Below are 43,355 nucleotides of genomic sequence, written 5' to 3'. Positions count from 1 at the left end.
GATCAAACTTCCAATAACGTACTGGAGAAGATTATTCCTGATCAAATCAAAATTTAAATCCTGGCTGAGAATATCGCTGTCGCCACTTACAAATGGTGCGCCCAGAAACAGAGACGCTGCAATAATAAAAGGAATAAATGGTGGAAGGCTCACATTGGAGGCTACAAAGGCCAACACCTTATTCAGTTTAAAAAGAACAGAAAGACTGATCACAAGCAACGTCTGAAATCCCCAGAATGGAGAAAGCCCTATAAATACTCCCAAAGCAATCGAAAATGCTTTAGTGCGGTTACTTCCGTCACTTTCTAAGACATCTTCCTGTATGAATTTTTTAAAGCTTTTTTTTTTGAAATTATTCACAAAATTTCTCGGAATAATATAAAAAAGAGTAATCGTTACCAGAATAGTATTCAGAATGCTGATCCTTGTAAAGTCCCTGAATGGCCGGAAATGAGACACTCTTTCAGCCGGATCATACAATACTTTTATCGGAACATTCTTTACCGGGACATGCCTCCAGGCAGTTCTTACAATAATCTCAATCTCAAATTCAAACTTCGGAGTAAAATATTTCTTTGGTATTTTATGTAAAGGATAAAGTCTGTAACCCGATTGTGTATCTTCCAGTTTAATTCCGGTTTCAAACCAGAACCAGAAATTAGAAAACCTGTTTCCGAAGCTGCTTTTCTTTGGGATGCCGTCCTGAGACATATTTCTGTTTCCAATCAGCAGTACATCTTCTTTTTCTTGGAGAAGGGCATTAACAAAAACCGGAATGTCATCCGGATAATGCTGCCCGTCTGAATCTATCGTAACGGCATAATCAAAACCGAGCTCTTTTGCCTTTCTGAAACCTGTTTTCAGAGCATTTCCCTTCCCTTTATTTTCAGGCAGGGTTACAACCGTAATCAGCGGATATTGTGTAAGAATATCCGGTGTGGAATCTGTAGAACCGTCGTTGATCACAATAATACTTTCGGTGTAATCAAGAACACCGTCGATCACTCTTTTCAGAGTTTTTTCATTATTGAAGGTAGGGATTAAAACACAGATCTTCTTTTCAAAAATTGCATTTTGTACTTGGGCGAGGGACATGGTTTTATTTTAAAGCGGCTCTTTCAGCCTCGGTAATGGTTTTGGACTGCATGGCAAACCTCTTGATATAGTTTTTTAAGGCTGTATTCTGTTTGCTGTAATTGTTTAATAAGAAGGCTTTGTCATCCTTCAGGCTTCCTCTGTATCCTACAATTTTCGGTATATTTTCCTGAACACTTAGTCGGATCAGACGCAGCTCAGCATTGTTTGGATTGCTTTTAATGACTCCTTCAAGGCTTGTAGCGCCCGTTTTTACCAGTGCTTTTCTATTGCCCTTAGAAACTTTTGCTTCCATGATTTTAGCCGCGGCTTTATATCCAACCGAGACAGGATCAGAGCCGGATTGCTTGTCTGCTATTTCAATAAATTTTTCTGTATTGGCAGTAGATTCATTGGCTTTTGCATAGCTGTTCCTCAATGCTTCAAGATCAGATTGAAAGAAAAAAATAAAAGCCGCTACGAAAGACAGGATCAGTTTCATGATGGTATTTTTTTATAGCTTACGGACAATTTTAATGCAATAGTCTCGCCAAAAGAAGTCGAGTTTTTTACTTTAACATCTTCTTCATTTTCGTTAATATCCAGTTGAAGAACCAGATCAGGGGTCTCAAAAGGATTGATAATGGCCATGAACTTCACATTGGAGGCCGTTTTTAAAAATAATTGAGAACCTGTAAACTCTTCGGTCAGTTCTTTAATGATCTGCATCATACAAACTCCCGGTGTAACCGGATTTCCCGGAAAGTGGCCCTTGAAAATATCATGGTCTTTATTTAAACTGATATGAGCAGTATACGCTCCGTTTTCTGCTTTTTCGTATGATTGTAAAGTATAAAAGTCTTTGAGAATCGTTTGCATACACTGTTTTTTCAGGTTAAAATTATTCGGTGTCAGTTATTTGAAATAGTTTGATATTGATCTTAAAATCCTTATGCTGCAGGCTTAAGCTATCTACGAAGATAGGCTTTTTCGCATCAAAAGTAAAATCGATCTTTTCCTTATTATTTTTCGTGTAAATGATTTGTTTCAGCAGGTTATTCTCTTTGTTAAAGAACAGATAATAGCTTTTTGGGTCTGCCTTTGAAAGGTAAATTCTTGAATGGTCATTTTCAAAACTTTCATTGACGGGATATTGTCTTTTCAAAAGCTGTTGGAAATCATTCTTCAGAAAATTAATGACCATCTTCTTGTCGAGATCGGGAAGAACATAATGAAGCTTAAAATCAGTATCCGAAACCTCAAAATCAATAAGTTTATTACCGAAATCAGAAGTTAAAGCTACTCTGTGAGTAGATTCATTCAGTTTTTTAATAATCAGGATACCGCTTATATGGTTGCTGTAAATATCCATTTGGCATTTGTAAACATAATCTTCTCCGGACGAAAAATACAAGTTCTCAACCATTTTTTCTTTGGCCGGAACAGGCGTTGCCCCTGTAAGCTGATAGCCCTTACAAGAGACTGCCAGAACTAAAATCAGACTATAAACTAAACTCTGACGCAGGAATGGAAGCATTGACCTTGGTATTTTTGAAAACGATATTTGTAGTATCTCCGGAAGCTTCCGTCATATTCACCTGGGAAACCGTTGACTGGTTCTTGGGAAAGTGAAGCTCAATCTGTTTGATATATTTCAACAGCTGAGAGGTCTTGGGAACAAATCTGGCAATAGTATAATTCCCGTTTTTGAAATACGTTACCGTAAACTCAGGATCATTAAACATAGTTCCGTTTGAGCTTCCGACAATAAGCTTGTTGATCTTCTCAAAGGTTTTACTTTTGGCATCTACAGAAGATTTTTTCCCCTGGTCATTGATGTATATTTTGTTACTTTTAAAAACAATGCTGTATTGGTAAGGTTTTGTGTATTTCCAGCTCAGCATATTCGGGGTCTGCAGAGACATCTTTCCATAGGTAATGATGCTTTTATCCAGAAAATCCATTTTCTTGGTCTGGGTAAAATCACTTTGCAACGTCCTGATCTCTTTGGTTTCCGAAGAAACTTTTGAAACAAATGCTTTGGCTTCAGCTCCCGACATTGCCGTATTTTGGGCAGAATAAAGACCCGAAATCAGTAAAAATGCTCCAAAAGCAATATTTTTAATCATTTTTCTTTGAATTTATAATTGAATCAACAGTGAATGTTGAGTAGTTTTTATTTTTCAAAAATACTAATAAATCTGCCAGTACACGATAGGTCTTGTCTGATGTATCGTGAAGAAGGATAATGCTGCCCTTTCGTAGATTCTGGGTTATTCTTCGAAAGATTTTCTTTTCGTCACCGGTAATGGTATCCAGGGAACGGACATTCCATCCAATACTTTTTTTATGTGTTCTTATAATGGCTTTTGCAATATTGGGGTTGGTAACACCAAATGGGGGTCTGTATAAATCCGTTTTTATATTTCCTGCCTTCTGTATGACGGTGTCACAGTTCTCAATTTCAGCAATCATTTTTTTTGTTGATAAAAAGCCTGTTGAATTGGAATGTGATAAGGTATGGTTTCCGATCGTATGTCCCTCAGCAATAATTCTTTGAAAAGTTTCAGGATATTTTTCAATCTGTTTTCCGATACAGAAAAATGTGGCTTTTACCTGGTGCTGCTTTAAAAGATCTAAAAACTTTGGGGTAAATTCTGTAGGACCGTCATCAAAAGTCAAGGCAACTTCTTTTACTTTTGTTCGTTTATGAGTGATACTGTTGACGAAATATCCAAGTTCAATATCAAAAGATCCCCAGACTACAACTGCAGAAAACCCCAGAAAACATGCCAGATATACCCATAAACTACTATGGAACGCATAAATAAAAACGTTGCAGAAAAGATAAAACAGGATGAATGGATAATGTTTCATTGCTGGTTGCTGTATGTATGTTGAACTCGTCTTTTATTGTCCCTCCGGATGACCAATAGACCCCTATTATTTTCAATTCCAACAATTATGCCTTTTCTAATAACATCAAACTGTGATCATGACCTGCCAGGTGGTTGTAAAGAAGTATATTTTTCACTTCCTCCTTTTTCTGCGCATTGATCATCATGACGTCCGGAATCTGTTGTTCCTTGAGAATATGACAGGCTATGAAGGTAGAAAACCCGCTCGCTGTATTAAATTCACCGCTGAGATGTTTGTAATATAGCAAAGCCGAAGAGGGAAATGCTTCCATTGCTTTTGCATAATAAATATCGGATTGAGCATCTCCACTGAAACCAAGGATGACAGCATCAATATCCTGAGCTGAAAGATTATTTTTAGTCAAAAAATCATTAATAAAGGGATGAACTTCCTCCAGGTCCAGAGTATTGATGATCTGTATATTTTGAAGTTTTGCATAGGAATTTTCTGTTTTATCTTTCCCTACCACAAAAAAACTGGCCCCTTCACCCCAGATCACCCCATTTGTTGTAGAATCCAGGTAATCGGCGGGAAGATCGGTTTCTTTTTTTATCGTGTTATTTAAACAATAAAGTTCCATCGTTCTGTCCGTCTGCTCATCGGTAGAGCCTACCAGAATATTTTCAGCCTCTCCGTCATTGATCTGAAGCTGGGCATCCAGTAATGAAAACTCCAGTGCAGAAGAAGTATTGACGTAAGTGAAATTATAGGCATGACACTGCAGTCCCAGAGCAATCTGTCCCGCAACCGTATTATGGGTAGATTGAATGAAAAATGTGGGTGTCAAAAACTCTTCATGATTATCAATCACATTTTTCAGGAACTTTTCAGAATCCTGGGAGCATCCCATTCCTGTTCCTGCAATAATAGCATCCGGTTGTGATATTCCAGCCTCCTGTAACGCGTAGTGAGAGGCTACAGAACTCATTTTTACTGTTTTAGACATCCTTCGGATTACAGCCGGAGGAATGAATTCTTTATAATTGGGTTCTATCGCTTTGATGATCTGAGCTGAAACTTCAGGCTTCAGATGATGGAGAATATTTTCGTTTAAAGTGTCCTGAACAGAGATGCAGGATGCACTGTTGATGTATACTGCACTCATGCCTTTGAAAAAATTAAGGTAGAACAATTACCTCCAAACCCGAAAGAATTGGAAAGAACATGGTCGATATTCTTTTCTTTTAATTCTGTTACAGGGATCAGATCAAACTCCTGCATTTTTGTTTTGAAATTCAGATTTGGGAAAATAAGTCCATGCTTAATAGCCAGAATTGAAAAAACAGCTTCAATTCCTGCCGCTGCGGCTAAGGTATGCCCTGTAAATGCTTTTGTAGAGCTGAATTCCGGCACCTGGTTTTCTCCAAAAATCCTGATCATGGCAATTCCTTCTGACAGGTCATTATTCGGAGTTGCCGTTCCGTGAACATTGATGTAGCTAATCTCTTCTTTTGCCAGCCCAGAAGTTTTCAGAGCCTTCTCCATAGCCAGAAATGCACCCTGGCCGTTTTCAGAAGAGGCTGTCTGGTGATGGGCATCATTGGCATTTCCATATCCGGAAAGATAGGCTAAAACAGGTTTGTTTTCTTTTTTTACCACTTCTTCAGATTCCAGCACCAAGAAGGCTGCAGCTTCTCCAAGATTTAAACCCTTTCTGTCATTATCAAAAGGTGTATTGTAAGAATCTGTGAGAATCATCAGCGTATTAAACCCATTCAGGGTAAATTTTGAAAGTGAATCTGTACCTCCTACAATGACGCGGTCCAAAACTCCGTTTTTGATCAGTTTTGCCCCCATCATAATAGCATTGGCAGCAGAAGAGCAGGCAGTGCTGATGGTAGAAACCATCCCTTTTAATCCTAGATAGTCTGCAATAGCCAAGGAAGAATTGCCGGCATCATGAGCGTCAATATATTTTTGCTTTTCAGGAAAATCTTCATAAGAGTAGAAGTACTTTTCGGTGATATCCATTCCTCCTACGCTGGTAGAAGAAATCAATCCGGTCCTGTAGCCGTTGATATCTGAAATCTGAGCACTTTCTACAGCTTCTTTTGCGGCCACCATACCCAACAGAGATGTTCTTGTCACATGATTGTCTTCATTAAGGTGAAGCTTCTGAACAAGTTCTTCATTGGATAATTTTATTTCACCTGTTTTGATGGCTCCGGAATGTCGGGTTTCAAACATTTGAATATCTGAAATCCCATGTTTCCCGGATTGCAGGGAAATAAAATTTTCCTCCACGTTGTTTCCGATAGAGGAGATGATGCCCATTCCTGTAATGGCAATTTTTTGACCCATGGTATTATATCATGTACCTATCTAACAATTACCAGTTTACTAATAACTATTTTTTTAGTATGGGTATACTGCTAGATGGGCACACTGTTACATTAATTTTATTTTGTTCTGTTGTCTTCGATGAATTTAGCCATTACTTCAATGGATTGGAAAATTTCCTTTCCTTTTTTAGGATCAGCTAATTTTATTCCGTAATCTTTATCAAGAAGAACGATCAGCTCAAGAGCATCGATAGAATCAAGTCCCAATCCTCCTCCAAACAACGGATCCGTATCTTTGATTTCTTCTACAGCTACATCTTCAAGATTAAGAACTTCGATAATTTTGTGCTTTAATTCCGTTTTTAAGTTTTCCATAATATTATTTTAATGTAACAATATATCAATGTACCGGTTGACCAATTATTTTACTGCTCCAAGCATTGGTACATTATTCAATTGGTACATTGTTAGATTATAATGTGAGCAAATATACAAAAGCTTTATAATTTTCCTGAAATAATTCGACCCAGCCGCATAATACTTTATCTGCCTTTCCGGATTGGAGGATTTGCTGTGCGTAATTATTTAAAAAATTTTCATCAAATTCATCCAAAACAAAAAAAGCATTCTCTGTCTGCATTTTGTGTTTAATACTGATTTCCCCTACACAAATGTTGGGCAGGGTGTAAACAAAGACCGCCGGGCTGGGGAAGTAATTCTCCTGAGAATTGATACTTTCCTGGTATTTAAAGTCAGTATCCAAACTGGATGATTGGTTAGCAAAAACCAAGGCGGTTCTGCTATGATCTTCCTCTTTTAATAGCATTTCGGCAGCGAGAAAAGCTAATTTGCTCAAACTGTCCATTTTATGAAACTTCGGATAGCTCAGGCCTAAGCTTTTATAAGCTTCTTTGGCAAATTCCGGGAAGGTGTTGCTTTCGGTTTCAAAAATAAGGTTTCCGTCAACGATTATTTTTGAATGTTCTATGGTGCAGGTATTCGTTTTCTCCATCTTCCTTAGGTTAACATTTTTCCAATACAATAGCTGCATTACAGCCCCCAAACCCTGAAGCTGTTTTCAAAATATACCTGATGCTTGCAGGCAGGTTTGCTTGAATGATATTCAACGATTGTGATACTCCTGTCTCTTCAAAGTTTTTAGAAGGAAGCAGCATATTGTGCATGGCACTTTCCATGGAAATGATACTTTCCAATAGCCCGGAAGCACCGAGACAATGTCCGTAGAACCCCTTCATGCTGTTTAAAGGGACATTTTGCAGTTCCATTCTGTTAAAAGCAATAGCCTCCATTTCGTCATTATAAAGGGTAGCAGTACCATGGGCAGAAATAAAATCAAGGTGTTCAGCACGTACCTGTGCTTCTGTCATTGCATTTTTGATACTGGCGTATAAACCGTCACCTGTTCTTGAGGGCCCGGAAATATGATTGGCATCATTGATGGCGGAATCTCCTAAGACTTTAAATCTGAATTTTTCGTTTTCGGAAGGCTCTGAAGTAATATAAGCAGCTGCTGCAGCTTCCCCGATATTGATCCCGTTTCGGTTTTTATCATAAGGCTGACAAGGCCCGGTAGCAATAGCCTGGAACGAATTGAATCCTGAAATAACAAATTCAGAAAGTTCATCCCCGGCCACCACAAAGGCATCTTTATATTTTCCCGCCCGGATCATATTTTTGGCCACGGCAATAGCCATTACTCCCGAGACACAGGCATTGGAAACCACGATTGGTTTTGTTGTAAATCCGAAGAAATCAGCAATTTTCTTTGCCATAGATGACAGGTAAGCTCCTTCCGGTACATCGGGCTGGTTTTTAAGTAAGCTGATGTTTCCCTTCGTCGTGGAAAGGATAAAGGCTGTGTTTTCTGTAATATCATGTTTTTCAATCAATGGCTTCAGGCTCAAAAGCAGCATCTTCTCAAGTCTTGTGAAGTGCAACTGATGATTTTGATCCTGGCCAAAGGTTTTGAAAAACCTTTCCTCCAGCGTTGGAGAATCAATCATGGAGGTGTAAAAAGCTTCCTGATGTTCTGCAATGCGGTGAGAGGCTACTCCGGATTTTCCTTCAATAAGGGCATTCCAGTTAGAATCGATATCAAATCCTAACGGAGTAACGCAGTTATAATCGGTGATATATATATCCTTCTTCATGATAGTCCCATTTTATCTTTCCAGGTTTGAAAAAACTCCGGATTATACAGGCACAGATTACCTTCATTATCCAGAAATACCTGAATAGTTTCCCCCGTACAAACCAGATTTCCTTCCTGGTTGAACAGTTCATATTTATAGATGAGTTTTGCAGAAACGGTATTGATAAAAGTGGTCACAATAGTAAATGTTTCTCCGTATTTTAAAGGAAGAAAATGCTCGCATGTACTTTTCACAATAGGCGTTACGAATCCTGCCTTCTGTATGTCCAGGTACGTAAGACCGTGCTGGCGGCCGAATGCTTCTCTACCGTCTTCAAAATAGACAATATAATGCCCGTGCCAGACAATTCCGAGTGGATCTGTTTCGTTGAAGCGTACTCTTACTTCTTCGGTACAGCTTAATATATTTTCGTTAGACTGCATTTTGTTTCTTTTCGTAAAAAATGGAAACGGATACGGTGGCAAGGTAAAACAAAAACAGGAATACCAGTTCTTTGGCAATACCTCCGATTCCGCTGTTTCTTAAAATAATATCATAATAGGCATTCAGTCCCCAGTTCATGGGAGAAAATTTAGCGACGGTCTGCATAAATTCAGGCATTAAAAATACGGGAACCCAGATTCCTCCAACCGCGGCCAGTACTACTACAGAAGTGGCACCAAACGGAGCCGATTGTTCCTGGGTGTCGGCAATGGTACCGAGCAAAACACCGAATCCTATTGCTGCAAGCCCGGCAAATAAGGTTACCACTATAAGCTGAGCCATTTTTCCGGAAACATCAAACGCGGGAAGATCCATATAGGGGAAAAGATAGATTCCCACCGCTACCATCAGTAAAAACTGAATCATACAGATGATAAGATAGGTGCATGTTTTTCCTAAAATATGGATAAAATACGGCGTAGGGCTTATTCTTGCTCTTACGCTGGTACCCTGACTTTTTTCTTTAACAAGGTTAATGGATAAGGGCACTACGATGAAAAAGATCGCAAAAAGAGTCCAGGCCGGAACATTATGCTGAACGGAATTCGGTATGATATCCATCCCTTTTTGAGGGGTGATTTCTTTAAAGCTGATCAGGTTTTTATTTTCGTCAAGGTTCTCGGTAGTTCCGAGCTGGTCCTGAAATGCTTTATAGATCTTTTTGTTTTCAATTTCAAAGATCATTTTGTTAACAGAGTTCATGACAGAGTTTTTGAATCCTGCATTGGTAGCGGGATCAAAGTATAAATGAATCTCCTTGGCTTTGGAAGCTGCTTTTGTCACTTTTGCAGAATCATTTTCCAGTCCGAAAGAGCTTACAATCGTCTGAACTTTTGAATCTATATTGGAATTTAGATCTTTTGTTAAATTTTCAGGAATAACGATAGCCATCTGATAATCTCCTGAGAATACAGCTTCCTGAGCCGATTTTTCATTGAAGTTTGTCAGCAGCTGGAAGGTTTTGCTGTTTTCCAGTTCCCCTTTTATATTTTTTGAGACTTCAGATTGATCATTATCAATAAAAATAATAGGAATTTTTGATCCTTCCAGGTTTTTAAAGGTAGAATCCTGAATCAGGGTAATGGTTACAATCAGAAGCAACGGCATTACGAATATGATGACAATTCCTCCGATATCTCTTTTCAGCAGAAGAATTTCCTTGATAAAGCTTCTCCACAGTTTATACAACAACATCTCTTAATTCTTTTCCGGTTAGTGAAATAAAAACATCTTCCAGGTTTTCTGCATGGGCAATCTGGGAAACCAGTTCTTCGGGAGTTCCCACAGCATGAATTTTCCCATGATCGATAATGGCAATTTTTGTACAGAATTCTTCAGCTTCCGAAAGGTGGTGAGAGGTATAAATGATGCAGGTTCCCAGCTTATTCAAGTCCAGAAGGTAATCAATAATTGCTTTTTTTGACTGAACATCAACTCCTACAGTCGGTTCATCGAGGAATAATACTTTAGGATTATGAAGTGTACCCGCGATGAGGTTACAGCGGCGTTTCATCCCGCCGGAAAACTGACCAAACTGTTTATCTGCAAATTTTGAAAGTCCCATAATTTCCAGAGATTCATCAATTACTTTTTTAAGCTGCTTATGTTGCAATCCATATAAACTTCCGAAGAACATGAGGTTTTCTCTGGCTGTAAGCGTTGGATACAAGGCATATTCCTGAGGAACAATACCAATGATCTGCCGAATTTTGAACCCGTCTTTCTGAGGAGATAGGCCATTGATGGTAAACTGCCCTGAAGTTGGTTTTATCAGTCCCGAAAGCATAGAAATTAATGTGGTTTTTCCAGCTCCGTTGGGGCCAAGAATTCCGTAGATCTCATTTTTGTCGATATTCAAAGAGATATCATTGACAGAAAATTCGTCGGAATTTTTGTACTTTTTGTAAAGGTTTTTAATCTCGATCATATTCTCCGCCATATCAGATTGCTTTTCTCAGTTTTTTATAGAAAGCCTCTTCCAGGTCTGCAATATGCAGCATTGTTTTTGAAAGTTCGTGGTAAATATTACTTTTTGAGTTTCTGTTTTTATACACACGGGCAATATCCACCGCAAAATCCCTCCAAAGATCACCAATGGAGGTAATTTCTTTTGATAATTCTTTTAGTTCGTCATTTTTAAGAATGACTGAAGCTTCCTGCAAAAATGCTCCATAAATAAATCTGAATCCGCCACCGCCGGTTCCGATTTCTTCCTGCATCCTGATCAATTGCCCAAGATAGTGATTGGTAACTTTCGTTCCTTTCTTTTCAGCCCATTTCGGGATGCTTTTGGCAACCCATCTCATGGCTTTTACCCCGATAAGCGGTACCGGTGCCAGCATATTTTTACAGGTATCTTTGATTCCTTTTTTAATCGCTTCTTCCAGGTTGATATTTTCCGGGACGTAAACAGGATAGTACATATGGCCTTTTGGAGGAAGTGCTCCCTTGGCATACCTTACTTTTTCGAGTTCTGCTTCGGAGAGGGAAGTTACATAATCCATGACAGGGTCGCTGATCAGGAATTTTCCGTCTTCTTTACCATACACCACAAGGTTATGGGCATTGAAGTGAAACTTGTATTCTTCAGGGAAATACGTAAGGTTAAAAACACCTACCTGAAGTCCTGTGGGTATATTCTGTTCTAAATTTCTTTCTAAAGCTGCCTTGGCATCTTTAGGGTTTGAGAATTTCTCTCTTTTGATTTTAATTCCCAATCTTTTGGCTGCCTTACTGAAAATGGCTCCCGGCATCGGACGATAGCTGAAACCCGGAGCAAAATTTACCTTTAAAAAGGGAAGGTATACAAAGAACAGTCCTGAGCCGATCCCGAAAATCATCGGTTCACTCAGTTTAAGACCTTTGTTAAGCAATAGATTGGAAGCGACACCGTTCTCGCAATGTGCTGTCTGATGGTGTTCAAAGTTTAATTTCATGTGCAGCTTATATCTTTTTCATCGGTTTAATGAAATATGGCATAGCAGGATGCGGATTCATTTATTTTCCGTTGAAGTTTTTTAATTCATTGACTGAAATTCCGAATGCATCGGCATATTTTTTCAGTACGGTTTCGCTTAGTGTTTTAAAATTTTTCGGTTTAAAATGCCTTTTTACCCTCCATTGCCACATTCCTACATAAGAAGACAATACACCCGGATCCATTTTATTGAGTTCCATAAAATAAACGATCGGGCTTACGATATTATTGGCAACGTTTTGCTTGGCTTCTTCAATTCTCTCATAGATGAGTTCCATCGATTCATCCAAAGCGGCTTTCTTTGCATCCCAGCCTGTGCTGTTTGCAGTGGTGTAGTTATCATTTTCATCCGTTACGTACAAGACCTCAGTCATGTTCGCAGATTTCAGATTACTTTCGTCTTGGGGTAGGTTCTGTTTTTTCATCTAAATAATGTTAATTTTTTTAGATTCCAGGTGAAATACGGTTCACCTGTTCTGATTTTTAATCAGGTGGCTAAAATAGTGAAAATACATTATATGTAAATCATATTAATTAGGAGCCTGCTGTGACCGTGAAAGAGAAGAGACTCAGTGATTTTCATTGTGTTTTTATGGTAAGGTACTATTTCTTTTTTTCATGTAATGGGACAAAAAATATGAAAATATCCGTTGTCATAATATCATCAGGTGTATGGAGACAAAAAGAAATTATCGATTATCAAAAGTCTTTGTTTAATTCATGAGGATAATTCCGAATGATGCTACATGAGGTAATTTTGCAATGCTGATTACTCGATAAAGTAAATAAAAAATGCTCCAGTTTTTTTATAAATAAAAGAGTTGGCTTCCAGCACGGGTTCCACGGATTTCCAAAATGTTTCACGTGAAATATTCGTTTGTTTGCTATAAGTTCCCGATTCGGCCAGAGGTAATTTTAAAAAGAAAAAAGCCATACTTCAGTACGGCTTTTGTTATATTTTATTTTCATTTTTACGATTCTATCTCCTGAATAAACAGGTTGATTTCTGCCCGGATTAATAATTCGTCATTATTAAATGTTTCACAGAAGATGTGACAGACATTTTCAAACTGGGAAATGAGTGAAGCTTTGGAGATAATTGTATCATTGACTTTGGGAAGAGCAAAAACCTCAATTTTTTTGATATTGGTAATGAAACCGATTACTCTGGTATCAGCTTCGGGATTTTCAAAGAAGCTTTGTCCGAGAATAGAGGAGCAGGTCTGGGCCAGATTTTCAATTAAACCGGCTTCTACAAACTCGTTGTTGTGAACAAATATATTGTCTTCTTTTATTTTAAAGGAAGTCATCACTTTTTCTTGGGTCAGTTCCAGGATGTAATCTGCCATCAGCATCGGGTCACGATGCGGCAAGAAGTTATGTATATTGATGAGGTTTTCTTCCTTTATTTCCATTTCCAGTTATTTTACAGCGGTTTTCATTTGAGACCTTGCAATGACCTCTCCATTCAGTTTTGTTACAATATCCACCAGTGTCACACCCATTACTTCATTAAGTATGGTTACTTCGGAGGTGAGCTGATCTCCGGTTTCGGGTAGTTTTTCAGCCTCAAAAGACTTGATGGCGCCAATATATCCGGTCGGGGCATCTTTTCCCAGTAAATAGTATTTATATCCTGTATGTAAAGCGACGCTCTGGGCCTGGTGTTCAATGAGCCCCGAGGCCTGAAACTGTCCTTCCTGAACGAAAAGATTGTTTTCTTGTATTTCAAATCCTGAAATCAGGTGATTTTCTGAATACTCTGATAGCTCATGAACCATTACAAAAGGAGAACGTTGCGGAATAAGGCTTTCTACAAAATCTTTGTCGGATGATGGTAATCTGTTTTCCATTAGCAAACCGTTAATAGGGAGCAGGAATAAGCAAATCTTCCACTTTCAGGTACACAAAGAAGTATTTTCTCTCCCTTCTTCAACGTTCCGGAGTTCATCAGTTCTTCCAGGGCGATAAAAATAGATCCGGCACCGATATTTCCGACTTCAGAAAGGTTATAGAACCATTTTTCGGTAGGGAAATCCATTCCTTTTTTAGCGAATTCTTCTTTTAATCCTTCTTTGAAGTAACCGGAAGAAATATGGGCTAAAACATGATCAATTTTTTCTGGGTCAAGGTTATGTTTGTCAAAAGAAGCTCTCAGACTTTCGGCTCCTTTTACCAGAATATATTTGTCAAGTATTTTGGTGTCCTGCTTGATGGCAAAAATAGATTGTCTCAGCCATTCGTCGGAAGGATAATCTGCCCAGGACTTCAGAGTTCCGTCCTCTTGTTTTTCGCATCCCGCGTACATACAGGCTTCTATTTCGTGAGCGTACGAATAGAAATCAATAAATTCTATTTTTAAAGAGATTCCGTTTTCTCTTGGTTTATTTTCTAAGAGGAAAGAGCCGGCACCGTCAGAGAGCATCCATCTCAGAAACTCTCTTTTGAAGGCAATGATAGGTCTTTCTTCCAGTAATTTTAAATTTTCTGCCTCATGATTGAATTTATCTGCTGTCATCCATGAAGACATTCTTTCGGAACCTGCACAAACGGCATTCTCCTGTACACCTGCTTTTACAGAAAGGAATCCATAGTTGAGTGCATTCATCCCAGAGTTACAAAGGCCGGTTGCAGTATTAATTTCGATAGATTTTCCGATGTTCAGCTCACCATGTACCATAGAAGCATGTGAAGGCTGGATCTGATCCGGAGAAGTTGTTCCTACGGATAATAATTTCATATCCTCTTTTTTGAAATTTTCGTCAAAAAGTCCTTCAATTGCTTTGGCTGTAAGTTGCGCATTAGTGTGCGTAGGATTTCCTTCTTTATCTAAAGCATAATATCTTGTCGTGATTTTATTGTTTCTCAGGATAAGGGATCTTGCTTTAGAGGGCGCATCATTGATAAGCCCAAGATAAGTCTCCATTTCATCATTCGCTACCGGCTCATTGGGTAAGTATTTTGATGCTTTTGTTATAAATACGTCGTACATTCTATTTTAAATTAATTCCTTGTAAATATCTTTTTTGCTTTTGTCTTTTAAACCAAAATATAGGGGTGGTGAGAAGGTGTAACACCAAGACGACAGGTGAGATAATCCATATCGCTGCCATCAAATATACCTTAAAGAATTTTATCAGCAATGGACGTTTCTCTTTTTTCTTTATAATCAGATTAGACCAAACGGTGAAAATTTTATTACCCACCTTTTCTACACGTACCAAAAATGCCCTGATTTCAATGGCCCCATTTTTAACCAACTCCGGTTGAAGACTATTTAGCTCATTATTTTTTATATGTCTTTCAATAATCTCGCCATACTTTACAGAACCGGAAATCTCTTCATCAGAAATCCCGGCTGCGGGCAGCATTCCCGACTTTTCTTTTTGGCCCGTTGTCAGCCACCGAAGGATTGTCAGCACGCTGGTATAGTTATCATGCCTGTCTACCAGAGCTATATTGCCTACCAACTGAGCTTTTAAATCCCTCAAATAGACCTTGAGCTTCTCCTGAGATAGCATCCACATATTTCTGGTCCCTGAAATGGTAACTACAGGAGTATCTTTGAGAATATGCCCGGCATAGCCACTTTTTAAAAATGAAATAATAGGAATGGATGGTGTGAGATACCATACCTGATAGCCAAACAGGATGAGGTCATATTTTTTGTTTAAAATTTCCTCTGACGGAGGAAAAATTTCTTGGGGAATCTGCAGATAAGACTCCGGAAAAGTATTAAAAAAAACATCACCAGGCCATGGAAAAGGAAAATCTTTCCTGAGCTTGATATTATAATACGTAACGTCATATTCTTCCTTTTTGGCTTCAAAAGGCTTGGCTATATTTCTTACAATATCCTCCAATTGACCGGTCTGAGAATAGTATATGACAAGTATATTTTTTTTCATGGGATTTTTTTAGTGTTTACAAAAGTATGTTTTTCATATTTATTATTTGATTTTAAATACTTTTATGGTATCAGAACTGAATTTTAATACATAATTTTCATTTTCAAACGGACCATTTCCGGTATTGACAAAAATAATGGTTTCAGGATAAGCCTTAAGAACATCCGGATGAAAGCGATCATCTGAGACCAAAAGTACATCAATATGTTTATTGACTTCGGAAAGGTCTTTTATATAATGAAGTTTCCTTTTTTTTACCAGGTAGCTGTGGGCTGCTGTTTCTCTCTTGTCATCATCTTTTATCCATGAGAAAATTTTCCGGCTGGCCTGATATAAAGTTAATAAGGCATCCTTTTGTCCGAAATCATTTGCAATATGCAAAATGGTGGCATCAGCCGGGATGTGTTTGTTCAGTTCAAAATAAACAGACTTATTGGTGTTAAAATCTCTCTTTACCTCTTGTACCACATCGCTGTCCTTATATAAATAACTAAGGAGTAATTGTTTTTTAAAATAGTTCTCATCTTCGGTTTCCGTCCTTAATCTGGCAAATTCTTCCCTGAAACTGGCGTTGATCTTTTTGGTTCTTTCTGAATAATTTTTTCCAAAACTAAGATCATCCTTACTGATTCTATTGCCTACTTTTACAGTAATGCTTCCATCGTAAATGATAAAATCTCCTTTTGGCAGCACTTCGGAATTCCCGTGAATATAAATGGGAAGAATATCAAGCCCAAACTGTTCAGCCAGGTAAAAAGCTCCTTTGTGAAACCTTTTGATATCATTGGTGTAGGAACGTTCTGCCTCTGGGAAAACCACCAGTGAGTATCCCTGGTCAATTTTTTCCTTCAGCTGGTCCATTCCGTTTTCGATTCCTTGTGAAACAGGATAAAAGCCTAATGCCCGTACGAGTTTTCCAAAAACGGGCGATTGGTAGACCCAATCGTTGACCAGATAAATGATTTTGTGAGTGGTCATCGCTATGGCTAAGGTATCCAGGAAAGAAGTATGGTTGGCAATAATCACAGCCGGTTTGCTGAAATCTTCAGAAGGATTTTTTATTACTCTTTTCTTGACAAAAGGATTGGAATATAAGACAGATGTTAAAAACTTAGCCATCAACAGTTTGATCAGATCTAATGTTTTCCCTCTTGCATTTTTAACGAAGAAGCTTCCTGATACTGAAAATATAAACCCACCCAGACCATAATACAAAAATGAAATAATAGAATTTAAAAACAGCCTGAAGGTAATTGGTGAAAGTCCTTTTTTGGCCCGGTTGGTGATTAGTAACCTGAACCAGAAAGGGTATAAGGTAGAGGTAATAACAATAACGGAGAACATTCCGATCAGCGCGACAAGGGCCAAAGAATGTAAAGCCGGATGCTTGGCAAAGATCAGGGAGCCGATGGAAAGAATAGTAGTGAAAACAGCCAGAATGATGGAGGTTCTATACGTTGGTAATTCATTTTTCCCTTTGGTATGTTCTTTTTGCATAGCCTGTGTCAGGAAAATACTGAAATCATCACCTACCCCAAAAACCAGTGTACAAACAACGGTACTGAAAATATTTAATTCCAAACCTAAAAAATAGAGAAGGCCCGCCGTTACCACTCCGGTTAAAACGATCGGAAACATGGTAAGAACCGTGAGTTCAAAATTTCTGAAGAACATAATAATCGTTAAAATAATGGCCAGTAAGGAATAATTGATAAGGGTATTGAAGTCCCGTTTGAGCAAGCCCAGGAAATTCTCATTCATTTGCTGACGGTCGATTGCGAGGGCATCGTGCCTGTTTTCAATGTCTTTTATAAATGCGTCTCTTTTGCCTTCATTTACTTTTACCACATTAGAAACGGTATAGAAACCATTCTCATTATTCAGGAATTCTGAAATTTGCAAGGCTTTTACTTTCTGATAGTCTTTGAGTTGCAGGGTAGAATAGTTTTTATGCAGCATCTCATTGAAATGATCAAATGCAGAGCTGTTGAATCCGAACTTATTTCCGTTATGTACAAGCTCAGAAATGGTTTGATTTTTTTTATCACTGGTCCAGAAGGTTTCCCATTCCTTAATTTTATTTTTTTGATCTTTTTCGGAAAGAACAACGTTTCCTATAGAATTGTAACTCAGTATTTTTCCTTCTTTTTTCTCTTTTTCAAGAAAGCTGCTCAATTGTGAGTTTCTGGCCAATGCTTCCTCTTCGGAATTTCCGTAAGAAATCGCATAAATGGATTTTGAAGTAATGTCTGAAAGCTTTTGAAGTTTCGCTTCACTGATTTTTAATTCTTTCGGGATATAATTCAGATCTCCGATATCCTCATTAAAACCAACATGCCTGAAGCCAAACAGGCAGGCAATGATGATAACTGAACATCCAATAATTAAAGGTTTGTTTTTCTCGTACGGATAAGAACCTATCTTATCGATAAAGTTTTTATTAACCTTCTCACCCTGTAATTTTGGTCTGTAGAGCTGAGGTACAATAATAAGGGCTGAAATTGAAGATAAAATAACAGTAATTGCGGCAAATAGTCCCAGATCTTTTAATGCTTCAGAACGCACAAAAACCAGGCATAAAAATGAAACCGCAGTGGTTGCGCTGCTCAGGATAATAGGTTGTGTAATTTCTTTATAAAGCTCTTCAATATTGTTGTTGTGCTTGTAATGGGTGAGAATATGAAGGGCATAATCTATGGTAATTCCAATAAGAATAGCACCTACACTTAACGATATAGCCGAAATTTTATCCTTGATAAAGTATAACACCAATAAAGCAAGTAAAACAGAAAATACAGTTGGAAGAAAAACGATAACGGGAGTGAAGAAGTTCCTGAAATAATACATCAGCAGCACCAACAATACTGTCATAGAAATCATTACCGTATTCTGGATATCCTTTTTTATTTGTTTGGCATTGGCAACTGCAATGACCGGAGATCCGAAATAGCTGAGCTCTGTTTTACCTTTAAATTGTGTGTTGATCTGGTCTTTTATACTGTTCAGTTGATCGACAAATGCTTCGTTGGCCTTCGTATCGTTGCTTTTGTTTTTGGGATCAATGAAGAGCAGAAGGTTCTTGCCATCTTTGGTGACGATGTAGCTGTCTTCAAGCTTGAAGTCCTTACTGATGTTTAAGGCATTTAATTTTTTGATTCCTAAAAAAGTAAGCCCTAAAGGATCTTTTTTGATAAACTCTTTGGTGACAAGGCTGGTGGGAGATACCAGAGACCTGTAATTGTTCTCTACCTGCTGGGCAATACTGTCTTTCTGAAGCTTCCGGTCGATCTCCTGATAATCATTTTGATTAAGGAAAAGGGGTAGGTTCTGACTTACAAAATCAAATGTTTCCGAAATTTCATTATCATTTACTTTTCCCTGAACAGAACTGATGTATTTCTGTAAAGGGTCAATTTTTTGTAAAAATGTATCCGCAGTCTCAGAAAGCTGAAAACTGTCTTCCCTGGATTTATTTTCTATAATGACGATAATCTTATCCGAAAAATTAAGCTGTTTAAGCACTTTGGCGGTAAGGTCGGATTTTTCGTTTTTAGGAATGATCTGATTGATGTCTTCTTCAAAATTGATCTTTGAGGCAAAAAAAGCACATAAAGCAGCAATCCCTAGTGCTGTCATTATAGAGATGATCTTGTTTTTTGAGATCAGATAATATAAAAATATGAAGAATCGATGCATTACATGGTTAAATCAAGTCTGCAAATTTAAATTTTTAAGAATTAGTTCAAAATACTTCGGTAATAAGTTTTGGCTGAAAATCAATAAAATATTCTAGGTAGAACGAAAAAAAAATCTACTTTTGCAAAAGTTCCCTTTTAATAAAATGTATTTTAAACCACTATTATTATTAAAAAAATAAGAATCTGTTTTAGATATGTTGATAAAGAATGATGAAAAAATAAACGGATTTCTATTTGTCGTAGTACTTCCGCTTCTGTTGTTTGCCATGTCTTATTACGGGTTTGAATCTTCCTACACGAGACTGAAAACATCAGAAAAAACCCCTGACTTTCTGTTCTCATCAGTCTATGCCTATAGAGTGATTCCGAATTATCTCAGTGTGCAGATGACAGATCTGATGTATTATCTCATCAACGGTCCACTTTACTTTTTTAAAGATTTTCTGTCCAAAAACGGAACCCCTTTTTATCATGGGCTTTTTCTGATGAACAGTATTTTCTTTATCCTGTGCTCTGTACTTTTGAATTCAATTTTTAAACTCAGATCAGTGGAATGGCTTTTACAGATTAATTCCAGAAGAATTATCCATCTTTTAGCCATATTTTTCATTGTGATTACACAATATGCACCTACAAATTGCGATACCATTGCCCTTTGCTGCTATCTGGCAGGAGTTTTTTTAAGTCTAAAATATCTGCATACACAGCATAAAATATTCTTTTATCTCCTAACCGGCCTTATTGCTTTATCTACCTTTGTGAGGGAAACTGCTTGTCTTAACATCGCGTTCTTTGCTGCAATTCTCTTGAATGTAGATGATTTGAAAAAAGGTAATTATCAGGTTATCTGGAAGATAATGCCGCTTGTTGTGGCTTTTCTTGTTCCGTATCTGGGATTGCGGGCAATGCTTGAACAAAAAGAAACTACTTTTGTAGAGGGCTTTTACATCAACAGGAACTTTTCAAGTCCATTCAATCTTGCGGGATTGGTCTTTGCGATTATTGTCCTTTATTTTGTATATAAACTTTGTGTTCACCAGGAAAATAGAATTGTTTTTGGAAAATATCTTTTCTTTTCAATACCTTACCTTCTTATGATTACTTTAGTGGGTCTTTTTTGGGAAGTGAGGCTTTTTTTGCCGTTAATTCTCACAGGAATTATAATCGCATATCATCATTTTAAATTTAGTAGAGATTTAGCATGAGTTTATTACATCCATATTACATCATAGCGATGATCTATATGCTGTTCTTCAGTATCCAGGAGGTATACGGGAAGAAGGTAGATAAAAAATGGTTTTGGTTTCTTGGGATTTACCTGATTATTCTCGCCGGGCTTAGAAATGACGTAGGGCCCGATTATGGAAGTTATTACGGGATTTATATTTATTCTGATACGAAGAGCTATTACAGTATTTTCATGAAGATGCTTCACTTGGAAGGACCGGATGCCCTGGACGTAGAATGGCTATACACCCTGATAAATAAGATTCTCCTCAATATTTTTAATGCACCATTTTATATGGTAACATTGATCATTGCCATCTTTGCTATCATCTTTAAAATAGAATATACCGAGGATAATACTTTTTATCCCTTTACATTCACCTTATTTATGTTTATCCCCAATTTCTTTGTTGGGGAAAGCGGACAGATAAGACAGAATCTCGGAACTTTTATCGTCTATTTTGCCCTACGTTACATCAAAGAACGGAAACTCTGGCATTACCTGTTTTTTATATTTATAGGTTCAGGTATTCACAGTGTCTGCTATTTGTTTTTGCCTATGTATTGGCTGGCCAGAGTACCCTTGAATAAGACCGTAATGTTGATAATGATCATCGGGTCCATTTTTCTTTCTCCTTTTGAGGTGTATAAAGTCTTTGGGGATTATCTGGGGAATATGGCGTCGGAAAGTTCACTGGTAGAGGGTTTTAACGGATATGTCAACGAAACGTCGCAACGATTGAACGGTGGTTTTGGTATTCCCGAGGGGATGATGGCAATTCTTACTTTTTTCCTGTTTGCTTTCGATACCAAAATGAAGGAATTGTACCCGTATTATGAATATCACAGGAACTATGCCGTAATAGGGATCTGCTTTTATTTTATTTTTAGAAATAATCCCATATTCTCTTCCCGTCTGGCCGGGGCGTTTATCGGCTTTTCATATATCATTATCCCTAATGCCATGTATGCAGTTTCTAGCAGGATGAAAAATATGATCTATGCATTTATTATTGCACTGGTTGTGTTTAATTTTGTTGTTTTTGCGGCCTTTAATAACATTAAATCAGGTCGATTCTCAATTGATCTTTATAGAAACTATGTACTTCCGTAAATCGTTTGATCACACTATATGAGGGCAGCTTTTCTAGCTGCCCTTTTTTATTTCTAAATTAATATTTGTTTACAGTGATGTACTTCTTGCTGGAATTATCATATTTTTGCCTTATGTTTTTGTGGTATGTATAATGTGTTTATTTTGGGTTATTTATAAAATAATTTATATATGTTGATTTTATACATAAAATAAATCTCTTTTTTTTGATATAGGCTTAAAAGTTGTAGTGCTGTAATGACACACACACAAATCATAAGATATGAAAAGGTTAGTTGGAAAAGTAGTGGCAGTTTTTTGCCTTGTGTCGATTGGTATCTGTTCTAAAGGTAATTTTATTTCAAAAGAAATTTTCCCGTCGGTTGAACGTGTACATGGTCTGTTGTCGATCATGAAAAATATAGATTCATTAGCTAGGCCCATTCATGAATATAGTGCTAAAATCTTTCTTCCTGACTGGAAAAAAGCTCCTAACAGTTATATTTTTGATCCCGTTCAAAGCAGTGAAGGATTGCTTGTACCTGTAAGGAAAGCTTACGCCATGTGGGAAGGCGGTGGCTATATTAATGGTACCGGAATTCCTGCTGGAACGGTGACTGCCGATGTATTATGGGAAGATGTACACGGATTAATAAAATCAGGCGTTAATTATACCCTTGAAATCATCGGTTCCGGCCAGGATGCTAAAATAAAAGTCCCTGTTAATAAAGCAAAAAAAGGAAATGCAGTTGTTGCATTTCGGGTAAACGGAGAGATTTACTGGAGCTGGCATATATGGGTGACCGATGATCCCACCAACGGATCTTCATACAAAAGCTTTGCTAATGTCTCGAGAATGAGATCGGATGGAACGGTAGAAACTATTCCTGATTCCGAATGGAAATGGATGGATAGAAACCTTGGAGCCCTTACCGGCTCCATTACATCATCAGACTGGAATAAAAGTGGAGGACTGCTTTACCAATGGGGAAGAAAAGATCCCATTCCTCCATTGGTAACAAGAGGAAATGATTTTTACGAAGCTTCAGGAACCATCGGAAGAGTAAGGCATAGAGGGGCAAAAAATCTTAATAACGCCACAAGTATCGATGACCTTAGGAAGTTTGTCCTGCTATCGGGAGCTGAAGTTACCAATAACATTAGGCTTTCAGTGAAGAATCCCCTCAGTCTGATCTATGTCAATAAGGACGATAATTCCGGTCAGGCCTATTACAATAATAATGTCAATCTGCCTGTCAATTGGTTTGGTAGATCCACTGCCTTACCGGATAACAGACTATCAGAGCTCAATCTATGGTCTGACAATTCACAGGGAACTGTAGACGTTGTTTATAATAGTGATACCAGTGCAAAGCCCTATCGGGATAAATCGGCCTATGACCCTTGTCCAAATGGTTGGAGAATTCCCTCTATGCTGGTTGCTAATCTCGCTTCACCATCATACATCGACGATATCCGGATAGATTTTTCTCCATTTGGAGTAAGAACTAATATGGGTAAAAATACTTTTGACGCCAATAAATACAATATTATAAAACCAACAGATGCCGGAGTTCCCGGGTTTATGACAGGATTCAGGATTTATCCGAATCTTGGCTTTGATTTATCTAATGTTGGAGGTCATAATATGGGAATCTTTCCGGGGACAGGACAGCTGATCAGAGGAGCTCATTTAGGGCAGTACAGCGATCAGCATCATATTGCATTGTGGACATCCACTATGGCAAGGCAATTTGATGCGACACCCGCTGTAGGAATAAGAGGATTGTCTATGATTCCCGACAAAACACAACCGGATGTCCCAGATCCTAATTATCCGGATATTAAAGGACGATATTTTTATTTCCCGACGGCAGGGATGTATACTTCAGATGCCAATGGCTGCAGATGTATAAAAGATCCTTTGTATCTTGTAAATGATTATGATTTCCCTACAGAATATTTACCGGCAATTACCGAATATAAAGAAGGTCTCAATAACCCTAATACCTACCAGGTCGTTAAAAATACCTCTCCTTTTATTGTGAATATTCCGGTAAGTAAGGCGTTTTCTGTACAAAGCCAGTTGTTAAATAATCCCGGAATATTAAATGCAGCCAGCTTTAACAGTTTAAAAGCAAATGTATTGTGGACGACCAATACAAGTTTGATCAGCAGAATTTCAATAGTAAACCCATCTCCGTCTTCGCTACAAAACCTCGGAAGCTCAAGGATAAGTGTGGAAATCGCTCCCAATCAGAGTGGAAATGCGGTAATTACTTTACATAACGGAAGTGTCTCATCACCGGTGTATTGGAGCTGGCACATCTGGGTGACCGATTCTCCTGTTGCAGGATACAGCTATACCACCGAACCTCCTGTTTCCCAGGCGGTCAATTATATGAATTATGTCAATAAAGCGGATGCCGTATTACAAACCGTATTTATGGACAGAAATCTTGGTGCTACCGATGTTTTTCCTGATGTTGTTAATCCTCTTACTCCTACCGCAGCTGAATTGGCAAGAATTCGTGCATCTACAGGAATGCATTATCAATGGGGCAGAAAAGATCCTATCCCAACCTTTCAGAATGCAGACAATAGGGGTTCGTTTACTATTTTCTTGGGAACTGCCGCTGCCAACGGAACGGTTTCTTATGCGCCTCTGACATTAGCCGGTTATAATGATTTATCAGGTAATTATATCATTCCCTACAATACCTATGCTCAGGTGTCCAATGTGCTGACAACTGATAAGACAGCTGAAAAAATTAGTAAAATATTATCATATTCCGTGAAAAACCCTCTGGTTTATATGATCCCCAGTACATTTGCTCCTTTCAATAGTTCTACTCCTAATTATACCAACGGGACAGACTGGCTGTCTCCAGAGCCCAATCTTGCACCGGAAAGGTGGGGTAGAGGCGGTAAAAAATCACCTTTTGATCCTTGCCCCGAAGGATGGCGAATTCCGGACCTGACCAGTGTCGCTCTTGTCTCGGGAGCAGACTTCGGACAGACTCCTTGGTATAAAAAAGATAAAAATATTGCCACTCCTTACAGTGTTATTACAGATTATCTGGGAACCAGAGTTCGAAATCCTTCGACTACCGCTACAATTGGTTATATGTTTACTAATTCTTTATATCCAATCGGAAATTATCCCAATTCAGGGTCTCGGGGATTCAGAAGTGTAATAGGAAATCAGTCTCCACAGGGAACTTTTAATACCATTAATTTTCAATATCCGGGAGTATGGTCTGATGCATTAGCCGCAAATTATCTGGGAAGATCAATAAATATCCTCTTTGATGCAGCAAGTTCAGCTAACAGATTAATAGCCTTTCATGATAATAATGATCCTTATTTCGCAATGAGCTGCCGATGTGTAAAAATAAAGTATGATATCAACGGAAATGAAGAGGGGCCTGCATCAAGGATGACTGTGGTTCCGGGAAGTCCCACACTCAGCACAGCAGAAGCCGGACAGAAAGTTGAGGAGAATAAAATTTCATTATATCCAAACCCGGTTGATACTATTTTATATATCCGGATGTCAGAAAATAAAAATGATCCGTATCAGATATATAGTATGTCCGGACAACTTGTAAAATCCGGGAAATTTGAAAATAAACAGGCAGATGTTTCATCCTTACCCTCCGGAATCTATCTAATAAGAATAAATAATTCTGATATAACAGGTAAGTTTATAAAGCGATAAGATTTGAAAATCGCTATCAAAAAAGCAGGAAGAAGCATTGATCCTGCTTTTTTTATTCCCGGACATTTTTTTATCTATAATAGATGGTGAAAAATTCTATATTGTTTCTTGAAAACTCATTAATTAATGAGCTAAAGCATGCAATATAAGGGACTTCTTTATTTAATAATTCTCTATTGAAGCGACATGTAGCGCCTCATAAATGCTAAATAAAACGCATATCGCAAAAAGTATATAATAAAAAAGCTTTACTTTTGCAAAAATTTTAGAATGTCGAAAAATTTAGTAATCGTTGAGTCCCCGGCAAAAGCAAAAACTATTCAGAAATATTTAGGAAAGGATTTTGAAGTGAAATCCAGCTTTGGTCATATCCGTGATCTGCCTAAAAAAGGAATGGGTATAGATCTTGCCACATTTAGTCCTGATTACGAGGTTTCTGCTGATAAAAAGAAATTAGTAACAGAATTAAAGGCTGCTGTCAAAAAAGCTGAAATGGTATGGCTCGCTTCCGATGAAGACCGTGAAGGAGAAGCTATTGCATGGCATCTGGCGGACGAATTGAAATTAAAACCGGAAAACAGAAAAAGAATTGTTTTCCACGAGATTACTAAAAATGCAATTCTAAAAGCGATCGATAATCCAAGAGATATTGATCAGAACTTAGTCAATGCACAACAGGCAAGAAGAGTCCTCGACAGAATTGTTGGTTTTGAAATGTCTCCGGTATTATGGAAAAAAGTAAAACCGGGATTGTCTGCTGGTAGAGTGCAGTCTGTAGCCGTACGATTAATCGTTGAAAGAGAAAAAGAAATCCGTGAGTTTACGCCAAAAGCAAGCTTTAAACTTGACGGAATCTTTCTGAATAAAACGGAGCAGGAGATTGCCGCAAAACTGAAAAAAGACTTCGAAAAAGAAGAAGACGCAGAAAAATTCCTTGAACAGGCAAAAACAACAGAATTTAAAGTTCTCAATGTTGAGACAAAGCCCGGTACGCGTTCTGCATCAGCACCTTTTACAACTTCGACCTTACAGCAGGAAGCTTCATCCAGATTAGGATATAATGTGACCAATACAATGCGTTTGGCACAAAGATTATACGAGGAAGGGTTCATCACTTATATGAGAACAGACTCGGTAAACCTTTCCCAGGAAGCAATTGAAGGAGCCAAAAAACAAATCATATCAGAATATGGAGCGGAGTATTCTTCTCCAAGAAATTATACCACAAAATCTGCTTCAGCACAGGAAGCTCACGAAGCGATCCGTCCTACAGATTTTGGAGTAAAAAGTATCGGTGATGCCCAGTTGAATAAATTGTATCAACTGATCTACAGGAGAACGCTTGCTTCCCAGATGGCTAATGCCAAAATTGAAAAGACAGTCATTGAAATCGGAAACGTTTCATTGCCACATCATTTCGAAGCCCAGGGAGAAGTTATTATTTTCGACGGTTTCCTGAAAGCTTATGGTATCGTGAAAACAGAAGATGATGATGATGAAAATAACGAAAAACTATTACCGAAAGTAAGTGTTGGAGAAGTATTACACTATAAAACAATTACTGCTACCGAAAAATTTACAAGACCGAGTGCCAGATATACGGAAGCAGGACTGGTAAGGAAACTGGAAGAACTGGGGATCGGTAGACCATCTACTTACGCTCCGACGATTCAGACGATCCAGAACAGAGAATATGTGGATAAACGGGAGATCGAACCGCAGACCCGTGAGGTAATCAAAATGTCTCTGGTAAAAGATAAAATTAAAAAAGTAGTTCTTGACGAAAAATTCGGAGGTGATAAAAATAAATTTGTTCCTACGGATATCGGAGAAGTAGTGAATGACTTCCTTACAGATAACTTTAGAGAAATCTTAGATTATGGTTTCACGGCAAGAGTAGAAGAAGGTTTCGATGAAATTGCCAATGGTGATCAGAAATGGAAAGAAATGATGACGGATTTCTACTCTAAATTCCACCCGAGAATTGAAGATGTAGAAGAAAATGCTGACCGGGCGACCGGTGACAGACTCTTAGGAGTTGATCCCAAGACCGGTAAAAATGTACACGCCAGAATCGGAAGATTTGGAGCAATGATCCAGATCGGGGAAACTGATGATGAAGAAAAACCGATTTTTGCTTCATTGATGAGTGGTCAGAATATTGCGACGATCACTTTTGAAGATGCTATGGAGTTATTCAGGCTTCCTTTTGATTTAAATGAATTTGAAGGACAGCCAGTATCGGTGGGAGTGGGTAGATTTGGACCTTATGTGAAGTGGGGCGATACTTTCATCAGCATCCCGAAAGGAGAAGATCCGTTGTCTGTTGACCAGAATCGTGCAGAGGAAATTATTCTTGAAAAGAAAAAAGCAGATGCACCCATTGCAACTTACAAAGGAGAGCCTGTAACGAAAGGTTCCGGAAGATTCGGTCCGTTCATTAAATACAAAGATATTTTCATCAATGTTCCGAAGAAATATAATTTTGACAACCTTTCTCAGACTGATATCAATGAACTGATTGATGCTAAACTTGAAAAAGAAGCCAACAGATATATCCAGCAATGGGAAAAAGAAAAAATCTCTATTGAAAACGGAAGATGGGGGCCATTTGTTAAATTTGGAAAAGCAATGTTTAAGATTCCAAAGAAAAGTGATGATACGAAATATGATGCTGAAGAATTGAAAGAAATTTCTCTTGATGAAGTAAAAAAATGGATCACCGACCAGGATAAAAATGCATTTGCAGAAAAGAAAAAGCCGGCAGCCAAAAAAACAGCAGCAGCTAAGAAGACTACCACAGTCAAGAAAGCTGCACCCGTAAAAAAGCCAGCTGCGAAAAAGAAGTAATATTAAAATAACAATACAAAGCCGTTAACAAATAGTGTTGACGGCTTTTTTTATCAATAAAAACAATCCCGGCTTACAAAGTTGCTGCGGTTTTTTTGTATGTTTGTTAGATTAAGAAAATAATAAATTAGCACACTGAAGTAAATATGGATTTTGAAGACTTTATCATTTCACCAAGAAATTTCAAAACAGAAAGCTGGCAGATTGGAAGTCGCATTACAAAGGATATAAAAGAAGATAGTATCGTTCTTTTGTTTGTGTCAGATTACAGAGGCGCCGGCGGAGAAGCCGAAGTACAGGACTTTACTGCGGTCAGAAAAGAATTTTACAAGCTTTCTCAGCTCGATTTCGAAATTCCGGTAGTAGACCTTGGAGACCTTGTTTCCGGGAAAACTGTACAGGATACTCACTATATATTGCAGGAAGTTCTATCAGCATGTCACTATAAACGGGCATTACCGGTGATTATCGGAGGATCCAATGATTTCGCTTTTTCCTTATTTTCTACCTTAAATTTTCATCAGAAAAATATTAACTATACCCAGATCAGCAATATTATTTCTCTTAAACAGGGAGAAGAAATTAATGAATATACCTTTTTAGGGAAAATTTTTGGAGCCAAGAACTTTTCCATTAAAAATTACCACCATCTGGGATATCAGAAACATTTGAACGAAATGGATTCTGTACGATTGATCAAGGAAGTGGAATTCGATATCATCCGTCTTGCTGAAATGATGAATTCTACCGAAAAAACTGAGCCTTTCTTCAGAAAAGCAGATCTGGTGACCGTAAATTGTGATGCTATCGAAAGCTTTAGTGAGCCTTTCTCAATGAATCCTCAGGTCAATGGACTGAACAGGAGAGAAGTTTGTGCCTATATGAAAGAAATAGGATTGAGCGAAAACCTGAAGACTGTCGGTATTTTCAATTATAATATTTACTCAGAAAACCAATTGAATCACCAGCTTTTGGCACAAATGCTCTGGTATCTGATTGAAGGAATTAATATTCAGCGTTCACATCCGAAAGAAAGAAACTTTGAATTGTTCTATGTACTGATTGATGACAGGCAATATGCTTTCAAACGGGATACTTTCAGTAATCTCTGGTATTTCGGGGATGATGAAAATATAGAAAACTGTATCCCATGTTCAAGAAAAGATTTTGATGAAGCTAAAAAAGGCTGGTTGAATACAAGACTGACGAAAATTTAATGTATGACAAACCTTCCTTCCAAAGTTTCCATCATTGTTCCTGTTTATAATGTCGAAAATTATCTGGCAAAGTGTCTTGATTCTTTGGTCAATCAGAGTCTTCAGGATATTGAGATTTTGGTAATTGATGATGGGAGTAAAGATAAGTCCGGAGACATTATAGAACAGTATGCCGGGAAGTATCCGGAAAAAATAAAAGCTTTTACAAAAGAAAACGGCGGATTGAGCGATGCCAGGAATTATGGTATCGACAGGGCAACAGGAGAATATATTGGTTTTGTAGATAGTGATGACTATGTAGCCGAAACCATGTTTGAAGAAATGTTTCTTCTTGCAGAAAAATATCACACGAAAATGGTCATCTCAAATATTCAGAAAGTAGATGAACATGGGAATATAACTCAAAAGCTTACCCAGATTCCCAACATGCCTGAACTCATAGATCTTAATGAACATTTTTCGGTTTTTTCAGATTTGAGCTATTTTGCTTGTAATAAGCTTTTTAAAAAAGAAATTTTTGATCATAAAAGGTTTAAAAAGGGCGTTCATTTCGAGGATATTCAGCTGATTCCACAGCTTTTGTTGAAATGCGATCAAATTGCCCAGACTCAGAATTTCCATTATCAGTATTTGGAGCGCAGTGATTCCATTACAAAAACACACACTGAAAAGGGGCTTGATATTCTGAAGGCAGTGGCGGATGTAGAGCAGGTATTTTATACGTCCGACTATGCACATAAAAAGAAAGAGCTGAAAAATTTTCAGATTTTTGAGGGCGTTTATTCCTTTTTAGCCTATCTGGCGTTTGTAAAAAATGAAGAAACTTTTTTTAAAATGTCCGGCCAATTAGATATATTCATGCAGGATAGACAAATAAAAATTCAAGATATATTGACTTATAGTCGTTTTGGTAAAAATTATCTTTTATATTTGCCACTGAAAAAAAAGATTTTTTATCTGTTGTTTTTTGCAGGGCAACAAAAGCTGATAAGAAAATTGATGTAAACACAAATGTAAGTACTGTTGTTTCGACCAGCAAAACATTATGATGCTTTTATAAGGCAGGAATGTAAGTTTTACGAAACATACAGGAATACTGGATAAGAAAAAGAATGAAAAATTTTGAATTGTTCTTAAGCGAATCGGGAATCTCTATTTTCTACGTGAAAATAGGGTTTGGCTTCCTATTCTCCTTTTTAATTACTTTTTTCTCTATTCCTACCATTGTAAAGATTTCCAGACGAAAGAATCTTATGGATGAACCGGGAATAAGGAGTTCTCATCTCAGGAAAATTCCCAACTTAGGTGGAATAGCCATCTTTTATTCCATCGGAATATGCGCTTCTATTTTTGCCTACGAATTATTTGATCTCTACAAATTTTTATTTGCTTCGTTAATCATCCTTTTGTATGTAGGAGTAATGGATGATATTGTGGTGATGAGGGCCTATAAAAAATTGGTGGCGCAGGTTGTTGTTTCTTCACTGGTTGTCATTGGTTCCGATATCAGGATCAGAAGCTTGTTCGGGATATTCGGGGTGTATGAACTGGGGTATTTCGTAAGTATTCTGTTTAGTATTATTACGTTTATCATTTTAATCAATGCATTCAACCTGATTGATGGTATTGACGGTTTAGCCGGAGGTTATTCTATCATCTGTAGCGCTTTATTCGGAATCAGTTATTACCGGCTGGGCGAGTACAATTATCCGCTTGTTGTTCTTTCGGTAGTGATCATCGGGACTGTATTGGCATTTTTATATTATAATTTGTCCCATTACAGGACCAATAAGATCTTTATGGGAGATACAGGATCTATGTTGCTAGGTTTTTTGCTGGCCTTTACTTCGATTTGTTTTATAGATATTTTTATAGACAAAAAGATTGTGGGAGTTCCCAGATATCACCTGCAATCTGCACCCGCTGTCGCAGTAGCAATTCTTATCTTACCCATTGTAGATACCCTGAATGTGATTTTTATAAGACTCTACAACAAGAAGTCGCCATTTGATGCAGACAAGAACCATATCCATCACAAACTTCTGAAGCTTGATCTTACCCATAGGAGGTCTACATTTTATATTATTGTATATTATTTAATGATTGTTGGGGTCGCTTATTATTTCAGACATCTCAATATCAATTTCCTTTTGTTGGTTATTATTGTATTGGGTTTCTTAGGAGCTTATTTGCCGGATTTGGTATATCGATTAAGAAATAACAAAAATTAACAATTAAATATTACTTTTGTAAACAATATTATTCAAATATGATGAAGAATTTTAAGTATTTATTTTTAATATTACCTTTTTTGCTTACCTCATGCATTACCACAAAGGATGTAAGATACTTGCAGCCAAGTGAAAGCCTTGTAATTAACGAAGAAGGTCTTGTTCCCTACAATATCCCAGTTTACAGGATTACCAAAAATGACATCCTTAACCTTAATATTGTTACAACTCCCAAAGGAGATGCTGCCCAGTTCTATTCTTCGTATAATACATCCGGAGGAGTAGGAGGAGGCTCTACCAATGCAGCGGCTGCGGGAGGAAGAGTTGGTAGTGCAAACGGTTCCAGTTTTGGAGGAAATATCAATTTCTATTTTAATGGACTAAAAGTTGACTCCAACGGAGACATCAATGTCTTCGGAATAGGATATGTAAAAGCTGAAGGAAGAACCCTGGATGATGTCACAAAAGAAATTCAGCTTAAGGTAAATGAAAACTTCCAGGAAGGAAAGTCTGAAGTAAGGCTAAATACTGACGGAATTACATATTATATCCTGGGTGACGTCGAAACTACCGGACTGTCAGGAGAAAAAGTAGCCCATAAAAATACGCTTACCATTACTGAGGCTCTGGCCATTAACGGGGGATTAAACAGAACAATCGACAGAAAGGATGTCGTGATTCACAGAAAATTACCTGAAGGGATCAAGATTGCTAAAATAGACCTTACCCGTGAAGATCTCATGAACTCTCCCTATTATTATTTACAAAATGGGGACGAAATCTATCTTAACACCAGAAGAAAAAGCTTGAACGGATTCGGAAAAGATCCGATTCAAACCCTACTTACCAGTGTGACAGCCATTACAACGGCATTAACATTATACACAATCCTACAAAGACTTTAATCCACATGATTCCAGGAAAAGATACACAAGTAGGAAAAAGCGAAACCCCGAAAGAGAAGTATGGGACGTTTGCATTGTTTGATATTGAGCATTTTTTAAGAAGAATACTTAAAAACTGGTTTTGGTTTGTGTTCATGTTATTTATTGGCTACATCATTTCTTGGGTGTACAGTAAATATTATGCACAAAATGTTTATGCTTCAGATTTATCTTTGAGCATATCCAATAATACTTCCAGTTACTTCACTCCTAACCAGTCGATTAACTTTATCTGGGGACAGGGAGGGAATTCCGATGGAGTTTACTTGAAGAAAATGCTGCTCTCAAGATCTCATAATGAGTTTTTGGTAAAAGAGCTCGGCCTTTTTGTAAATTACTCGACCAAAGGGATGATAAAATCTACTTATCTTGATAAAGATGACTCTCCCGTATTTCTTGAGATTGACAAAAAACACCTGCAACAGGTTGATTATCCTATTACTTTATTACCAAAAGGAAATGGAACGTATGAGGTTAATCTTCCGGAAGAAGGTCAGTCTACAAATCTGTACAGCTATGAATATGAAGGATTTCAGACTATTGCAGCTTACAACAGACCAGCAAATAAAATTATTAAGGTTAATGAGTGGTATACTTCTCCCAACTTAAGATTTAAGCTGGTTCAGAATCCTGTTGCGACAAAAATCAAACTGGATAACATTATTGTAAAGCTGAGTGCTGTTAATCAGAGTGTTAACGAAATTGTATCGACAATCGCTGTAGATTTTGACAAGGAAATTTCTACCATCATGATTATTACCAAAAAAGGATATAATCTTAACAGTACTGTAAATTTCCTCAACAAATCCGTTACAGAACTTCAGAAGAAAAGGCTGGAAGATAAAAATGTTGTTAATAGAAATACAGAAACTTATCTGCAGGGTAATCTGGATATCATTCGTAGAAAATTAGATTCGAGTGCTGCAGTACTCAATTACCTGAAAACCTCTGAAAAACTTTATAATATCAAAGACAGAGATGAAAAGTCCCTGGACAAGATAAAAGAGCTTGAAGCTAAAAAAGCAGATATTGTAAGTAAAATCAGTTCTCTGAATAATATTAAAAATACACTTCAGTCGAGGGATTTTGATAAAATGATCGCTACAAATGCAGCCGGTTTTGAAGACGGCTTTTTCTCCGCTTCAGTTACTGAGCTGAAAGCTTTATATGCCAAAAGAGCAGAAATGGCTACGATCTATAAGCCGAATTCAGAGCCCATCAAAGAAGTCAACAGACTCATCAATGAGGCAAAGACAGGATCTTTCAACAGTTTGAAGAATTACTACACCAAATATTATGACGATATTAATAAAATAGATCGTGAAGTAGCAGAAGCTAATCTTGATTTATCTTCATTCCCTGAAAAAGAAAGGAAGTATCTTGATGCGGAGAGAGGATATAATATGATTGAAGCTACGTACAACAGCCTTTTAGGAAGACAGAACGAAACACAGTTGAATGTGGCAACAAATCAGTCTGATATCACTGTGATTGACCCTGCTAAAAATTTAGGACAAAGACCGATAAGCCCTAATATAAAACTGGCGAAAATCGGGATCATTTCCGGACTTTTACTTCTGCCTATCGTATTTATTTTGATTGGTGAACTCCTTGATAATAAGATCAGAAACATTAAAGAGTTGTTGGGTGCTACCAAAATTCCGCTTCTTGGTGTCATTGGAAACAACAACAATGAAAATATGCTTACTGTCTTGGAGCAACCTAAGTCCTCAGTCTCTGAAGCCTTCAGAGGGATAAGAGCAAGCGTAAGATTCCTGATGGAAAACCAGGATGATAAAGGTAAAGTCATATTGATAACGTCCTCTATTGGTGGTGAAGGTAAAACCTATATTTCCATCAACCTGGCATCTGTGTTAGGGCTGAGTGATAAGAAAACCATCCTCTTGGGAATGGATCTTAGAAAACCTAAAATTTTTGGTGATTTTAAAATCGATAATAAATACGGTATCTCCAACTACCTTACCGGAGAAGTGGGTATTGATGAGATTATCAACCATACTAAAATCCCTAACCTCGATGTAGCTACTTCAGGTCCGATTCCACCAAATCCTTCTGAACTTTTGATGAGCCAGAGAAATATCAAATTTATAGAAGAACTGAAAGAAAAGTATGATTTCATTATTATAGATTCACCGCCGGTTGGTCTGGTAGCAGACTCCTATGAATTAATGAAGTACTCAGATGCTAATATTTATGTGGTTCGCCACGAATATACTGAAAAGTATATGCTGAAAATGATTACAGAAAAGTATCATAATAATGAAATTAGCCATTTAGGGCTTATTTATAATGACTATAATGTGAAACAGGGCTATGGTTATGGCTACGGATATGGTTATGGATATGGTTACGGATATTTTGACGAGGACAAAAATTATAAAGAACCTTTATTGATCCGTATAAGGAATAAAGTACAGGCAATATTCAATAAAAAATAGAGCTTTAAACCCTCATGTAATGGGGGTTTTTCTATACTTTGTGTATTTTCAATCTGTGAAAAAAAGAATATTTTTGCCACTTTGCCGTTTACTTTATAACAAATTATGTTTTTTTGTTTATTTTTAACTAAACATTAAGATTATCATTAATATAAAAATGTTTTATATTTGCAAAAATTAAATTTTAAAATAACCATAAATCCATATTCTTTTATGAATAAAAAATTATTGTTTAGCTTCCTTGCCTTCCTCGGAGTGGTGAGTGTTAAAGCACAAAGAAACGAATTGGGAGTTCGTCTAGGGATGAGTAACCTAGTGGGAGATGTAGGAAGGACAAATTATATTTTACAAAAGCCGTTGGATTTAAACAGAATGTCAGATTGGGGCATCCCATTTTATGGAGGGTTGTTATATAGATTTAATTTTAACCCGCATCAGACCGTTAGATTGGATTTAGGGTATAACCAGATTCAGTTTAGCGATAAAGCTGCGAAAGAAGAATATAGAAGAAACAGAAACTCATACGGGAAAAATAATGTATATGAAGCAAGTTTAATGTTTGAATATAATTTTTTTCCGGTAAATAATGAGCAGATAAGTATGGTAAGTCCATACATTTTTGGGGGTGTGGGAGCTTTAATGTTTGATGCACCAAAAGCTAATCTGGTGAATGATTTCAGAAGAGATGCCGATGGAGTAGCACAGGCCCCGATTAATGAAACGGATTTTAAAACCACGGCAGAATATTCATTAGGTAAAAAAGTGACCATGCATATTCCTTTTGGAGTGGGTTTAAAGTATAAATTTAACCATACTTGGGCTATATTTGCAGAAGCTACATTTAGATATACCTTGACGGACCAGCTGGATCACAGTCAGATATTATCTAAAGACGTGAAGTCTTCCTTTAATGCAGATATTTTAGACCCTGCAACCGGAGGCTCATTATTGCAATCAGGCAACTATTATGCTGTTGCTAAAGAAAGAGAAAATGAGTTTGTAAATAAGAGAAATATTGGAGATACTAAGTCTAAAGATTGGATGAATACCTTTAGCTTAGGTTTAACCTTCTCATTCGGAAGACCTCCATGTTATTGTGATTAATTAATATGTCGTTGATTAAAGATAAAATAGATTCTGAGAATTTACCAAAACATGTGGCTATCATCATGGATGGCAATGGAAGATGGGCAAAATCTCGTGGCGAAGAAAGAACTTTCGGTCACAAAAATGCCATTAATGCAGTAAGAAATGCTATTAATGCCTGTAATGAGGTCAATATTCCTTATTTAACTCTATATACATTCTCTTCAGAAAACTGGAGCCGTCCGGCTGAAGAGGTAAACACGCTTATGAATTTGCTCGTTGAGACTCTGTTGCTTGAAGCAGAAGAGATCTTTAGCAAAGGATTAAGAATGCATGTAATAGGAAATCTGGAAAAATTACCTGCCTTAGTAAAAGAACAATTACAGCGCGTGGTAGAACTGACAAAAGAAAACACAAAAGGTAACCTTGTACTGGCGATTAGCTATGGCTCACAAAACGAAATACTGAATGCCGTAAAAAATATAAGTTCCGATGTAAAAGAAGGAAAGGTTGACGTAGAGAATATTGACGAAAAATTATTCGAAAACTACCTTTATACCAAAGATTTTCCTCCTGTAGATTTACTAATCAGAACCAGCGGTGAAATTAGAATAAGCAATTTCCTTCTTTGGCAGATTGCTTATGCCGAATTACAGTTTTTAAATGTCTTGTGGCCGGATTTCACCAAAGATATTTTCTTCCAATGTATTGTTGATTATCAAAACAAAGAAAGAAGGTACGGATTAACCGGAGAGCAGGTACAAGGCCAATAATATTTAAGAAAAGAAAGACTCGATAAAATGAAGTTTAGACTATTACCCATCATTATGTTTGCTGCTTCTGCACATTTTTATGGACAAGTAACTCCACAGGACAGCACAAAAGTAAGTAATGCTGTACACACTGAAAATGAGGTAGGCACTTATACACTTAAAGACATCGTTGTAGATGGGGTAAAAAAGTATACACCAGCTCAGATCTTACGATTTACAGGATTGGCTAAAGGTGAAAGCGTAGATATTCCGGGACAAAAAATCAGTAATGCTGTTAAAAAGCTTTGGGATACTCAATCCTTTTCTGAAGTAGAAGTCTATGTGCAAAGCATTGATGGGCAGACTGTAGTTCTGAGATTCTATCTGCAGGATTTGAAAGAACTTGGTGAAGTAAAATTCACAGGAAAAGGAATCGGAAAATCCAAAAGCGAAAAGCTTGCTAAAGACAACAACCTGAAGCCTGGAACAAAAATTACACAGAATTTAGTTTCAAGTCTTAAAACAAATGTACCGAAAGACTACATTAAAAAAGGTTTTGCAGACGCTAAAATTACCATTCAGGACAAAATAAATGCAGGTGACCCTGCTTTAGTAGACTGGACAATCAATGTAGATAAAGGGAAGAGAGTTAAGATCGACCATATCGAGTTTGAAGGAAATCAGAGTGTTTCAGATAGTAAACTTAGAAAGAAAGCCTTTAAAGAAACAAAACAAAAACGTTTTGGTATTGGAGGTATCTTAAAATCTTCAAAATTTATTGAAGAAAAATATCAGGAAGATAAACAAAGTCTTATCAGCTATTATAACTCTTTAGGGTATAGAGATGCAAAGATTGTTTCCGACTCTGTATGGAGAAATAACAGAAATAACTACGAAATCAATGTAAAATTGAATGAGGGTAAAAAGTATTATATCGGAGATATTACATTTACCGGAAATACAGTATACTCTACAGAATACTTACAAAGATTATTAGGATATAAAAAAGGAGACATCTACGATGCTGTAGGATTCAACAAGAAAGTAGGTGAAGATGGCGGTAAAGAAGATGACTCTGATATCAAATCAGTGTACATGAATAACGGTTACCTTTTCTCCAATGTAACACCGGTTGAAAAATCAGTGAACGGAGATGCCGTAAACCTTGAAGTCCGAGTGAATGAAGGTGAGCAGGCTACCTGGAATAAAGTAACCTGGCAGGGAAATACAACTACCCATGATCACGTTATCTTAAGAGCATTAAGAACCAAACCGGGAGAGCTCTTTAAAAAGACTGAAATTAAAAGAACTTATTTTGATTTAGCAGGGATGCAGTTCTTTGACCCGCAACAGGTAGGTCAGGATATCCAGCCGAATCAGGCAGATAATACGGTAGATATCAACTGGAAGTTAGTTGAAAAAGGATCTTCACAGGTACAGTTGCAGGCAGGTTACGGTGGTAACAGCTTTATCGGTACTTTGGGACTGACCTTTAATAACTTCTCTTTAAGAAACTTCCTTAAATTTAAAGATTTTAAACCGGTACCACAGGGAGACGGGCAGACATTCTCTATCCAGGTTCAGGCAGGTCAGTATTTCCAGAACTATGGAGTATCATTTAGCGAACCTTGGCTATTTGGAACAAGACCTACTGCACTTTCGGTAAGTTTAAATAACTCAAGAGTACGATATAGAGATCAGTATGGAAGTGCTCAGAAACTTAACATTTTCTCGGCATCAGTAGGTCTGAACAGACTGTTAAACTGGCCGGATGATTATTTTTCACTCTATACAGGTCTGCAATTCCAGAAGTATGACTTCAATAACTATCCATTCCAGTTTGGTGATGCAACAGAATATAACGGAACAGCCAATAACTTCAGTATCAACGTCGGTTTAAGCAGAAACTCAGCGGGTATCGACCCGATATTCCCGACAGTAGGTTCAAATATTGAACTTTCTGCCAAATTTACTCCTCCTTATTCATTGTTCAGCAACAAAAATTATGATACAATGACACCTATTGACAAGTACAAGTGGATGGAGTTCTATAAAATCAAGTTTAAAGCTGATGTATATAACGAAATCGTTGGAAAACTTGTATTGAGATCTTCTGCTGAAATGGGATTCATGGACGGTTACAATAAAAACCTCGGAGCACCACCATTCGAAAGATTCTATGTAGGAGGTACAGGTTTATTCGGAGGTAGATATGACGGTAGAGAATTGATACCGTTAAGAGGATACGATAATGCCAGTATGACCGGAGGTGAAAACCAGGATATCACTCAGAGAGGAGGTGGAACGATCTATAATAGATTTACCTTGGAACTTAGATATCCGATTTCCTTAAACCAGACAGCAAAAATCTATGCTTTGACTTTCGCTGAAGGAGGTAACGTATGGAACTCTTGGGGGAACTATAACCCGTTCCAGTTAAAGAGATCAGTAGGGGTCGGAGTAAGAGTTTATATGGGAGCATTTGGATTGATCGGGTTCGACTTTGCATACGGATTTGATAAAACACTCGGAGGAACTCCATCCGGATGGCAAAACCACTTCTTGATGAACCAATCATTATAATTATAAATATGAAGAACTTTAAAATAACTTTCACATTCGTATTGCTTCTGTTTTTTGGACTAAACAATGCCCAGAAAATCGGAGTAGTAGATACTAATGAGATTTTGAATAAATTACCTCAGTATAAAGAAGCCGAAGCTAGATTAAATTCTCAAATCGATACCTGGCAGTCTGAACTTCAGAATCTGCAATCAGAATACGAGAGAAAAAAAGCAGCTTTTGAAAGTGAAAAAGTGTTATTGATAGGCGACCAGCTAAAACTCAGAGAAAAAGAAGTAGTGGATCTTGAAAAAAATATTAAAACCACTACCAGCTTACGTTTTGGAGCCAATGGCGAGATCACAAAGCTGAGAACAAATCTTGTTCTTCCTTTTCAGGATCAGATCTGGGAAGCTATCAAAACTATGTCCGAAAAAAACGGATTGGGCATAGTTCTTGATAAAAGCAATAACATTAGTGTTATTTTTCTTCAGGGAAAATATGATTATACCGAAAAAGTATTGACTATTTTGCTCAAGGGAACAGATAAAAAAGAAAAAACTAATAACAAAGGCAAAAAGTAATTATAACTTAACTTTTGCTTAAATTTAAAATCTAAAAACAAATTAAATTATTTATTTACCAGTTATGAAAAAATTAAGTGTATTATTTGCAGCAGTGATGATGGTTGTGTCTGTAGGTATGGCAAAAGCTCAAAAAATTGCTACTTTAGATGTAATGGGAGTTCTTAATGCAATGCCTGAAAAGAAAAAAGCTGACGCTGATCTTAAAACATTCTTAGATACCAAACAAGCTGAGATTAAGAAAAAAGCTGATGCAGGACAAGCTAAACTAAAGCAATATAGCGAAGAAGCTCCTAAGAAAACAGCTGAAGAAAACAAAGCAAGAGAAGGAGAATTACAAAAAATCCAGGAAGAAATTGCTCAAATGCAAGACAAAGCTCAGAAAGACCTTCAGGCTAAACAAGATGTAGCTTTCGGACCTATCGAGAAAAAATTAAATGATGCTGTAGAAAAAGTATCTAAAGCAAACGGATATGAATTTGTAATGGATGCTAATTCACCTGCATTCCTTTATAAAGCAGGAGCTGATGTTACTGCTGCTGTAAAGAAAGAATTAGGAATTCAATAATTTCAGCAAATTAACAAAGATTTATAAAACTAACCACCTCTTTTAGAGGTGGTTTTTTTATTTTTGCCAAATGGAAAAAGAAGTATCAACTACGGTGAAAGTTAGGTTTAGCGACTGTGATCCGATCGGACATTTGAATAATGTAAAATACCTTGATTATATGTTCAATGCCAGAGAAGACCACGTTGAAACATTTTACGGATTTACGTACGAAGAATATACCAAACAGACAGGCTGCACCTGGATCGCTATTCAGAATGAAATTGCCTATATGAAAGAAGTACGATACAATACCCAGGTGGTGATAAGCAGTAAAACCATTGAAGTGCAGGACAGAACCACTAAAGTTGAGATTTTAATGAAAAGTCTTGATGAAAAGACCATTCATGCTGTGCTTTGGGTTACTGTGATCTATTTTAATATAAAAACAAGAAAATCTGAAATTCATCCTGAAGATATTAAAGAAACATTTCAGAAGTTTTATGTAGACTTAGTACAAAAAGATTTTCAGTCGAGAGTAAAGTTTTTGAGATCTCAGAATGCAAAAAACTCATAAATAACAAATTGTATAATTTTTAAACTAATAAAATCTGATGAAAAAAATACTAGTCATAGGGAGTAACGGACAATTAGGAAATTGTATCAGAAAGATAGCTCCTGATTTTGAAAACCGTTATGAGTTTTTATTTACAGATTCAGCCACTTTAGATATTACAAGCGAAGAACAGGTGAACGATTTTTTTTATGATCATAAACCTGACTTTTGTATTAATGCTTCTGCATACACAGCTGTTGACCTTGCTGAAAAAGAAGAAGCAAAGGCATTTGCAGTTAATGCCGAAGGAGTAGCACATCTTGCCCAGGCCTGTGTAGACCATAAAAGTATTCTGACCCACATATCCACAGACTATGTTTTTGACGGTGATACCAACCTTCCTTACTCAGAAGATAACTTTACCAATCCGATCGGAGTATATGGGGCTTCAAAAAAGAAAGGAGAAGAGCTTGCCTTGGAAATCAACCCCAAAACTATTATCCTTAGAACATCATGGTTATACTCTGAGTTTAATAAAAACTTTGTGAAAACTATGCTGAATTTATTTACGCAGAAAGAGGAATTGGGAATTGTAGCAGATCAGTTTGGGCAACCGACCAATGCAAATGACTTGGCAGAAGCCATCATGCAGATTATTGAAACGCCACAGAAAAATTATGGTATTTTCCATTTCTCAAACTATCCGGAAACTACCTGGTTTGAATTTGCAAAAAAAATTGCTGAATTTTCAAAGTCGTCAGTAAAATTAAATCCCTTGACAACAGAGCAGTATCCGACTCCTGCGAAAAGGCCTGTGAGAAGTACAATGTCTCTTGATAAAATAGAAGAAACTTATAAAATAGAGCCGAAACATTGGGAAAATAGTCTTGAAGAATGTGTTGATGTACTTTCACACCAATAATATATATATGAAGAATATTGTAATTATCTTTTCTATATTTTGTATTCAGCTATGGAATGCACAAAATATTTATATGACCAAGGTTGAAAAAACAAACGATAACACAGACAAATTTTTTTATAAAAAAGGATCAACCACTGATGGTATTTACTTGGGCGAAATAGAAGTACAAGGATTTTCGAAAGATGATGCCCTTGTGTTTTCCTCAATATATAAAAAAGCAAAAGAGATCGGTGCCAACACATTTGAATTGAAACCTTTTGAAAATGTTGACGGAACACCTCAAATATTCAATCCGGCTAATTATAAAGTGGCTTTATATTATACTCCTAAAGAAAAACTTGCAGGTAAGCATGGAGAGATGTATATATTTGCTTCATCTGAAAAAGATCAGAAAATAAATATCAATCGTAAAGATTATATGATTTCTCCAAGATCATTTTTAAAATTAAAAATTGTTCCGGGAGAAATTTATACCATTTCTACAAAAAAACTTTTGGGATCAACCATAAAAGTTCAGCCTAAAGCAGGTGATGATGATCTCTATTTCCAGATATCATCTTTAAAAGTAAAGCCGGATAATTCCGGAGTAGGTGGTTTAAATCTTAAATCAGGAGATATTATTGGTCTGGAAAGATCTTATGCAGAATTTTTAAGTGCTATCTATAAGGAAAATAAACAATAAAATATAGTTTATAATAGCAATGCCCGGTTTTAAGTACAACCGGGCATTTTTGTACCCTATTGTTAAAGGATAACTATTTACCTTTTCCTTTTCATCCTCACGAAACTTATCGCCCCATACAGCCCTTACTCTCGTTTATACTATATAATAAAGTATGACCATCTGCGCCAATCCGCAAGAGTAACGGGATATTTTATCCACTTCCTCTTTATCCCTCTTCCTTCTTATATATATATGTACTCAAAAAATTCCCCTTCCAACCCCATTTTCCCTGTTATTTTCCAGCCCTCCCACATTCCGGCGTCTCCCTTCAAACATTTATTTAAAATTTTTCTCCCTGCCTTCCAGTTGTTTACCCTCCAATATTACAATAAAGTAAAATTTATGTTAAATAAACTTGCGGG

38 protein-coding genes are annotated in these 43,355 nt (G+C 37.1%); 17 read left to right on the top strand and 21 right to left on the bottom strand.

All coding sequences use genetic code 11. The features are described from left to right. The 21 genes from M030_RS0114165 to M030_RS0114060 form a co-directional block, all read right to left on the bottom strand. The coding region (locus M030_RS0114165) for a DUF2062 domain-containing protein (RefSeq protein ID WP_034722646.1) at positions 1–1,095 on the bottom strand (1,095 nt) is incomplete at its 3' end. A 4-nt stretch (positions 1,096–1,099) separates the two neighbouring features. Further along, positions 1,100–1,576, bottom strand: coding sequence for a hypothetical protein (locus M030_RS0114160; RefSeq protein WP_027374109.1), 477 nt, complete (start codon positions 1,574–1,576; stop codon positions 1,100–1,102). Further along, positions 1,573–1,953 (bottom strand): 3-hydroxyacyl-ACP dehydratase, encoded by a 381-nt coding sequence (locus M030_RS0114155; RefSeq protein WP_081735630.1) that lies wholly within the window; start codon positions 1,951–1,953, stop codon positions 1,573–1,575. Before M030_RS0114155 ends, M030_RS0114160 begins: the two co-directional genes overlap by 4 nt. 22 nt (positions 1,954–1,975) lie before the next feature. Continuing rightward, positions 1,976–2,611, bottom strand: coding sequence for a hypothetical protein (locus tag M030_RS0114150; protein ID WP_027374107.1), 636 nt, complete (start codon positions 2,609–2,611; stop codon positions 1,976–1,978). Then, a complete protein-coding gene (locus M030_RS0114145; RefSeq protein ID WP_027374106.1) occupies positions 2,577–3,203 on the bottom strand; it encodes a LolA family protein in 627 nt (208 codons plus the stop codon). The genes M030_RS0114150 and M030_RS0114145 overlap by 35 nt, the downstream gene beginning before the upstream one ends. Continuing rightward, the gene (locus M030_RS0114140) at positions 3,196–3,951 is read right to left on the bottom strand and encodes a polysaccharide deacetylase family protein (protein ID WP_027374105.1); all 756 of its coding nucleotides are present in this window, start codon (positions 3,949–3,951) and stop codon (positions 3,196–3,198) included. The genes M030_RS0114145 and M030_RS0114140 overlap by 8 nt, the downstream gene beginning before the upstream one ends. Before the next feature lie 85 nt (positions 3,952–4,036). Further along, a complete protein-coding gene (locus M030_RS0114135; protein WP_027374104.1) occupies positions 4,037–5,098 on the bottom strand; it encodes a beta-ketoacyl synthase N-terminal-like domain-containing protein in 1,062 nt (353 codons plus the stop codon). Then, positions 5,095–6,294 carry a beta-ketoacyl-[acyl-carrier-protein] synthase family protein gene (locus M030_RS0114130; protein WP_027374103.1) on the bottom strand — a complete coding sequence of 400 codons (1,200 nt, stop codon included), beginning with the start codon at positions 6,292–6,294 and terminating at the stop codon, positions 5,095–5,097. Before M030_RS0114130 ends, M030_RS0114135 begins: the two co-directional genes overlap by 4 nt. A gap of 98 nt (positions 6,295–6,392) precedes the next feature. Then, a complete protein-coding gene (locus M030_RS0114125) occupies positions 6,393–6,650 on the bottom strand; it encodes a phosphopantetheine-binding protein (RefSeq protein ID WP_027374102.1) in 258 nt (85 codons plus the stop codon). Between the two features lie 97 nt (positions 6,651–6,747). Further along, positions 6,748–7,287, bottom strand: coding sequence for a 3-oxoacyl-ACP synthase (locus M030_RS0114120; protein WP_027374101.1), 540 nt, complete (start codon positions 7,285–7,287; stop codon positions 6,748–6,750). 10 nt (positions 7,288–7,297) lie between these two features. Then, the gene (locus M030_RS0114115; RefSeq protein WP_027374100.1) at positions 7,298–8,446 is read right to left on the bottom strand and encodes a beta-ketoacyl synthase N-terminal-like domain-containing protein; all 1,149 of its coding nucleotides are present in this window, start codon (positions 8,444–8,446) and stop codon (positions 7,298–7,300) included. Continuing rightward, complete coding sequence (locus M030_RS0114110; RefSeq protein ID WP_027374099.1) at positions 8,443–8,871, bottom strand: acyl-CoA thioesterase; 429 nt, start codon at positions 8,869–8,871, stop codon at positions 8,443–8,445. The genes M030_RS0114115 and M030_RS0114110 overlap by 4 nt, the downstream gene beginning before the upstream one ends. Further along, positions 8,861–10,126, bottom strand: coding sequence for an ABC transporter permease (locus M030_RS0114105; protein WP_027374098.1), 1,266 nt, complete (start codon positions 10,124–10,126; stop codon positions 8,861–8,863). The genes M030_RS0114110 and M030_RS0114105 overlap by 11 nt, the downstream gene beginning before the upstream one ends. After that, positions 10,113–10,871 (bottom strand): ABC transporter ATP-binding protein, encoded by a 759-nt coding sequence (locus M030_RS0114100; protein ID WP_027374097.1) that lies wholly within the window; start codon positions 10,869–10,871, stop codon positions 10,113–10,115. The genes M030_RS0114105 and M030_RS0114100 overlap by 14 nt, the downstream gene beginning before the upstream one ends. 1 nt (position 10,872) lies before the next feature. Then, complete coding sequence (locus M030_RS0114095) at positions 10,873–11,868, bottom strand: BtrH N-terminal domain-containing protein (protein WP_027374096.1); 996 nt, start codon at positions 11,866–11,868, stop codon at positions 10,873–10,875. A 61-nt stretch (positions 11,869–11,929) separates the two neighbouring features. Next, on the bottom strand, positions 11,930–12,334 hold the full coding sequence (locus M030_RS0114090) for a hypothetical protein (protein WP_027374095.1): 405 nt from the start codon (positions 12,332–12,334) through the stop codon (positions 11,930–11,932). 546 nt (positions 12,335–12,880) lie between these two features. Continuing rightward, positions 12,881–13,324 carry an ABC transporter permease gene (locus tag M030_RS0114080; protein WP_027374094.1) on the bottom strand — a complete coding sequence of 148 codons (444 nt, stop codon included), beginning with the start codon at positions 13,322–13,324 and terminating at the stop codon, positions 12,881–12,883. Between the two features lie 6 nt (positions 13,325–13,330). Next, positions 13,331–13,762 (bottom strand): hypothetical protein, encoded by a 432-nt coding sequence (locus M030_RS0114075; RefSeq protein ID WP_027374093.1) that lies wholly within the window; start codon positions 13,760–13,762, stop codon positions 13,331–13,333. Next, positions 13,762–14,901: a beta-ketoacyl-ACP synthase III gene (locus M030_RS0114070; protein ID WP_027374092.1), complete on the bottom strand. Its 1,140-nt coding sequence runs from the start codon at positions 14,899–14,901 to the stop codon at positions 13,762–13,764. The genes M030_RS0114075 and M030_RS0114070 overlap by 1 nt, the downstream gene beginning before the upstream one ends. A gap of 1 nt (position 14,902) precedes the next feature. Next, the gene (locus tag M030_RS0114065) at positions 14,903–15,817 is read right to left on the bottom strand and encodes a hypothetical protein (RefSeq protein ID WP_027374091.1); all 915 of its coding nucleotides are present in this window, start codon (positions 15,815–15,817) and stop codon (positions 14,903–14,905) included. Between the two features lie 42 nt (positions 15,818–15,859). Further along, positions 15,860–19,453, bottom strand: a complete 3,594-nt coding sequence (locus tag M030_RS0114060) for an MMPL family transporter (RefSeq protein WP_228375248.1) — start codon at positions 19,451–19,453, stop codon at positions 15,860–15,862. A gap of 256 nt (positions 19,454–19,709) precedes the next feature. Between M030_RS0114060 and M030_RS0114055 the strand changes: the two genes are divergently transcribed. The 17 genes from M030_RS0114055 (at position 19,710) to M030_RS0113970 (ending at position 42,951) form a co-directional block, all read left to right on the top strand. Beyond that, positions 19,710–20,720: a hypothetical protein gene (locus M030_RS0114055; protein WP_027374089.1), complete on the top strand. Its 1,011-nt coding sequence runs from the start codon at positions 19,710–19,712 to the stop codon at positions 20,718–20,720. Continuing rightward, entirely contained in the window at positions 20,717–21,856 is a 1,140-nt protein-coding gene (locus M030_RS0114050; protein ID WP_228375246.1) for an EpsG family protein, read from the top strand. Before M030_RS0114055 ends, M030_RS0114050 begins: the two co-directional genes overlap by 4 nt. 262 nt (positions 21,857–22,118) lie before the next feature. Further along, positions 22,119–25,556, top strand: coding sequence for a T9SS type A sorting domain-containing protein (locus M030_RS0114045; RefSeq protein WP_051585080.1), 3,438 nt, complete (start codon positions 22,119–22,121; stop codon positions 25,554–25,556). Positions 25,557–25,826: 270 nt separating this feature from the next. After that, positions 25,827–28,406 carry a type I DNA topoisomerase gene (topA, locus tag M030_RS0114035; protein WP_027374086.1) on the top strand — a complete coding sequence of 860 codons (2,580 nt, stop codon included), beginning with the start codon at positions 25,827–25,829 and terminating at the stop codon, positions 28,404–28,406. A 146-nt stretch (positions 28,407–28,552) separates the two neighbouring features. Further along, the gene (locus M030_RS0114030; protein ID WP_027374085.1) at positions 28,553–29,623 is read left to right on the top strand and encodes a formimidoylglutamase; all 1,071 of its coding nucleotides are present in this window, start codon (positions 28,553–28,555) and stop codon (positions 29,621–29,623) included. Positions 29,624–29,626: 3 nt separating this feature from the next. Further along, positions 29,627–30,628, top strand: coding sequence for a glycosyltransferase family 2 protein (locus tag M030_RS0114025; protein ID WP_027374084.1), 1,002 nt, complete (start codon positions 29,627–29,629; stop codon positions 30,626–30,628). Positions 30,629–30,735: 107 nt separating this feature from the next. After that, positions 30,736–31,854: a glycosyltransferase family 4 protein gene (locus M030_RS0114020; protein WP_027374083.1), complete on the top strand. Its 1,119-nt coding sequence runs from the start codon at positions 30,736–30,738 to the stop codon at positions 31,852–31,854. A 41-nt stretch (positions 31,855–31,895) separates the two neighbouring features. Further along, positions 31,896–32,759: a polysaccharide biosynthesis/export family protein gene (locus M030_RS0114015; protein WP_027374082.1), complete on the top strand. Its 864-nt coding sequence runs from the start codon at positions 31,896–31,898 to the stop codon at positions 32,757–32,759. A 5-nt stretch (positions 32,760–32,764) separates the two neighbouring features. Beyond that, a complete protein-coding gene (locus M030_RS0114010; protein ID WP_027374081.1) occupies positions 32,765–35,257 on the top strand; it encodes an exopolysaccharide transport family protein in 2,493 nt (830 codons plus the stop codon). Between the two features lie 213 nt (positions 35,258–35,470). Beyond that, positions 35,471–36,361 carry a DUF6089 family protein gene (locus M030_RS0114005; protein ID WP_027374080.1) on the top strand — a complete coding sequence of 297 codons (891 nt, stop codon included), beginning with the start codon at positions 35,471–35,473 and terminating at the stop codon, positions 36,359–36,361. A 5-nt stretch (positions 36,362–36,366) separates the two neighbouring features. Further along, positions 36,367–37,116 (top strand): isoprenyl transferase, encoded by a 750-nt coding sequence (locus tag M030_RS0114000; protein ID WP_027374079.1) that lies wholly within the window; start codon positions 36,367–36,369, stop codon positions 37,114–37,116. Positions 37,117–37,143: 27 nt separating this feature from the next. Continuing rightward, positions 37,144–39,678 carry an outer membrane protein assembly factor BamA gene (gene bamA / locus M030_RS0113995; protein WP_027374078.1) on the top strand — a complete coding sequence of 845 codons (2,535 nt, stop codon included), beginning with the start codon at positions 37,144–37,146 and terminating at the stop codon, positions 39,676–39,678. An 8-nt stretch (positions 39,679–39,686) separates the two neighbouring features. Then, complete coding sequence (locus tag M030_RS0113990; RefSeq protein WP_034722648.1) at positions 39,687–40,241, top strand: OmpH family outer membrane protein; 555 nt, start codon at positions 39,687–39,689, stop codon at positions 40,239–40,241. A gap of 64 nt (positions 40,242–40,305) precedes the next feature. Next, positions 40,306–40,809, top strand: a complete 504-nt coding sequence (locus tag M030_RS0113985; RefSeq protein ID WP_027374076.1) for an OmpH family outer membrane protein — start codon at positions 40,306–40,308, stop codon at positions 40,807–40,809. A 70-nt stretch (positions 40,810–40,879) separates the two neighbouring features. Next, positions 40,880–41,365, top strand: coding sequence for an acyl-CoA thioesterase (locus M030_RS0113980; RefSeq protein WP_027374075.1), 486 nt, complete (start codon positions 40,880–40,882; stop codon positions 41,363–41,365). Between the two features lie 37 nt (positions 41,366–41,402). Next, positions 41,403–42,266, top strand: coding sequence for a dTDP-4-dehydrorhamnose reductase (gene rfbD / locus M030_RS0113975; RefSeq protein ID WP_027374074.1), 864 nt, complete (start codon positions 41,403–41,405; stop codon positions 42,264–42,266). A 7-nt stretch (positions 42,267–42,273) separates the two neighbouring features. Next, the gene (locus tag M030_RS0113970) at positions 42,274–42,951 is read left to right on the top strand and encodes a hypothetical protein (RefSeq protein WP_027374073.1); all 678 of its coding nucleotides are present in this window, start codon (positions 42,274–42,276) and stop codon (positions 42,949–42,951) included. Positions 42,952–43,355 lie beyond the last annotated feature (404 nt).

The organism is Chryseobacterium sp. UNC8MFCol (assembly GCF_000482305.1).
GTDB classification, from domain to species: Bacteria; Bacteroidota; Bacteroidia; order Flavobacteriales; family Weeksellaceae; genus Chryseobacterium; species Chryseobacterium indologenes.
The sequence above is the reverse complement of the archived record's forward strand: the minus strand, read 5'-3'. Positions and strand labels throughout refer to the sequence as shown.

Bases quoted from the DNA above. Each gene is read 5' to 3' on its own strand.
- M030_RS0114145 (WP_027374106.1), bottom strand. From the start codon at position 3,203: ATGATTAAAAATATTGCTTTTGGAGCATTTTTACTGATTTCGGGTCTT.
- M030_RS0114100 (WP_027374097.1), bottom strand. From the start codon at position 10,871: ATGGCGGAGAATATGATCGAGATTAAAAACCTTTACAAAAAGTACAAA.
- M030_RS0114070 (WP_027374092.1), bottom strand. From the start codon at position 14,901: ATGTACGACGTATTTATAACAAAAGCATCAAAATACTTACCCAATGAG.
- M030_RS0114160 (WP_027374109.1), bottom strand. From the start codon at position 1,576: ATGAAACTGATCCTGTCTTTCGTAGCGGCTTTTATTTTTTTCTTTCAA.
- M030_RS0114150 (WP_027374107.1), bottom strand. From the start codon at position 2,611: ATGCTTCCATTCCTGCGTCAGAGTTTAGTTTATAGTCTGATTTTAGTT.
- M030_RS0114055 (WP_027374089.1), top strand. From the start codon at position 19,710: ATGTTGATAAAGAATGATGAAAAAATAAACGGATTTCTATTTGTCGTA.
- M030_RS0114115 (WP_027374100.1), bottom strand. From the start codon at position 8,446: ATGAAGAAGGATATATATATCACCGATTATAACTGCGTTACTCCGTTA.
- M030_RS0114120 (WP_027374101.1), bottom strand. From the start codon at position 7,287: ATGGAGAAAACGAATACCTGCACCATAGAACATTCAAAAATAATCGTT.
- M030_RS0114090 (WP_027374095.1), bottom strand. From the start codon at position 12,334: ATGAAAAAACAGAACCTACCCCAAGACGAAAGTAATCTGAAATCTGCG.
- M030_RS0114010 (WP_027374081.1), top strand. From the start codon at position 32,765: ATGATTCCAGGAAAAGATACACAAGTAGGAAAAAGCGAAACCCCGAAA.
- M030_RS0114080 (WP_027374094.1), bottom strand. From the start codon at position 13,324: ATGGAAATAAAGGAAGAAAACCTCATCAATATACATAACTTCTTGCCG.
- M030_RS0113980 (WP_027374075.1), top strand. From the start codon at position 40,880: ATGGAAAAAGAAGTATCAACTACGGTGAAAGTTAGGTTTAGCGACTGT.
- bamA (WP_027374078.1), top strand. From the start codon at position 37,144: ATGAAGTTTAGACTATTACCCATCATTATGTTTGCTGCTTCTGCACAT.
- M030_RS0113970 (WP_027374073.1), top strand. From the start codon at position 42,274: ATGAAGAATATTGTAATTATCTTTTCTATATTTTGTATTCAGCTATGG.
- M030_RS0114000 (WP_027374079.1), top strand. From the start codon at position 36,367: ATGTCGTTGATTAAAGATAAAATAGATTCTGAGAATTTACCAAAACAT.
- M030_RS0114050 (WP_228375246.1), top strand. From the start codon at position 20,717: ATGAGTTTATTACATCCATATTACATCATAGCGATGATCTATATGCTG.
- M030_RS0114155 (WP_081735630.1), bottom strand. From the start codon at position 1,953: ATGCAAACGATTCTCAAAGACTTTTATACTTTACAATCATACGAAAAA.
- M030_RS0114015 (WP_027374082.1), top strand. From the start codon at position 31,896: ATGAAGAATTTTAAGTATTTATTTTTAATATTACCTTTTTTGCTTACC.
- M030_RS0114095 (WP_027374096.1), bottom strand. From the start codon at position 11,868: ATGAAATTAAACTTTGAACACCATCAGACAGCACATTGCGAGAACGGT.
- M030_RS0114125 (WP_027374102.1), bottom strand. From the start codon at position 6,650: ATGGAAAACTTAAAAACGGAATTAAAGCACAAAATTATCGAAGTTCTT.
- rfbD (WP_027374074.1), top strand. From the start codon at position 41,403: ATGAAAAAAATACTAGTCATAGGGAGTAACGGACAATTAGGAAATTGT.
- M030_RS0114030 (WP_027374085.1), top strand. From the start codon at position 28,553: ATGGATTTTGAAGACTTTATCATTTCACCAAGAAATTTCAAAACAGAA.
- M030_RS0114135 (WP_027374104.1), bottom strand. From the start codon at position 5,098: ATGAGTGCAGTATACATCAACAGTGCATCCTGCATCTCTGTTCAGGAC.
- topA (WP_027374086.1), top strand. From the start codon at position 25,827: ATGTCGAAAAATTTAGTAATCGTTGAGTCCCCGGCAAAAGCAAAAACT.
- M030_RS0114020 (WP_027374083.1), top strand. From the start codon at position 30,736: ATGAAAAATTTTGAATTGTTCTTAAGCGAATCGGGAATCTCTATTTTC.
- M030_RS0114005 (WP_027374080.1), top strand. From the start codon at position 35,471: ATGAATAAAAAATTATTGTTTAGCTTCCTTGCCTTCCTCGGAGTGGTG.
- M030_RS0114110 (WP_027374099.1), bottom strand. From the start codon at position 8,871: ATGCAGTCTAACGAAAATATATTAAGCTGTACCGAAGAAGTAAGAGTA.
- M030_RS0114025 (WP_027374084.1), top strand. From the start codon at position 29,627: ATGACAAACCTTCCTTCCAAAGTTTCCATCATTGTTCCTGTTTATAAT.
- M030_RS0114065 (WP_027374091.1), bottom strand. From the start codon at position 15,817: ATGAAAAAAAATATACTTGTCATATACTATTCTCAGACCGGTCAATTG.
- M030_RS0114045 (WP_051585080.1), top strand. From the start codon at position 22,119: ATGAAAAGGTTAGTTGGAAAAGTAGTGGCAGTTTTTTGCCTTGTGTCG.
- M030_RS0114140 (WP_027374105.1), bottom strand. From the start codon at position 3,951: ATGAAACATTATCCATTCATCCTGTTTTATCTTTTCTGCAACGTTTTT.
- M030_RS0114075 (WP_027374093.1), bottom strand. From the start codon at position 13,762: ATGGAAAACAGATTACCATCATCCGACAAAGATTTTGTAGAAAGCCTT.
- M030_RS0114130 (WP_027374103.1), bottom strand. From the start codon at position 6,294: ATGGGTCAAAAAATTGCCATTACAGGAATGGGCATCATCTCCTCTATC.
- M030_RS0114060 (WP_228375248.1), bottom strand. From the start codon at position 19,453: ATGACAGCACTAGGGATTGCTGCTTTATGTGCTTTTTTTGCCTCAAAG.
- M030_RS0113990 (WP_034722648.1), top strand. From the start codon at position 39,687: ATGAAGAACTTTAAAATAACTTTCACATTCGTATTGCTTCTGTTTTTT.
- M030_RS0114105 (WP_027374098.1), bottom strand. From the start codon at position 10,126: ATGTTGTTGTATAAACTGTGGAGAAGCTTTATCAAGGAAATTCTTCTG.
- M030_RS0113985 (WP_027374076.1), top strand. From the start codon at position 40,306: ATGAAAAAATTAAGTGTATTATTTGCAGCAGTGATGATGGTTGTGTCT.